This window comes from Clostridium liquoris (assembly GCF_002995785.1).
In the GTDB taxonomy this organism is placed as follows: Bacteria; Bacillota; Clostridia; order Clostridiales; family Clostridiaceae; genus Clostridium_AO; species Clostridium_AO liquoris.
This window is the reverse complement of record NZ_PVXO01000047.1, coordinates 1-57671: the sequence shown is the minus strand read 5'-3', so window position 1 is coordinate 57671 and position 57671 is coordinate 1. Positions and strand designations below refer to the sequence as shown.

The window sequence follows — 57671 nt, the reverse complement described above, 5'->3', positions numbered from 1 at the left end:
GTGCATTAACTTTAAAATTATAGATTTATTTTGTATCAACGATGAGGAAAGTACTTTACCTAAATTTATAGCATTAGTAAAAACTAATAAAGGGAATAAAGTTGAAATTAATGTAGAAGATTTAAATGATGTAAGAAATAATAAAGAGAATCGTCAAGAACTTAACAAAGTTGGATACAGTTTTGAAGATGGAGCCATATACTCCAAAGGATATGAAAATATAAGCGGAATATGGAAGTTTATTAATGTAGGAATGGACAAGCTATCAGCATATGGAGCTTAGAGTTCTTTTAGTTGACAATTGACAATTGACAGTGGACAGTTAATGATAATTTTTATCCATTATCATTATGTCAAGTTGAAATTTGTATTTGAAGTAAGAACTAAGAAGTAAGAGTTAATAATTAATGAAGGAGCTGTCGCATTAGCATAAAAAATTTGCTAACGCGGCAGCGTTTTTTAGGTGTTTTATAGAAATTTTAATGATGCTTTAAACCTAAGTAAGTTCAATACTTAAAAAATAGCGCACTTTATCTTGTTTTTGCTATTTCATAATTTGCCGGCTTAATATATGATAACTTTCTATTTTCTTTAATATAGTAATAATTTTCTTCACTTTCATAACCTGAGTCTGTAGTTATTTTTAAATATCTAAAATGCAAAAAGTCTTCCATGCTTTTTAGAAATGGAATCAATGTTGTAGTGTCAGCAGGCTGATCGCCTACAGTAAGCCACACTATATATTTAGAATCAACTCCATGCTGCACATTATAAGCAGGTTTCAATTGACCGTTTTTCATGGCGTCTTCTTTCATCCTCATAAATGTTGCATCTTTATCTGCTTTTGAATAGCTATTACGCTTGCCGCAGGTATGAATTTTCTGCGTATATTCTTTTAATTTATTAAGATATTCCTTGAGTTTTTCGATAGAACGTTGAATTGGAGTTTTTCTTTTACCACATCCATGTATAAATTCAATATTTTCTTTTTGTTTCAAGGCGTAAAGCTTCTTGTGTAGCTTTTTTACATGCTTCATTTTTACTTTATTATCGTATACAAGCTTTATCCCATATAGTTCCTCACATTCAGTTACGAAATCAGCTAATTTAGAAAGTAATCTCTCCAAATTTTTTGAAACTGCTTTTTTCCAAACAAAAGTATACTTGTTAGCACATGCCTCCATTTTTGTACCATCAATAAATATAGAATCTCCTGATATTTCTCCAATATCATAAAGAAAAATTGTCATTTTAGCCATAATTGTTTCTGAACAGGGAGCGAAGTGAAGACTACGAAGAATGATCTGGTACTGGTGAATCTTCTAAAAGGCACATGAAATTTACATCTCTTTTGCAGGATAGCTCCATTGCCCTTGATGAATAATTATGATTCATATAAGAATAAAGTACAATCTTTAGCATCTGACGAGGCGTAGCCTGATTTTCCCTTAACCGGGAATAAGTCAAATATAAATCTGTTAAATCCATCTCCTCTACAAATTGACTTAGCAAACGCACTGAATCATTATTTGGAATCATGTACTCAATATTTAATGGAAGTTTTAATTGATAATTTCCACGATTTGAAGTATAATTTTTATACAAATTAATATATTTTCTCATATGTTAATTTTACTATAAATCTTTCACTCTTTCGAGTGGAAGATTTATTTTTTTATGCAAAAAACTGTCGCACTAATTTTAGTGCGACAGCCTCGAAGTATTTAATTTAAAAACTCGGAGAGTTTTATCCTTAACTGTCAATTGTCCTCTGTCAACTGTCAACTTTAAATATTATGCTCATTAAGAACAATTTTTCCATTTTCAATGGATATTTCTATATTAGAACCTTCTTTTACTTTACCTAAGAAATATTGTTCTGCAATCTCATCTTCAATGTATTTTTGAATAGTTCTTCTTAAAGGTCTAGCACCATATTTTTCGTCATAACCTTCCTTTAATATGAAATCTTTTACCTCTGGAAGTACAGATATACTTATATGCTTTTCTGACAGCTCTTCTTTTACTTCTTTTAGCATTAGATCGATGATTTTATAAAGTTCTTCTTTTTTAAGATTTTTAAATACTATTATTTCATCTATTCTATTTAAAAATTCAGGTTTGAAAAATTCCTTTAAAGCATCTTTTGCGTAAGATTCAAGAGCTGCATAGCTTTCATTTCCAAAACCTATTTTAGAAGCTTTGAAATTAGTTCCTGCATTGGAAGTCATAATTATTACAGTGTTATCAAAATAAACAGTTCTTCCTTGACTATCTGTAAGCCTGCCATCTTCAAGTATTTGTAAAAGCATATTAAATACATCAGGATGGGCTTTTTCAATTTCATCGAAAAGAATTACAGAATAAGGTTTTCTTCTTACCTTTTCTGTTAATTGACCGCCTTCATCATAGCCTACATATCCTGGAGGGGCACCTATAAGTTTGGACACAGTATGCTTTTCCATATATTCAGACATATCAATTCTTATCAAGGCTTCTTCGCTTCCAAAGAGTTCTGAGGCAAGAGCTTTTACCAGTTCTGTCTTACCTACTCCAGTAGAGCCTACAAATATAAAGGAAGAAGGTTTTCTTTTCTTTCTAAATCCAAGTCTATTGCGACGTATTGCTCGGGACAAAGATCTTACTGCTTCGTCTTGACCTATTACTCTTTTATGAAGTCTTTCTTCAAGGTTTAATAGCTGTTCTCCCTCATTTTCTTTTACTTTATGAACAGGTATTTTAGTCCAGGCTTCTATAACAGAAGCTACATCATTTAGGCTAAGTTCTACATTGCTAACTTCTTCATTGAGTTCCTTAATTTTTCCTTGAAGTCTACATTCCTCTGCTTTATATTCTGCTGCTTTTTCGTAATTACCATTATCTGCAGCTTGTAGCGTATTCTTTTGTAGATTCTCTAGATCTTCTTTTAATGCTTTAAGTTCAACAAGTCCCTTATTTTTTAGATTGGCTCTTGAACTTGCTTCGTCAATTATATCGATAGCTTTGTCCGGCAAATATCTATCATTTATATATCTTACGGACAACTTTACTGCTTCCTCTATTACTTCATCAGATATTTTTACTTTATGATAATCTTCATAATATTTTCTTATACCTTTTAGTATTTCTATAGTTTCTTCAGGGGAAGGTTCCTCAACTAATATAGGGAGAAATCTTCTTTCTAGGGCTGAATCCTTTTCTATATATTTTCTATATTCTTCTAAGGTTGTTGTACCAATCACCTGTATCTCACCTTTGGCCAAGGCAGGTTTTAGGATGTTTGCTGCATTTAAAGCTCCTCCTTGGGCTTCTCCTGCACCCATTATATTGTGTATTTCATCAATAACAAGAATTATATTTCCAGATTTCTTTGCCTCATCTATAATAGCTTTCATTCTACCTTCAAATTGACCCCTAAACTGAGTACCTGCTACCACTGAAGTTAAATCTAGAAGATATATTTCCGCATTAAATAATTTTTCTGGAACTTGCTTTTCTGCAATTCTGACTGCCAATCCTTCAGCTATAGCAGTTTTACCTACACCAGGTTCTCCTATAAGCACAGGATTGTTTTTAGTCCTTCTGTTTAGTATTTGAATAACTCTATCTATTTCTCTATTTCTTCCTATAACAGTATCTACTTCATTTCTTTTAGCTTTCTCAGTTAAATTTATTCCATACTTATCTAGATTACTTCTTTTCTTTTTAAATATTGTATTTTTAGTCTTTATATCTGAATTCATATTTTCATTTTTATCAGATTTTTCTTCTTTAGGATTTTGCAAATTGTTTACTGGCGAAATTTTATTCAAATTGCTGAAGAAATTGGCAAAGGATTCATCATTGGCAATTTCATTCATATCTACATTTTCAAGCATATTATTCATTTCATCAGTATAGTTCTCCATATCTTCTGGACTCATGCCTGTAGCTTCCATTAACTGATTAAGAGGAACATTAAGCCCTAATTTCTTAGCACATTCTATACAAACACCCATTATATGGGGTTTACCATTTTCTAATTTTGCTGTAAATATTGAAGCCACATTTTTATTACATATTTCGCATAATTTCATACAACTTCATCTCCATCTGGTTTAAATAATTTTACAAATAGTATATCATAAAACTTCCCAATGGGTTATAAATTTTGTGTAAAGTTAGATTAAAAAAAGGATTAATATGAAATTAATTAAATTTACAATTTTCATAATATTGAAAATATGTTCTGCATATTATTATTATAAAAAATAGTTTGGCTTGGGGGGATAAAATTGGTTAAGGGTAACAGTTATAAAATTATGGGGATGTCAATTCCAATGTTTCTAGTTATTTCAGTTGTAGTATTAGCAACATGTTATTTAGATGTATTGCCCAAGGGGCAAATTGGAGCCCTTGCAGTTATGATGGTAGTTGGAGCAATACTAAATGAAATAGGAGACCATATGCCTATTGTAAAGGACTATTTGGGAGGAGGGCCTATTATTGTAATATTTGTCTCAGCAGCTTTTGTTACTTTTAAAATTTTTCCAAAATCTACAGTAACCATAATATCTAACTTTATGAAAGGAGAAGGTTTTTTAGATTTTTATATTGCAGCTCTTATAACAGGAAGCATTTTAGGAATGAATAGAAATTTATTGGTTAAGGCTGCTGTTAGATACCTTCCAGCTATATTAGGATGTATAGTGGTCTCTCTGGTATTTGTCGGCGTTGCCGGGGGATTAATGGGATATGGAGCTAAACAGGCAATATTTTATATAGGGATACCTATAATTGGTGGTGGTATGGGAGCAGGTGCAGTACCACTTTCAAAAATATTTGGTTCAGGTTTTAATGTGGATCCGGCTAAGATGTTATCAGTTATGGTACCTGCAGTAGCTCTTGGAAATGCACTTTCCATAGTTATGGGAGGATTGCTTGATAAATTGGGAAAAACAAAACCAAGTTTAACAGGTAATGGAAGCCTGATGAGGGACAAATCTCAGGAAATAGTTGAGGAGAAAGCAGAAAAAAATGAAATAGATTTAGGTAAAATGGGGAACGGTCTTTTAATTGCATTGACTTTCTTCTGTGTAGGCTGCATAATTGCTAAGTTTTTGCCTGGTATTCATCAATATGCTTGGATGATATTATCTGTAGCAGCAATAAAAATAATCGGAAAAATGCCAAGGGAATATGAATTGGCAGCAGCTCAGTGGTATCAATTTATAGTAAAAAATTTTACTTCAGCTCTATTAGTAGGAATAGGGGTTGCCTATACAGATCTGAATGAAGTAGCGCAGGCATTTAGTGTTCAATACTTAATTCTTGTAGCTATAACTGTAGTGGGAGCAGCCTTAGGGGCAGCTTTAGTAGGAAAACTAGTAGGATTTTATCCGATAGAATCAGCTATTACAGCAGGATTATGTATGGCTAATATGGGTGGAACTGGAGATGTAGCTGTATTATCTGCTTCAAAAAGAATGGAATTAATGCCATTTGCTCAAATATCTTCTCGTTTAGGGGGGGCTTTTATCTTGATTTTGGCTAGTGCTTTGATTAAGTTGTTTGCATAGATCAGTGAAGGCTGTTGTCAATTATATGTTGGCAGCAGCCTTATACATTACTATATTTCCATTTTATTAACTTTAATATCATCTATCTTCAATAAGTCCTTTTCTAATATTCCTATTTCTTCATTGCTTCCACAAAGTTGGAGTAAAATTGTTCCCTTATGAGAGCAAGAACCATCCGATGTTTCATGAAGCCCTAGTCTAGTTTTTATTATACACCCATGTCTTGTAAGTATATTCTGTACATCTACTGCATGGGTATTTCGTGGGTCAATAACTATGCCCATTATAGTTGTTTTATCCATGTAAACACACCTTCCTTTTAAAATATAGGTTTATTATATACAAATTTGAATATAACATGCATTTGAGCATATGGATTAATTGGAATAAAACTAATGGAAACCACATGAATAGCTGGTTGACATTGCAAAATTTATATGATAACATCTAACTTAAAATCAAAATTTATGGTTATTGGAAACGCACTAATGACTATCACCAAAGAGTCCTACGCTTTCAATCCTGTGTAGTGTCAAATCTATCCTATGTTCAGGAGATATTATACATAAAAAATAAGAATATAAATGTTTGATAGAAAATAAGGACATTTTCTATCAAATATTACAATACATTATTCAAGGGGGGAACAGTTTAACTATAATTACTAAAACCTACTAAAATATATTAGAATATTATTAGCTCTATGCTATCATAATATGTATAAAAAGGTGGTAGCATGAAATATTATACAATTGGTCAATTTTCAAAATTAGTAGGGAAAAATATTCAAACTTTAAGACTGTGGGATAAGGAAGAAAAATTAAAACCACATCATGTAACAGAAGGTGGACATCGTTATTATTCTGAACAACAAATTAATCAAGTTTTGCAAGTGCCATTTGTTAAGAAAAATAGAAAAGTAATAGGATATTGCAGAGTATCAAGTAATAAACAAAAAGATGATTAAGGGGTTGTTAGAGAATGATACTGGCGAAGAAAGTTAGAATTATTCCTAATATAGAGCAGGAGCAAAAATTATGGCAATCTGCTGGTACTGCAAGATTTATTTATAATTGGACACTTGCAAGACAAGAAGAGAACTATAAAAAGGTCGGTAAGTTCATAAAAGATGGAGATTTAAGAAAAGAGTTAACTATTCTAAAGAAATCAGAACTTAACTGGCTTAACGAAGTATCTAATAATGTAGCAAAACAGGCTGTAAAAGATGCTTGTAATGCTTATAAAAATTTTTTTAAAGGTTTAGCTGATAAGCCAAAATTTAAGAGCCGAAGAAAAAGTAAACCATCATTCTACAATGATACATTAAAACTTAAAGTTAAAGAAAATATAATATTAATTGAAAAAGTAGGTTGGATTGAAACAGTGGAACAAATACCTATGAATATTAAATACACTAATCCACGGATAAGCTTTGACGGGAAGTTTTGGTATATATCTGTAGGCATAGAAAAAGAAGAAACTATATCAGAAAATACAGGTATATCAATAGGTGTAGATTTGGGATTGAAAGATTTGGCAATAGTTTCAAATATAGATAAACCATTTAAAAATATCAATAAAACTAAAGAAGTCAAAAGACTAAAAAAGAAATTAAAAAGGAAGCAGAAACAAGCTTCAAGAAAATATGAAAATGGTAAAATTCAAATAGGAAAGGAAGGTGAAAACCGTTATAAATTTACTAAAACTAATAATATTAAAAAACTCGAAAGAGAAATAAAACTTATTCAAAGAAGGCTTTCAAATATACGTTTAAATCATATTCATCAAATAACAACTGCAATAGTGAAAACCAAGCCAAGCAGAATAGTTGTTGAAGATTTAAATGTAAAAGGTATGCTTAAGAATAGGCACTTATCAAAGGCTATACAAGAACGATGTTTCCATAAGTTTACTAGTATTTTAGAATATAAAAGTAAATTTAATGGTATTGAATTTGTAAAAGCAGATAGGTTTTATCCTTCAAGTAAAACTTGTTCTTGTTGTGGAGCAATAAAGAAAGATTTAAAACTTAAAGATAGAGTTTTTACTTGTCCATCATGCAATAGTAGGATTGACAGGGATAAAAATGCATCAATAAATCTTTAAGTATTAGATTTTAGTAGATTTTATGTAACGGATTTACAAATGAAGACTTTAGAGTTAGCAAAGGAATACTATTCATGGATGGTAGATTTACGAAGAGATTTTCACAGACATCCAGAACCATCTTTTAAGGAGTACAGAACTTCTAAAAGAATAAAAGAAGAGTTAGAAAATATGGGGCTTGAAGTAACTACAATAGGAGGAACTGGAGTAGTTGGTCTTCTAAAAGGAGAGAAGGAAGGTAAAGTAGTAGCACTTCGTGCTGATATAGATGCCTTGTCTGTTAATGAGGAAACTGGACTGGAATTTAGTTCTGAGGTACCAGGAATGATGCATGCATGTGGACATGATTTTCATGCTGCTATGCTGTTAGGAGCAGCAAAAATACTTTCTGAAATGAAAAGTGAACTAAATGGAAGTGTGAAATTTATTTTTCAGCCTGCAGAAGAGGTGGCTAAAGGAGCCAAAAAGATGATAGAGGGTGGAGTGCTAGAAAACCCTAAGGTAGATATGATATTTGGTATGCATATTTGGTCAGATATTCCTGTAGGTAAAGTAAGTTTGCAGCCAGGACCAATTATGGCTTCAGGAGATGTATGGAATATCACTATTAAAGGGAAATCATGTCATGGATCATCTCCATGGCAGGGAGTAGATGCAATTACATGTGCTACTGCAGTATTACAGGGACTTCATACTTTAGTAACTGGAATAAATGATGCTAGAAACCCTATTGTAATAAATATAGGGACCATTAATGCAGGAGAAAGATATAATGTAGTTCCTGGAAAAGCTGAAATTACAGGAATGAATAGAGCTTTTACAGATTATTGCAGAAAAGCTATGCCTAAGTGGATGGAAAAAATGATAAAAGGTACTTGTGAAGCTTATGGTTGTGAATATGACTTTAAATATGACTTTATATGCAGTTCTACTACAAATGAAGAAACTTCTGCAATCTTAGCAAAAGAAGCTGTAGGAAAGTTAATTGGACAAGAAAATATTATTAATCTTGGAAAGATTATGGGCTCAGAGGACTTTTCAGAGTATGTAGCAAAGGTGCCAGGGGCTTTAATGCTCCTTGGAGGACGTAATGAGGAAAAGAATTGCTGTTATTCTCATCATTCTAATTTCTTTAATGTAGATGAAGATGCTTTACCTATAGGGGCAAGTAGCTATGCCCAAGTGGCTTTGGATTTTTTAAATAAATAATGAATATAAGAAAGAGGCTGTCGCTAATGTGATAGCCTCTTTCTTAATAATATTCATGTATAATAATTCATATTAAACAGCAGATATGATAAAATGTTTACATATTAAGAATTTGGAGGGGAAGTTATGGCAGATATGAAATGGACAAAAGAACAGGAAGATGCCATATATACAAAGGATTGCAATTTGCTTGTAGCTGCAGCTGCGGGTTCAGGAAAAACTGCAGTATTAGTGCAGAGAATTATAGAGAAGACAATGGATATGGATAATCCTATAGACATAGATAAACTGTTAGTGGTGACATTTACCAACGCGGCGGCATCGGAAATGAAGGAAAGAATAGGGGAAGCTATATCTAAAGAATTAGATAAAAATCCAGACTCAAAAACTTTGCAAAGACAGCTTGTCTTACTAAATAAAGCTAATATTACTACCATTCATTCATTTTGTCTTCAGGTTATACGTAATAACTTTCATATAATAGATATAGATCCTAGCTTTAGAGTTGGAGATAGCACAGAAACAGTATTGTTAAAACAGGAAGCTCTAGAGGAATTATTTGAAGAAAAATATGAGGAGGATAACTGCAAAGAGGAATTTTTGCAACTAGTGGATTCCTATGGAGGAAGGGATGATAGAAAGGTTTTAGATATAGTTGAAAGCTTATATTCCTTTTCGCAGAGTCTTCCCTGGCCAGAAAAATGGCTTTTTGAAGTAGCGGAAAGCTTCAATGTAGGAGAAGATTTTAAATTTGAAGATTCTATTTGGGCTAAAATAATTTTGGAAGATGTGAAAATTGAATTATCAGGATTAAAGACAAAAATGGAAAGAGCTTTAAAAATATTAGAGGAAACTGATGGGTTAGAGCAGTACATTGAGGTTTTTAAGGGGGATTTGCAGGTAGTATCAGGTATTGCAAATAGCTCATCTTGGCAGGAATTAAATAGACAGATTATGGATTTTAATTTTGGAACTCTTCCGAGAAAAAGAGTTGCAGAATCCATTAAAGGAATAAAGGATAAGGCACTAGATATAAGAAAAAAAGTTAAAGAAAAAATTGAAAAGATTAAAGAAGACATATTTGTAGGAAGTGACAATGTAGGAGAAAGGCTAAAGAAGCTATACCCTAGAATGAAGTGTTTATCACAATTAGTTATGGAATTTAACAGCATTTATAAAAATAAAAAAAGAGAGAAAAATATTATAGATTTTAACGATATAGAACACTTTGCTTTGGAAATATTAACGGATTTTAATAGTAAAGGAGAGATAATCCCTTCGGCAATAGCTATAGAATATAGGAAAAAGTTTCAGGAGATTTTGGTAGATGAGTACCAAGACAGTAATTTAGTACAGGAAGTTATATTAAATGCAGTATCAAGACAGCCTAATATTGTTTTAGAAGAGGAAAGACTTAATAGACCTAATATGTTTATGGTTGGAGATGTAAAGCAAAGTATATATAGATTTAGACAGGCAAAGCCAGAACTATTTTTAGAAAAATATAATAGCTATTCGGAAGAAGAAGGGAGTACCAATAGAAAGATAAAGCTTTTTAAGAACTTCAGAAGTAGAAAAGAGATAATAGATGGAGTTAACTTTATTTTTGGACAGATAATGTGCAAAAATATTGGTGAATTGGATTATGATAAGGGAGAAAAATTAAATCCAGGAGCAGAGTTTCCTATTCCAGAAGAACACATAAACTATGCTGGACCTATAGAAATGCATCTTATGGAAAAAAACAATACTGGAAATGGAGATATGAGTTCCTACGAAGAAGATGATAAGGGCATATTTTTCGAAGAACAGGAGCAGCCGGATAATATACAATTAGAAGGGGCTATGGTGGCTAAAATAATAAAAAATCTTATAGAGGGGGAAAAACCTTTTAAAGTAGTAGATAAAAATACTGGCAGCTACAGGAATATCCAATATAGGGATATTGTTATACTTATGAGGGCTACAGCGCAAATGGCACCTATATTTATGGAGGAACTTAATAATAGGGGAATACCAGTTTTTGCAGATACATCATCGGGATATTTTGAAACCACAGAAATTAAAACTATTTTATCTTTGCTTCAAATAATTGATAATCCCAGACAGGATATACCACTCCTTGCTACACTAAGATCTCCTATATTTTCTTTTACCCCAGAGGAAATTATAGATATAAGACTTGTAAATAGAGAAACAAGTATATATGAAGGATTAAAGAAAATAGACAGAGAAGATCTTTGCACAGAGGAAGAAACAAATTATATTAAAACTTTAAATGGAGGTCTTATAAAAAAAGTTAAGGATTTTCTAAATAAACTGGAACAATGGAGAGAAAAATCTCTTCATATGAATATAGATGGATTCATATGGCATCTTTATACGGATACTGGATACTATGGTTTTGTTGGGGCTATGCCAGGGGGAGTTCAAAGGCAGGCTAATTTAAGAGTACTGTTTGAAAGGGCAAAGCAGTATGAAAATACCAGCTACAGAGGATTATTTAATTTTATAAGCTTTATAAATAAGTTAAAGAACAGCAGCGGTGATATGGGAAGTGCAAAGATACTTGGAGAAAATGAAGATGTAGTAAGAATCATGAGCATACATAAAAGTAAAGGATTAGAATTTCCAGTGGTTATTGTGGCAGCCACAGGAAAAAACTTTAATATGCAGGATATGAGAAAAAGCATATTATACCACCAACAACTAGGTTTAGGTCCTGACTATGTGGATTTGGAGAAAAGAATAAGTTATCCTACTATTATAAAACAGGTAATTAAAAGGAAAATAAAGCTGGAAACACTGTCCGAAGAAATGAGAATACTTTATGTAGCATTCACTAGAGCAAAGGAAAAACTTATTATTACAGGTATGGTGAATAATCTAGATGATTCAATAGATAAGTGGTGCCATATTGGCATGGAAGAAGGGGACAAAATACCAGAATATGCTTTGATGGAAGGAAAAAATTATTTAGATTGGATAGTTCCAGCCATATCAAGGCATAGACAAGGATTGGATTTAAGAAAGAGAGCTGGAATAATTAATCCTTGTGAGAAAATAATATTAGATGAATCAAAATGGAAGATAAAGTTGTGGAATAAGAATGAACTAATAGAAGGAAATAAGGTGGAAAAGGAAGAAATAGATATATTAAAGGAATTAGAAAGTTTACAGTTTACCTCACATGAGAGCAAATATAAAGATGAATTGGAGAAAAGGCTTAATTGGAAGTATAAATATATAGAATCATGTAGTATACCTGCAAAATTTTCTGTATCTGAATTAAAAAGAAGATTTTCACCTGTAGATAACGAAAATTCACAGCCTATTATATCTGCTTCTTTACTAAAGAAGCCTTTATTCTTAGAAAATGAAAAAAGATTTACTTCTGCTGAAAGGGGTATATTGATGCATCTAGTAATGCAGCATGTGGATATGGATAAGACCTCTAGCATAGAAGAAATAAATAGTCAAATAAACTATATGGTAGTAAATGAATTTTTAACAGAGGAGCAGGCAAAGGTTATAAAAGTAAATAAAATACTTAATTTCTTTAAAAGTTCTTTAGGAGAAAGAGTAAAGAAGTCCATCTTAGTAAAAAGAGAAACTCCTTTTTATATAGAAATGAAGAGCACAGATATATATAAGGATTTGCAGGAACATATATATGGTGATGAGAAAGTACTTCTCCAAGGAGTAATAGACCTTTATTTTGAAGAAGAGGATGGCTTAGTACTAGTAGATTATAAAACGGACTATGTAGAGAATATTGAAGATATAAAGAAAAAATATTCTATTCAATTAGAATACTATAGTGAAGCTTTAGAAAGAATAACGGGGAAAAAGGTTAAGGAAAGGTATTTGTATCTTTTCCACATTGATAATTTCCTTCAAATATAATATTTACCATGATTATGGGAACAATATGTATATATTTATGACAATGTAAAATTCAATAAAAGTTACTTGATAATAGTTATCATTTAACATATAATATAACAAGAAGGAATTAGTGGATAAGGTGGTAATAGATATGAATAGAAAAGGAATTAAGATATCCATAATTGGTGCAGGCTTTGTTGGCTCTACCACAGCATACGCACTTATGATGGAAGGATTGGCTTCAGAAATAGTTATTGTTGATATAAATAGAGAAAAGGCAGAGGGAGAAGCTATGGATTTGTCTCATGGTGTTTCATTTGTAAAGCCTGTAAATATAATAGCTGGGGATTACAAGGATACTAAAGATTCAGATATGGTTATAATAACTGCAGGAGCAGGACCAAAGCCAGGAGAAACAAGACTTGATTTAATAAATAAAAATTTTGCTATATTTAAAGGTATTGTACCAGAGGTAGTTAAATATAGTCCTAATTCTGTACTGCTAGTAGTATCAAATCCTGTAGACATACTAACATATGTAACCTATAAGTTATCTGGATTTCCATCAGAAAGAGTTATCGGTTCAGGAACAGTCTTGGATACTTCAAGATTTAGATATCTTTTAAGCGATCATTTTAAGATAGATGTAAGAAATGTACACACATATATTTTAGGAGAGCATGGTGATTCTGAAATAGCAGCTTGGAGTCTAACAAATATAGCTGGTATTAGTGTTGAAGATTACTGCACCGATATCTGCAAATCCTGCGATGGTGATTTCAAAAGAAGGCTTCCCGAGGAAGTAAAGAATGCTGCATATGAGGTATTAAACAGAAAGGGATATACTTCTTATGCTGTAGCTTTGGCAGTGAGAAGAATTGTAGAGGCTATTATTAGAGATGAGGATTCCATACTTACAGTGTCTTCCTTACTAAAGGGACAGTTTGGAATAGATGACATATACATGGGAATACCTACTGTAGTAGGTGAAGGCGGTGTAAAGAGAATACTAGAAGTAAATTTGAACCCTATGGAAGAGAAAGAACTAAAAGAATCAGCTAAGGTACTTAAAGAAAACTTAAATAAAATTCAATTCTAAAAAGATTGTAAGGAGTGATTATATGTCAGAGGTTATAGAAAGATTTTTAAAATATGTAAGCTTTAATACTAAATCAGATGAACTTACAAATACAACACCAAGTACTCCTGGTCAGATGTTTTTTGCAAAGGAACTTGGTAAAGAGTTAGAGGAAATAGGACTAATAAATGTTTCAGTAGATGAAAATGGATATGTTATGGGGGAACTTCCTTCAAATATAGATAAAAAGCTTCCAGTAATAGGTTTTATTGCTCATATGGATACAAGCCCAGATATGAGTGGAGAAAAGGTGAAACCTAAATTTATAGAAAATTATAATGGCGAAGATATAATATTAAATAAAGAAGATAATATAGTGCTTTCACCTAAAGATTTTCCAGAGCTTAAAGACTACATAGGCAAAACTTTAATAACTGCAGATGGCACTACCCTTTTAGGAGCAGACGATAAAGCAGGCGTAGCAGAAATTGTAACTTCCATGAAATATTTAGTGGATAACCCTCATATAAAACATGGAAAGATATGTGTAGCATTTACTCCAGATGAGGAGATTGGCGCTGGAGCAGATCATTTTAATGTGGAGAAATTTGCGGCTGATTTTGCTTATACTATTGATGGAGGAGCTATTGGAGAACTAGAATTTGAAAATTTTAATGCTGCAGGAGCTAAAATATGCATAAAGGGAAGAAATGTTCATCCAGGTTATGCTAAAGATAAAATGATAAATTCAATGACAATAGCTAGAGAACTAATGAATGGCATTCCAGAAGATGAAGTACCAGAAAGAACTGAAGGTCATGAAGGATTTTATCATTTAATATCTATAAATGGTGAAGTGGAAGAGACAAAGTTACAGTATATAATAAGGGATTTTTATAAAGATAGTTTCCAAAAAAGAAAAGAATATTTACAAAATATAGTGGATGATTTAAATAAAAAACATGGGAAAGATACAATTGCCTTAGAACTTAAGGATCAATACTTTAATATGAAAGAAAAAGTGGAGCCTGTAAAATATATAGTAGATATTGCTTACAAGGCCATGGAGGAAGCAGGTGTTACACCTAAGATAAGTCCAATAAGAGGTGGAACAGACGGAGCAAGACTTTCCTTTGAAGGACTTCCAACTCCAAATATATTTACTGGGGGACATAATTTTCATGGTAAATATGAGTATATACCAACCTTTGCTATGGAGAAGGCTGTAGAAGTTATAGTAAAAATAGTAGATTTAAGCACAAATATATATAAAAAATAGTTATATAAATGTAAAAGACTGCATAGATTATTAATGAATATGCAGTCTTTTTTTATTAGTATTATTATTAGTAATATATTGTTGTAATTTGTTGAAATATAAATATTGTAATGTTAAAATTATACTATAATAGTAATTATGACACAATATTTGACAATTGCAGCGTTTTGTCATGGGAATTTTTAATTATAAATTAAAAATACAAGATGAAATATGGGGGATGAGAGGAAATGAGGGATAAAAGATCATTAAATAACACGGAAATCAATGAAGCTTACAAAAATCTTTTGAATATAAAAGATGAAGATTGTAAGGGAAAAACTGATGAAGAATTATTACAAATTAAAGGATTATTGGATAAAGCTAAGGAGTATGACAAAGTTAAGACAGAGTTTTTTGCCAATGTATCTCATGAGTTAAGAGCACCGCTAAATGTCATGCTAAGCAGCCTTCAGTTAATTCAACTGTATATTGATAATGGCTCTATAGTAGATAAAGGCGGCGTAGGACTTAGTAAAAGAATTGAAGTGCTTAAGCAAAATTCATTAAAATTATTAAAACTTATAAGTAATTTAATAGATATTACTAAAATAGATACAGGATTCTATGAAGCAGATTTAAAAAATTGTAATATAGTTAGTTTAGTAGAAGAAACAACTTTATCTGTAGCAGAGTATATGGAGAGTAAGGGAATAAATTTGATATTTGATACTGATGTTGAGGAAAAAACCATGGCATGTGATCCAGAAAAAATAGATAGAATTATGTTAAATTTGTTATCCAATGCTGCTAAATTCACTCCAAGTGGAGGAAGAGTAGATGTGAGGCTGTTCGATCATGGAAATGAGCTGATTATTTCTGTAAAAGATACAGGTATAGGTATACCTAAGGAAAAGCAAAAGTTTATTTTTGAAAGGTTTAGGCAAGCAAACAGAGATTTTAACAAAAATTGTGAAGGCAGTGGAATAGGATTATCCCTTGTAAAGTCATTAGTTGAAATGCATAAAGGAAGTATTAAGGTTATAAGTGAATATGGTAAGGGGAGCGAATTTATAATTTCTCTACCTGTTAGAATAATAAATGAAGAAGACACTAAAAAAAATTAACATTTTATTAATAATAGTAAATGTTTTCAAGTTTGCAAGCTCATAAAAAAGAGCTTGCATTTCTATTTTAAAGTGATATACTTTGTTGTATGGTAAATATAAGTTTACAAAATTTACAAGGAGGTGTATAGCATTGAAGGAAGATAAAATGTTTAAATTAACTCAAGAGGTTATAGAAGAGTGCTTAGAAGAAAGCATGGAAAAACCAGAAGTTAAAAGTAGCAATCCAACTAATAAGAAGATAGCCTAGAGCTAAGCTTCTAAATAATTGTAGATAGGAGATGAGGAACAACATTGGAGCGAAACTCCTGTGTTTGTAGTTTATGGCAGAATCAAATTCGTCTATACAATTAAATAAATAAAATCCCTAGCTTTTGTTTAAACCTTAGCTAGGGATTTTATTTTTTTGTAATGTTATAGGGAAAATTCGTATATTAAAAAGGGAAAACCTAAAATTGGTTTCCCCAGAATTTCTTTATAAGTTAGTAAGATTAGCGACAAGAGCAGAAGCAATTAAATATCAATCTTAAAATCCAAAATAAGAATAGAATAAATATTATCCACAGTATGGAAAATATTATACAGCAACACATATATATCACCTCCTACTAAGTATAAAGCCATTTTAAATATTGTTATGATTTATAGGAAGCAGGTGTTAATACATTATATGAAGAAAGAAGAAAACTGTTAAGTTTATGAATGTATTTTATTTATATAAATTTTTATTAGATGAGTATTTGCAAATATAGCTATTAAGTGATATATTTTTAATAGTTTTACAATGTATTAATACTTAGGATAGAGATATTAAAAGCATTTTAACTAGGAGGATTTCTTAGGAGGAAAACAATAAATGAATATTTATTTATTGAGGCATGGCGAAACGGAGAGCAATAGTAAAAAAGTTTACTACGGTAAATTAGATGTAGAATTAAATCAAAAGGGAAAAGCTCAAAGTGAAGCTGCAGGAAGTAAATTAAAAGAGATAAAATTTAATAAGGTATATACTAGTACAATGAAAAGAGCTGTACAAACAGCACAAATTGCTGTTAAGAATAAAGAATGTGAATTTATAAAAGATAAAAGAATAAATGAAATGAATTTAGGTGTATTTGAAGGCAAAAACTATGAAGAAAATCAAAGGGATTACCCTGAAGAATGGAAAAGGTGGACAGAGGATTGGAAAAGTTATGCTCCACCTAAAGGAGAAAGTTACATAGAATTTTATAATAAAATAAAGGGCTTTATTGAAGATATAATAAAGCAGAATGATGAAGACATATTGATAGTAACTCATGGAGGAGTTATAAAGAGTATTTATGCATATATTCTAGGAGAAAATCTAGATTTATTTTGGAAGTTTGGTACAAAAAATGGAGATTTAACTTTAATAAAATATGAGTATGGAAATTTTTATATTGATTCTATAGTTCACTGCGAAGAATAAAGAGCAAATAATAAATAATAAAGAATAGATAATGCAAATTTAGTATTTGTGAAATATATATGTGATAGTGGACAATTGACAATTGACAGTGAAGGAAGCTTTTCTTTTCAGAAAAGCATTTAATTAAATTTAACTTACCTTATAATATTCTTTATTTATTATTTGAAAAAGTTTTAGAATTAAAAATTTTTCGTAATGTTAATGAAGAAAAATTATCCATAACTGTCCACTGTCAATTGTCCACTGTCAACTATTAAGTAGGTTTGGAGGTTAAAAATGAGTTCAGGAAAGATAATACTTGTTACAGGTGGAGCCAGAAGTGGGAAAAGCTCTTTTGCAGAAAAGCTTCTAAAGGACAAGGATAATGTGCTATATATTGCTACTTCCATAATAACAGATGAGGAGATGGAAGATAGGGTAAAGAAACATAGAGAGAAAAGAAATCCTAAATGGGAAACCTATGAAGGATATATGAATTTAGATAAAGCCTTAGAAAATAGCAAAAGTAAATATGTACTTTTAGATTGTATTACTATTATGACTACAAATATAATGTTTAGTGAAGAAAGAGATTTTGATACCATTTCTATGGATGAAGTGGATAAAATAACTGTTAAAATAAAAGAAGAAGTTAGGAAGTTCATTTTAAAGGGAAGAGAATTAGATAAAACTATAGTAATGGTAACCAATGAAGTTGGCTTAGGTCTAGTACCTTCCTATAGACTTGGAAGAATCTTTAGAGATATAGCAGGTTTTGTAAATCAATATATAGGAAGTCTTTCTGATGAAATATATCTGGTATGTTGCGGACAACCATTAAAAATTAAGTAGGAGTGACAGAAGATGAAAGAGTATTTTTATGATTTTTTACTTATGATTCAATTTTTAACAAGATTGCCAATGAAAAAGAATCTTCCCTGTGATAGAAAAAATTTTAGGGATGGAACTGCTATGTTTCCTCTAATAGGTTTTATAGTTGGAGGAATTCAATGGCTTACATATTATGTTTGTATAAAGGTTTTTCCTGTTAATATAACTACCATATTTGTTTTAGTAGTGGGGATACTTTTAATAGGGTGCCTTCACCAAGATGGCTTTGGAGATATATTTGATGGATTTTTTTCATTTAAAGGAGATAAAGCTAAGATAATAGAGGTAATGAAGGACAGTAGAATAGGAACTTATGCGGCAGTATCACTAATTTTTAATATATTAATAAAGTATGCAGCAATATCATTTATAATATCAAAAAATATGTCTTTAGTTATAATTGCAGCGCCTGTAATAAGCAGATGCAGCACAATATTATTAGCTTTAATAGGAAAGAATGCTAAAAAAACAGGTACTGGGAATCTTTTTGTAGAAAACACTTCCTTAGGGCATTTTATAATAAGTTTAATGATAACCATTGGATTATGTACATGGTTAATTGGTTTATATAATTCTATAATAGCCATTCCACTAGGTTTTGCAGTAACTTTATTACTATTGAAGCTTTGCAATAGTAAAATTGGAGGTATTACTGGAGATTGTCTAGGTGCAAATAATGAATTTGTAGAGATGACTATACTTATTCTGTTTACTGCTCTTTTAAATAAATAGCTGAAGCTTATTACCTATTGACAAATTATAGAATGTGTAGTAAACTTAAATCGAAAAATGATTGATATTGAATATTTAACTTTCAGGTGCCTATAATTTAGGTGAAAAGGGAATGCGGTTAAATTCCGTAGCAGCCCCCGCTACTGTAATTGATGACGAACCTTTTATATCCACTCCTTAAAAGGAGGAAGGAAAAGGCAAGAATGATTCATGAGCCAGGAGACCTGCCTGAATGTTTAAAGAATAAGCTTTCGGCGGGAAAGAATCTTGATATGCAAGACTCCGGCTTTGGCCGGTTTTTTTATCGTGTCTAGATTTAGCAGGCTTAAAAGCCTGCTATTTTTTTATATATGCTGTGTTCTTAGAATAAAAATTCTGCCCATTTTATTCTAATTTATTTTAAACCTCCTAGTTGAAAATAAATATCTTTTATGAAAAGAAGAACACAGTCATATTTTTTTATACTTTAATATAGTTAATACATAGTTGTAATTGTTAAATGTTAATCATATAAGCGGGGTGTTTAATTTGACAAAGATAATGATACAAGGAACAGGCTCTTCTGTAGGGAAAAGTATATTGGTAACAGCATTGTGCAGAATATTTAAACAGGATGGCTATACTGTTTGTCCGTATAAATCTCAAAACATGTCTTTAAATTCATACATAACTCATGACGGTAAGGAAATGGGAAGAGCTCAGGTGCTTCAAGCCTATGCTTGTGGATTAGAACCAGAAGCTTACATGAACCCTATACTATTAAAACCTACCAATGATAAAAAATGTCAGATAATTTTCAATGGAAAAGTTTTTGAAAATAGCACAGCTATGGACTATCATAATATGAAATTAGATTTTGCAGATAAATTGAAAAGTCAATTTGAAGAAATTGAAAAGCAGTTTGACATAATAGTTATTGAAGGAGCAGGAAGTCCAGCAGAAATAAATTTAAGAGATAGAGATATAGTGAACATGGGACTAGCTGAAATGGTGGATGCTCCAGTACTTTTAGCTGGAGACATAGATAAGGGAGGGGTTTTTGCTTCTCTTGCAGGTACAATGCTTTTATTTAATGAAGAAGAAAGAAAAAGAGTAAAAGGAACTATTATAAATAAGTTCAGAGGAGATGTAGAAATATTAAAACCTGGTTTAAAGATGTTAGAAGATATTATTAAAGTACCTACAATAGGTGTTGTACCGCATTTCACATTGGATTTAGAGGATGAAGATGGAGCAGTAGAATTTAATAAAAGAGCAAAGGCTCCAATAGATATTGCAGTAGTAAAACTTTCTCATATATCTAATTTTACAGATTTTGATGCTTTAAAGGTTGAAGAGGATGTGTCTATAAGATATATAACTTCAAAGGACAATTTTGGAAATCCAGATTTGTTGATTCTGCCAGGAACTAAAAATACTATAGATGACTTATTAGCTTTAAGAGAATCAGGTTTAGAAGATTTAATAAAAGAATATGCTAAAGAAAAATTAGTAATAGGAATTTGTGGGGGGTATCAGATGCTTGGAAAAACCCTAAAAGATCCTTATGGAGTAGAGACAGACAATAAGGAAACAGTAGGTATGGGACTTTTAGATGTGGAAACAGTATTTGAAAAGGAAAAGGTTACTACAAGGGTGAAGGCTAATTCTAAAGATGCTGAAGTATATGGATATGAAATACATATGGGTATATGCTCCTATGGAGAAAAGGCTGCACCACTTTTTACTATATATGATGAAAATGGGAAGAATGTTGAAAGAAAAGATGGAGCAATAAATGAAAAAGGAAATGTAATGGGAACCTATATTCATGGAGCATTTGATGGAGTAGAATTTAGGGAGAATATAATTAATAGATTAAGGAAAGAAAAGGGATTAAAATTAAAAAAATCAAAGATTTATGAAAATTTAAGGGAAAAGGACTTAGATTTACTTGCTGATTTAGTAAGACAAAACATGGACATAGATTACATTTATAAAGTTATGGGAATTAAAAGATAGAGGTGATTAATATTTTTCCATCTATAGTAATGAATTTTATAGATATATTGTTAGCGGTAATTATAGACTGGATAATGGGAGACCCTTATTGGTTTCCCCACCCAGTAATATATATAGGGAAGCTTATAGGCTTTTTAGATAAGAAGGGAAGAAAGATTTGTAAAAATAATAAGGGATTAAAAGCTTTTGGAGGACTTATAGTAATAATTGTAGCAAGTATTTCTTTTATAATTCCTTTTTCAATGCTATATTTAGCTAAAAATAACTTTTGGGTTTATAATATTTTAAATATAATTATTTTATGGACAACTTTATCAGCTAAATGCTTAAAAAATGAAGCCATAAAAGTATATTATGCATTAAAAAATAAGAATATAGAAGATGCGAGAATAAAGCTTTCTTACATAGTAGGAAGGGATACAAAAAAACTTACAGAAGGAGAAATAGTAAGAGCGGATGTAGAAACTGTAGCAGAAAATGCTTCTGATGGAGTAATAGCTCCACTTTTTTATGGAATAATTGGAGGGGCACCTTTAGCTATGATGTATAAGGGAATTAACACTATGGATTCTATGCTTGGATATATGAATGAAAAGTACTTATATATAGGATTCTTTCCTGCAAAGACAGATGATGTATTTAATTATATACCAGCAAGAATTTCAGGTATACTTATGTGTCTTACAGCACCAGTGGTTAAGGGAAATATCTTACAAAGTTTTAGAATAATGATAAGAGATAGAAAAAATCATAAAAGTCCTAACTGCGCTTACCCTGAAGCTGCAACAGCAGGAGCCATGGGAGTGCAAATTGGAGGAACAAATGTATACTTTGGACAAGTGGTTTATAAACCTACCATTGGAGATAAAAATAAAGAGTTGAACTTTGTCCATATATTTCATAGCATAAAGCTCATGTATGCATCAGAAACTTTACTGGTTCTGGTGTATGGTATAATTACCATAATTCTCATTAATCATTAAGATAAAAGAGGTGTAAATATTGCAGCATGGTGGAGATGTATATACTGATGGTATATTAAAAGGAAGAGAGCTAATAGACTTTAGCTCAAATATTAATCCTTTAGGGGTTCCAGAAAGTTTTGTAAAACACATAGGAGAAGGGATTCAAGCATTAAATAGATATCCTGATGCAAAGTATAGACAGCTAAAGGGATTTTTAATTGAATACATAAATAATAGCAGCCAATTATTTTGTTTTAACATGAATGAAAATAAATCAGGAGTTAATAAAGAAAATAAAAACATAATAGAAGAAAATGACTTAGTTTTAGGAAATGGAGCGGCAGAAATTATAGATTTGGTTATTTCTTGTTTTAATAGTATCTTAATTATGACTCCATCCTTTGGTGAATACCAGGAAGATGCTGAAAAGTGGGGACTTAATATTACTCATTTACCTATGAATGAGAATATGGAATATGATTATAAAGCAATAAAGGGTAATATTGATAATGTGGATGCCTTAATAATAGGAAATCCCAATAACCCTAATGGAGGGATAATTGATAAAGATAAATTTCTTCCTATATTAAGATATTGTGAAGAAAAAGGAAAAACAATAATTATAGATGAAGCTTTTATAGAATTTACAGGGAATATAGAAAATAGTTTTGTAGAAGAATTAAAAGATTTTAAATGTATTTTTATAATAAGAGCCTTAACAAAATTTTATGCCATGCCAGCTGTAAGACTTGGCTTTGGAATAAGCAAAAATGAAGAAATATTAAATAGAATAAGAAAAAAACAAAATCCATGGAATATAAATTGCTTTGCTGAGCTAGCGGCCAAATATGTTTTAAAGGATAAAGAATATATATGTAAATCTATTAAATGGATTAATGAAGAAAGAAATTATTTACCTAAAGAATTAAGCAATATATCATATATAGAAAAAGTTTACCAAACTTATAGCAATTTTGTACTATGTAAACTTAGAGGAATAGACTGTAATAAATTATATGATCTATGTCTAAAGGAAGGTATAGTCATAAGAAAATGTGATAATTATATAGGTATTAACAAAAGCTTTGTAAGATTTGCAATTAAGGATAGAAAAAGAAATGAATTGTTAATTAGAACATTGAAAAAACTAGCTATTAGCTGAATTATTTCAACTAACTTTCAATTTATGGAGATGATAGTTTAATGATAGGAGTTTTAGGCGTAAGAAGTGACGTCAAATTAGAAATAAGAGAAAAACTTTCTATAATACAAAAACACTATGATAATTGCTTGGAAAGTCTCAAGGAAGTATGTGATGAGGTATTAATATTAAGTACCTGCAATAGAACAGAGATATATTTTAATACCTGCAAAGATTATGAAGAAATAGTACTTGAAATATTTGATAAGCTGAAGTGGGACAAAAATTATATAAGATATACTTTTTATCATGAAGATGAACATATGGTAAATCACCTTATGAAGGTGATATGTGGGTTTGATTCTCTTATACTAGGGGAGGATCAGATATTAGGACAGATAAAAGATGCTTATGAAATAGCTCTTAATACTAAAAGTATAAAAAAGGATTTGCAAAAGCTCTTTCAAATGGCTATAACCTGTGGAAAAGAATTTAGATTTCAATCAAAGCTGTATACTATACCTGTATCCTCTGCTTCCATAGCAGTAAATGAAGGAAGAAAAAAAGGCGCAAGAAGTTTTATGGTTTTAGGATATGGAGAAATAGGGAGTTTAGCCTGTAAGTATATACTTTCAGGAAGCTTTGATAGATTATATATTGCTGTAAGAAATACTTCTGTTGTAAACATAAAAGATAAAAGAGTAAAAGTTATACATTTTAATGAAAGACAAAATTTTTATAAGTATGTGGATTGTATAATAAGCTGTACCTCTGCTCCCCATATAGTTGTACATGCTGAGGAACTTCTACAAAAGCCTTTCATTATATATGATTTAGCTGTACCAAGAGATGTGGAAGAGAGTACAGGATTAATGGAAAATGTAGAACTTTATGATATAGATAGAATTAGCTGTATTAACGATGAAAACTGCCAAAAAAGAGAAGAAATAATGAATAGCAATAAATATATATTAGAGAAATATACAAAAGAATTTTTAGATTGGCAAAAGCTAAAAGAAATATCACCAGAAATAAGGAAGTTACAAAAATATGGTGAACAGGTTTATATGAAAAGATATAAGACATTTAAAAATAAAAAATATACAAAAGATAATGATGAATTAGCCGAAACTCTTTTAAAAAGTACTTCTAATGCTTATATTAATAGAGCTATAGAGGTGCTAAAGGAAGAACAATTGAAAGGCAGGTTAGATGAATGCCTGAATATAATACAAAGGATATTTTATATAACGGAATAGAGAACACATTTCTTTCTCTTATATCTGATAAAATAAATGTGCTAATAATAGGTGGAGGAAGAGCAGGTTTTATAAAGGCTAAAACCTTTAGTAAAAATGGATGCAATGTAACAGTGCTTTCTAAAGAATTCTGTGAGGAATTTAAAGGTATTTGCAATTTACATAATGTTAAGCTCATAAAGGAAAAGTACAAAAAGGAATATATTTTAAACAATCATCTTATTATCATTGCAGTAAATGATGAGAAAGTAAATTCTCTTGTAAAAACCCACTGTAATGAACTGTTTAAGCTATATTTGGATTGTACTAATTTTAAGAAGGGTTTATTTGTGGTGCCTTGTCAAAGAAACACAGGAGCCATTTCCTTTGGAATAAATACAAAGGGAGGAAGTCCTAAAACTTCAAGATATTTAGCAGGTAAAGTTAACAAAGTTTTATATGAGTATAATTCCTTTGTGGAATATAATTGCTCCTTAAGAAATAGAGTTAAAGATTTTTATAATAAGGATGAAATAATGAAATTTGTAGCCTCAGATGATTTTTACTTCTTTTATAAAAAGAATCAACATGAAAATATCTTAAAAATGTTTTATTACGGAGGTGATGTTTTTGAAATTAATAGTTGCCACTAGGAAGAGCAATCTTGCTCAAACCCAGACAGACTTAGTTATTAACATGATAAAGGAAAAATATGATGTGGAATGTGAAAAGCTTTTAATGGAAACATTGGGGGATAAAATACTAGATAAAACTTTAGATAAAATAGGCGGGAAGGGTCTTTTTGTAAAAGAAATAGAAATGGCTCTATTAGAAAATAAAGCTAATATAGCAGTACATAGCATGAAGGATGTGCCTTATGATGTGCCTGAAATGTTTGAAATAGCTGCTATACCAGAAAGAGAAGATGCAAGAGATGTATTTGTATCAAGAGATAAAACTCCATTTATGGAATTACCTAAAGGAGCAAGGATTGGCACAAGCAGTAGAAGAAGAGCTGCCCAGCTTATTCTTTTAAGACCAGATGTGGAAATAGTTCCAATAAGAGGTAATGTTCAAACAAGGATTAGAAAGATTCAAGAACTTAATCTTCAGGGAACAGTACTAGCTGCTGCAGGGCTTAAAAGACTTAATATGGAAAATTTGATTACAAATTATTTCGAAGTTTCAGAAATGGTTCCAGCTATTGGACAAGGAGCCCTAGGATTAGAAATAAAAAAGGGCAGCGAAGTTTTAGATGTTATAAAGAATATAGAACATAGGGAAACAAGAGTATGTGTAGAAGCTGAAAGAAGCTTTATGAGAGAGCTTAAAGGTGATTGCCATTCCACTATAGGAGCCTATGCAATTTTAGAAAAGGATTTAATGTATATAGTTGGGGTATATGAAATAGGTGGGAAAATAGTAAAAAAAGATATAGAAGGAAATGTAGAAGCCTTTAAAGAATTAGGAGAAAATTTAGCTAAGAAAATTATAAATGCTTAGGAGGGTATCATGGGAAAAGTATATCTTATAGGGGCAGGACCAGGAGATGAAGAACTTATAACATTAAAGGCTATAAGAATGTTAAAAAAATGTACAGCTGTTATGTATGATAGATTAGCAGGACCTGGAATACTAAAATATTTAAATGAAGATTGCGAAATATACTATTGTGGAAAAGAACCAGGATGTCATTATAAAACTCAAGAAGAAATAAATGAAATGTTGGTTCAGCTTGTCAAAAAAGGCCATGTAGTTGGAAGAATAAAAGGCGGAGATCCTTTTGTATTTGGTCGTGGAGGGGAAGAAATATTAAGACTTATAGAGGAGAATATAGAGTTTGAGGTAATACCTGGAATAACTTCAGCTATATCCGTTCCAAACTATGCAGGAATTCCTGTAACTCATAGAGCTATAGCTCAAGGATTCCACGTGTTTACAGGTATGACTGCAGATAAGCTTAATATAGATTGGAAAGCTGTAGCTGGTGTTGGTGGTACATTAATATTTTTAATGGGTTTTAAAAATTTAGACATAATCAGAAACAGACTTATGGAAAATGGTATGAGTGAAAATACTCCCTGTGCCATTATTATGAGGGGAACTACATCAAAACAGAAAAAGGCTATAGGGACACTTAATGACATAAAGGAAAAGGCAGAAGCTGCTAAAATAAGCTCTCCATGCATTATATTAGTAGGAGAAGTGGTTCAATTTAATGATAAATTTAACTGGTTTGAGAGAAAACCTTTGTTTGGCAAAAACATATGTGTTACTCGTTCAAAGGAACAAGCGAAAGAATTAAGAGAAAAATTAAGTGATTTAGGAGCACAGGTTACTGAAATAAATGCTATAAAGGTTAAAGAAACTAAGAACAATTTAGAAGGCTATATGGATAAATTAAAGGACTATGGCTACATAGTTTTAACTAGTGTAAATGGAGTAAATGTATTCTTTGATTATCTAGTCCAAAAAGAATATGACATAAGAAATATAAAAGCCAAATTTGCAGCTATTGGACCTGCTACAGCAAAAGCACTTTTACAAAGAGGAATTAAAGCTGAAATTATAGCTAAAGAATTTGTAGCAGAAGATTTATTTGCACAAATGAAATCTCACTTGAAAAAAGGAGATAAAATACTACTTCCACGTTCAAAACAGGCTAGAGAATATTTAGCTGAAGCATTAAATGGCATAGGCTGTTCAGTAGATGAGGTAACTACTTACGAAATAGTTAAGGGGGATTTACCAAATCCAGAGGTCTTTAATGATGTGGATATAGTATTGTTTACTAGCCCAAGCATAGTTAGAAATATGATAGAAATGGTTGGACTAGAAAATTTAAAGAAAAAGCGGTGCCTAGCTATAGGACCAATAACAGCAGAAGAACTGGAAAAAAACGGAATTGAACATTTGGTTTGTGATGAATACACTACAGACGGTATGATACACAAATTATTAAATAATAAATAATAAAGAATAGTTGACAATTGACAATTGACAGTGGACAGTTTTTATTTATTGAAGAATTGAAAAGAGTTTTTTAAAATAATAAATAAAAAATAATAAAGAATAAAAAAGGGAACCTTACCCTAAGGGTAAGCTGAAATTTAATCTTAAATTTTTCATAATGCTAATGGAGAAAAATTATCCACATTTACTATTTATTCTTTATTATCTATAATTTAAGTTTTTCTGTAGTACTAAGGTCAGAAAAACATCCATAACTGTCAATTGTCCTCTGTCAACTGTCAACTAAAAAAAGGGGTGCAATTATGTTTGATAGACATAGAAGACTTAGAAAAAATGAAGCTATAAGAAGTATGGTTAGGGAGACAGTTTTAACTCCAGATGATTTTATATATCCTATATTTGTGGTAGAAGGAGAAAATATAAAAAGAGAAATAAGCTCTCTACCAAACAACTATCATTTTTCAATAGATAGATTACATGAAATCATTAAAGAAGTTGTAGATGCAAAAGTTAAGGGAGTAATATTATTTGGAATTCCAGAACATAAGGATGAAGTAGGAAGCGGTGCCTATGATGATAATGGAATAATTCAGAAGGCAGTAAGAAAAATAAAAGAATTGGCTCCAGAACTTTATGTTATTACAGATGTTTGTATGTGTGAATACACAAGTCACGGACACTGTGGAATTATCTGTGGTAATGATGTAGATAATGATAAAACTTTAAAGTATTTAGCTAAGATTGCTGTATCTCATGCTAAAGCAGGAGCGGATATGATAGCACCATCAGATATGATGGATGGAAGAATTGATGCTATAAGAGAAGCATTAGATGAAAATGGATTTAAAGATATTCCTATAATGTCTTATAGTGCAAAATACTGCTCAGCTTTCTATGGACCATTTAGGGAAGCTGCTGATTCAGCTCCACAGTTTGGAGATAGAAAAACTTATCAAATGGATCCAGGGAATATAAGAGAAGCTATGCTTGAAATACAAAGTGACATAGAAGAAGGGGCAGACATAATAATGATTAAACCTGCCCTATCATATTTGGATGTTATAAGATGGGCAAAAGATAGATGTGATATGCCTATAGCAGCTTATAGTGTAAGTGGAGAATATGCCATGGTTAAAGCAGCAGCAAAGGCAGGACTTATAGATGAAAAGAGGATTGCTTTAGAAATGTTGTTATCCATAAAAAGAGCAGGAGCAGATATGATTATTACTTACTATGCACTTGATGCAGCTAGATGGGTTAGATAAGAGCACAGAGTACAGAATTAGAGTACAGATAATAAAGAATAGATAATAGAGTACAGATTTAGTAAGTTGACAGTTGACAGATGACAATTGACAGTTAAGGAGGATTTTCTTCCGTTGGCATTACAGAAAATCTTAAATAAAATATATGTATTTAAAAATTTTTCGTAATGTTAATGGAGAAAAATTATCCATAACTGTCCACTGTCAATTGTAAATTGTCAACTAAAAAAAATGGGGGTTGATATTTTTGGGAAGTTTAGAGATATTTGAGGAATCAAAGAAATACATGCCTGGTGGAGTTAATAGTCCAGTTAGAGCTTTTAGAAATGTTTCAGTTAATCCACCAGTTATTAAAAAGGGATTAGGTTCACATATATGGGATGAAGATGGAAAAGAATATATAGATTTTGTAGCTTCATGGGGTCCTATGATACTTGGACATAATGATCCAGATGTAGTAAAGGCCATAAAGGATACTTTAGAAAACGCTATAAGCTTTGGTGCACCAACTAAGGGAGAATTAATACTTGCAAAATACATGGTTAATACATTGGATAATGTGGATATGATTAGAATGGTTAACTCAGGTACAGAAGCTACTATGAGTGCTGTAAAACTTGCAAGAGGATATACTAAGAGAGATAAAATAATAAAATTTGCCGGATGTTATCATGGACACTTTGATGGATTTTTAGTAGAAGCAGGCTCAGGTGTACTTACAGAAAGAATACCAGGTTCTCCTGGAGTACCAGAAGGAAGTATACAAAATACTTTAGTTGCTCAATACAATGATATGGAAAGCGTAAAAGCTTTATTTGAAAAATACGGTGAAGACATAGCGGCAATTATAGTTGAACCTGTAGCAGGAAATATGGGTGTTATTCCTGGAGAAAAGGAATTTTTACAGGGACTTAGAGACATTTGTACCAAGTATGGAGCAATACTTATATTTGATGAAGTTATGTCAGGCTTCAGAGTAGCTTATAAAGGAGCACAGGGCCTTTATGGTATAGCACCTGATATTACAACTTATGCAAAAATCATGGGCGGAGGACTTCCATGCGGTGCTTATGGCGGCAAGAGAGAGATAATGGAAAAGCTATCTCCAATGGGCCCTGTATATCAAGCAGGAACTATGTCAGGAAATCCAGTGGTAATGGCAGCAGGATATGCAACATTAAAGAAACTTCACGAAAATCCAGCATATTATGAGCACATGGAAGACATAGGACGTAAGCTTCAAGAAGGTATGAAAGAAATAGCTAAGGAAAAAGGCATTCCACTTACAGTAAATAGATGTGGAGCTATGTTTACTCCTTTCTTTACGGAAAAAGGAAAAGTAAGAAACTATGAAGATGCCAAGGCTTGTGATACTAAATTATTCGGAAAATTCTTTGAGCATATGTTAAGTGAAGGAATATATATAGCTCCATCACAATTTGAAGCTATGTTCATTGGTGTTAAACATACAGAATTAGAAATTGAGAAGTTTTTAGAAGTTATGAAAAAATTCTAAGAGAAAGGCGAAACTATGAAAAGTATAGTGATATCTTCAGATAGTAGTGGTGGCGGAAAAACCACTATTACTTTAGGAATTATAAAAGCTTTAATGGAAAAAGGTTTTGATGTGCAGGGATATAAAGTTGGGCCAGATTATATAGATTCAGCTTTTCATTCTAGAATAACAGGAAAAGCTTCAAGAAATTTAGACCTTTATCTTATGGGGGAAGATGGTGTAAAAGCTTCTTATTCTAGAGGTGAAGGAGATTTAGGAGTGGTGGAAGGTGTTATGGGACTTTATGATGGGAAATGGATAGATTCAAAATATTCCACAGCCCATGTAGCCAAAACATTAGGACTCCCAGTGGTTTTAGTAATATCTCCCAAAGCACAAGTTGCTACTTTATGCGCAGAAATAAATGGTCTTGTAAATTTTGAAGAGGATGTAAATATATTAGGGGTAATACTTAATAACATAAGTGAGAGCTATTATGGCCTACTAAAGGCTTCAATAGAATATAACTGCAAAATTAAAGTATTTGGATATGTTCCTAATGATGAAAGACTAGTTCTAGGTAGTAGACATTTAGGGCTTATTCAAAGTAGTGAAATAGATGATTTAGAAGAAAGAGTAGATGTATGCAGTGAACTTATTTTAAAGCATGTAGATGTAGAAGGGCTTATAGAATATTTTAAAGAAACACCAAAATATGAAGATAATTTTCATCTAGAAAATAAGGGATTAAACATAGGTGTAGCCTATGATAAAGCGTTTAGTTTTTACTATAAGGAAAATTTAGAGCTTTTAAGTGAAGTTGGTAAGATAATTTATTTTAGCCCATTAAAGGATAAAGCTCTACCAGAAGGTTTAGATTTTCTTTATATAGGTGGTGGCTATCCAGAGGTGTTTTTAGAGGAATTAAGTAATAATAAAACCATGCTTCAAAGTATAAAAAATGCCTTAGATAATGGATTAAGATGTTATGCAGAATGTGGGGGACTTATGTACCTTACAGAAGCTATAGATAATGGAGAAATTCAACGTGATACAGTAGGATTCTTCAGCGGAAAAGCTACCATGACAAAAACACTGCAAAACTTTGGCTATGCAGAAATAGAAATAAATGTGGATAATAAAATTGTATCTAAAGGAACAAAGATAAAATGCCATGAGTTCCATAAATCCTGTGTAAATACAAAGGATAACAAAATATATAAATTAACAAATACTATGTACGATGGGAAAATAAAAGAATGGACATGCGGATACGTAAAAAATAATACCTTGGCAGGATATGCCCATGTACATTTCTTTGGGAATATTGATTTTTTAAAACAGCTGATTGAGAGCAGATAATAAATAATAGGCAATAGAGCATAACCATCAAGCTAATCTTTCCATTTTCATTTTAACTTGCATTTAGCGAATCTCTGTTTTTAATTTTATTTTGTTGATTATTTATAATTTTAGCAGTAAAATTACGAATGGATATTATTATATTCATAAAAGTTGGAAACGATGAAAAACTCTCCATAATTGGGCACCTGGGGGATTTAGAGTTAGTGGTGCAACCTACCAATAATTGATTATATAAAAGAATTTATATGTTTCTAAGGAGGTTTTAATCGTGAAGGGATACAAAAAGTTAATTGCTGTCATTATTTTATTAATTACTATTTTAGGGACAGGCTGTTCAAATTCTTCATCTTTAAATGAAAATGAACCTACAATTGGCTTTGTTGCCTATGAGTTTAATAACACATGGATAACTGAACTTAAAAATGAAGTATATAAGGTATCTAAAGGAAAGGCTCGAGTTGATATTTGGAATGGAGATAATTCTCAAACAACTGAAAGTAATAAAATAAATCTTTTTATAAATAGAAAAGTTAAGGCACTTGTTGTAAATCCAGTGGATGTCAATGCTGCAGGACAGATTATTGAAAAGTCTAAAAAAGCAAATATACCTATAGTATTTGTAAATCGTGAACCTAAAAAAGAAGATATTGAAAAATGGAATAAGGTTTACTATGTAGGTGCTAAAGCAGAGCAATCCGGAACAATACAGGGTCAAATTCTTGCAAATTATTTTAAAGATCATCCTACTCAAGATGGCACTATTAGATATATTATGCTAAAAGGGGAAACGGGAAATCAAGATACTGAAGAGAGAACGAAATATTCTATAAAAGCTCTTGAAGATTCAGGATTTAAGGTGCAAAAGGTGGCAGAAGACACTGCTATGTGGGATCGTACAAAGGCCCAGGAAAAAATGACCTCGTTTATTTCGTCATACGGCCAAAATTTTGATTGTGTAATAGCAAACAATGATGACATGGCCCTTGGGGCTGTTGATGCCCTAAAAGCAGCTGGATATTTTAATGGAGGAAAGTATGTACCTGTAGTAGGTGTAGATGCTACGGCACCGGCAGTTAAAGCTGTTGAAGATGGTACCCTTCTCGGGACTGTTTTAAACGATGCTGCAAAACAGGGTGATGCTGTTTTTGATTTATCATATGTACTTTCTAATGGGAAAACTCCTGATGAAAGTAATTTTAAGTATAAGATTACAGATGGAAAATACGTCTGGATTGATTACAAAATGATTACAAAAGAAAATGTTCAGGATGCAAAATAGAATTAATGGGGGAGAATATTGTGATAAAGGATGTAAAAGTTAAAACTAAAATTTTTGCAGGATTTAGTATTATTCTGATAATGATGTTTTTGGCTACAATCGGTGCTTTTTATAATTTTAACCGTATTGAAAAATCTACAGACAGGATTTCAAAAGATATTATTCCAATAAGTAACATTATATCTCAAATTAGTAGTGAACTTGTAAGTGAAGAATCAGGAGTTAGAGGGTATATTGCCAGCGATGGAGATGATAGATTTTTGGAGTCCTATAATTTAAGTGAAAAAAATATTAAAAAGGATATAGAAACTATAAAAAATTATTATTATGTAGATGATGATTTAGCTATTACTATAAAAAATGAAGTTATACCAAATGTTGAAGTAATAGATAATTATTTTAAAGATCAAATAGATCTAGTTAAATCAGGAAAAGTTCAAATAGCAAGAGATAGGCTGCAAGATGGAAAAGTATATATGGATGATTATAAATATGTGCACATTAAACTTAGTAATATGATAAATGAAATCACAAGTAACGCATGGGTACAGACTAAAAATGCGAGCTCTAGTGCAAGATGGATTATGGGTATTATATTTTTAATAAGTATTGCAGCCAGCATTTTTGTAGCAATGAAAATTTCTAATAAAATTGTATTAAGACTTGATAAGTGTGTAGATTCCCTTGGACAGATAGCTGATGGAAATCTGGTAGTTGAACCTATAAAAATAGAAGAAAAGGACGAAATAGGAGAACTGGCTACTTCAATTAATATAATGGCGCAAAATTTAAAAAATATTGTAAGACTGGTTCTAAATGTTTCTAATGATGTAACTGCATCTTCAGAAGAACTTTATAATAACGCCAATCAGTTAAACGAAACTGTAGGACATGTGAATGATGCCATTAACAAGGTGGCTAAAGGAGCTGAAAATCAGTCTAAATCTTCAGGAGAAGTATCTGCAGCGGTTGAACAAATTTCGGCAAGTTCTCAGGAAGTGGCAGCTAATTCTCAGGAAGTAGCAAATGCTGCAAGTAATGCATCTTCTGTAGCTAAAGATGGCAGTGATGTTATATTACAGGCTGTTAGCCAGATGGAATCCATTAAAAATTCAACGGAAATAGTAAAAGATTCAGTGGAAAAACTTAATCGCGATTCTGTGGCTATTGGAGAAGTTGTAAATGCTATTTCAGACATTGCGGATCAAACCAATTTATTGGCTTTAAATGCATCTATTGAGGCTGCACGTGCTGGAGAGCAGGGAAAAGGATTTTCAGTTGTAGCAGAAGAAGTACATGAACTTGCAGAAAAATCGAGTGAATCTGCAGATAAAATTGCAAAACTTATTCAACAAGTTAAAGAAAATATTCGAGGGGCTGCCACTTCCATGAAAAGCAGTATGGATAATGTAAATACTGGTACGAAAACAGTAAATGATGCGGGGAATTCATTTAATGAAATATTGAAGCTTGTAAATGACGTTTCTTTGCAAATCCAGATTATTTCAGAAACGCTGCATCAGCTTGCAGAAGGCAGTGAACAAATTGTTTTAAATGTAGTGTCAATTGATAACATATCGAAAGATACTGCTTCCCAAAGCCAAACAGTGTCTGGAGAAACTGAACAACTATATGCTTCTACGGAAGAAATAACTTCTTCTAGTCAGAATCTAGCCAATTTATCAGAACAGCTTAAACAAGCTGTGAATAAATTTAAAATTTAATGCAATAACAGAAGTTTAGCACTTAAAAAATTTCTAGGATTATAATCAATTATGTGACAGTTGTGAAGTTATAGTATATGCGGCAAGGAAGGGAAAGATGGATTTATGTCAAAAAAAGGCATACTGGTGGTTAGTTTTGGAACAAGTTACCCTGAAACTAGAAAAGTTACTATTGAAGCAATAGAAAATAAAGTAAAGGAAACTTTTAAAGAGTATGAAGTTAGAAGAGCTTTTACTTCAGGAATGATAATAAATAAGCTGGAAAAAAGAGATAACATATTTATAGATAATACTGAGGAAGCATTAGAAAAAATGGCTGAGGAAGGTTTTGAAAAGGTATATGTTCAGTCTTTACATATAATGCCTGGTGAAGAGTATGATGATGTAAAACTTGCAGTTCACAAATTTGAACACAAAGAAGTATTTAAAAAATTAGTTTTAGGTAGGCCCCTTCTTTACAGAACAAAGGATTATTTTAAAGCAGTGAAAGCTTTAAAGGATCAAATACCTGCAAGGGAAAAGGAGCATGCAGTAGTATTTATGGGACACGGAAGTGTTCATCCAGCAAATTCATCCTATGCATTATTCCAGCATGTTATAGATGAAAGCAAGTTGGAAAATATTTATATAGCTAATGTAGCAGGCTCCCCAGAATTAGAAGTAATACTTCCTAGATTAAATAAAAATGCTATAAAAGAAATCACTTTAATGCCATTCATGCTTGTGTCAGGAGATCATGCTACTAATGACATGGCAGGTGATAAAGAAGATTCTTGGAAGAACATTTTAGAAGAAAAAGGTTATAAGGTAAATATTTATTTACATGGTATAGGAGAAAATAAAGGAATACAGGATATATTTATTCAACATGTACAGGATTGTATAGATGGAAATCCCTTGATGGAAGGATAATTCAATGATTGATAAAATATGAAGCTAATTTATAATATTATTATGAAATTAGCCTTATATTATTAGATATGAGCTATAAATTATGATATTATTATTAATGGGTATATATTATGAAAATTTTTTGAAAGAAGGTAACTTTTATGGAAAGCAAAGGATACGTTCAAGTTTATACTGGGAATGGTAAAGGAAAGACTACAGCAGCCTTAGGACTTTCGCTTAGAGCTGTTTGTGCAGGTAAAAAAGTATTTTTTGGTCAATTCGCAAAGGGAATGAAATATAGCGAGCTTAAAGCAGCAGAATTATTACCAAACTTCACTATGGAACAGTTTGGAAAAGATACATTTATACTTGGTACTCCAACAAAAGCTGACATAGCAGAAGCTAAAAAAGGATTAAAAAGAGCAGAAGAAGTACTTACTTCTGGAGAATACGATGTAGTTGTATTTGATGAAATGAACATCGCTCTTTTCTATGATTTATTTACTGTAGAAGAAATTTTAGCTCTTATTGATAAAAAACCAGAAAAAACAGAATTAATATTAACAGGAAGATATGCAAAACAAGAAATTATAGATAGAGCTGATTTAGTAACAGAAATGAAGGAAATAAAGCATTATTATACTCAAGGAGTTCCTTGCAGAGTAGGCATTGAAAATTAACAATTTGGCGATTAACAGATAACATTTAATGGAGAATAAATAATAGAGAATAGATAAAGGGATTTTTACTTTGTAAAAAATCCCTTTATCTATTACTTAAACTGTCCACTGTCAATTGTCCACTAAAACAAGTAGCCTTCTTCTTTTAATAATTCAGCAGTAAGTACGGAGCCACCTGCTGCACCACGTAAAGTGTTGTGTGAAAGACATACAAATTTATAGTCGAATAAACTATCCTCTCTTAAACGGCCAATACTTATTCCCATTCCATTCTCAATATCTCTATCAAGTTTAGTTTGAGGTCTATCGGCCTCTTCAAAATAAGTTAAGAATTGTTTTGGTGCACTTGGTAAATTTAAGAGTTGTGGTTTACCAGTATATTCTTTCCATAGTTTTAATATAGTTTCTTTTGAAGGTTTATTTTCAAAGGATACAAAAACTGCAGCTAAATGACCATCAGATACAGGAACACGTATGCACTGAGAAGTAATTGTTGGTTCCACTGCATTTACAATTTTACCATCTTCAATATGTCCCCAGACCTTTAAAGGTTCTTTTTCACTTTTTTCTTCTTCTCCTGAGATAAAAGGAATAACATTATCATTTATTTCTGGCCAATCTGAGAATATTTTTCCACTTCCGGATATAGCTTGATATGTGCATACTAATATTTTCTTAGGTTTAAACTCCATAAGTGCATTTATAGCAGGAACATAGCTTTGAATTGAACAATTAGGTTTAGCTACGATAAAGCCTCTTTTAGTTCCTAACCTTTTACGCTGGTTTTCTATTAATTTTAGGTGTTCATCATTGATTTCAGGAATAACTACAGGGACATCAGGGGTCCACCTGTTGGCAGAGTTGTTTGAAATTACAGGAACTTCTGCTTTTGCATAGCTTTCTTCAATTTTTCTTATTTCATCTTTAGGCATATTAACTGCACAGAATACAAGATCTACCTGAGAACTTATTTCTTCAATTTCATATATATCTTTAACTATTATATTTTTTACATTGTCGGGTATTGGAAGATTTAACTTCCATCTGTTTTTTACGGCTTCATAATAAGTTTTGCCTGCTGAATTTTTGCTAGCACCGATAACAACAATTTCAAAATAAGGATGGTGTTCTAATAAAGTAACGAGTCTTTGTCCAACAAAGCCTGTACCGCCAAGTATACCAACTTTAAGTTTTTTGTTCATAACTAAATACCTCCAAATAAATAATTAAAATATTTAATATAAGTTTTAATAAGGTATGATATATTAATATTATACTTATATTTTTTACTATATTTATGGCTTAAAGTGCTATGAATATTGCAAAAAATGCTATAATAATATAACTTATAATTTAAAGGGGTATTAATTATGGGAAATGAATTTGATAATATAAAAAATAAGAGAGGATGCTTAAATAAAGATTTTGAATTATTTCATATAAAAGATAAGAAGGACTTAGAGTTTGAATTTCATTATCATGATTTTAATAAAATAATCATTTTTATTTCAGGTAAGGTAACTTATGCAATAGAAGGAAAGTATTATAAACTAAGACCTTGGGATATACTTCTTATAAATAATAATGATATACACAAACCTATAATAGACCCAGGAGAAACCTATGAGCGAATAATAATATGGGTAAATTCAAACTTTATAATAAATCATAACAGTTCTGACTGTAACCTATTTCAATGCTTTGAATTAGCATCTAGTGAAAAGATTAATTTATTGAGATTGGATTGTGAATCATTGAAAAATATAAAAAGTATATTGCAACAACTTGAAGAGACTAAACACGATGTACGGTTTGGAAATAGTATACTTAGTAATTCACTATTTTTACAATTCCTAGTATATTTAAATAGATTATTTTTAGAAAGGCACAATGAGGATGAACTTAGTGATATTCAATATGATGAAAGTATAGGCAAAATTTTAGACTATATTAATAAAAATCTTTCTGAGGACTTATCTATAGAAAGAATTTCTTCTAAATTTTATATAAGCAAGTATTATCTCATGCACAAATTTAAAATACAAACCGGTTATACAGTTCATAATTATATATTACAAAAGAGATTGGCAATGGCTAGATCTTTGATAAAAGATGGAAGCAGCACCACAGAAGCAGCTATAGAAAGTGGATTTAATGATTACTCTAGTTTTGTCAGAGCGTTTAAGAAAAATTATGAAATATCGCCAAAACACTGTCTTAAAATAAGATAAAAATGTAAAATGTAATCAATTTGTTGTAGATTTGTAAACATTTTTGTATATAGATGTAGTAAAATAAACATATAAAATATTAAGAAACAGGTGAAGCTTTATATGAGAAACATGACAAACTACCAGCTAAACTCTGCATTGGAAAGTAAAAGAAGCAAAAGGAGAAGAAAAAGAACTATAAGAATGGTTTTATTTACATCCGTTATATTTTTAACTTTTTTTATAGGTATAAAAAATATAATAAATAAAAGAAACGCTCTGGCTAAAAACAAAATTAGTACAACCTATGCAGTATCAAAAGAAGATGTACAAAATAATAAAAATAATCAAGAAAGTAAAATGGACAAGAATATTAATGATAATTTAAATAATGATAAAAATAATTCTAATAATATAAATAACCAGGCTAAAGATAATAAGAATTCGAATAATGGAATTGTAATGACTGTTAATGAAATATGGAATAAAGAAGATAAAAGGAAAATAGCTTTTTTAACCTTTGATGATGGTCCAAGCCCTTATACGCCTAAAATACTAGATATATTAGAGAAATATAATATAAAAGCAACATTTTTTGTATTAGGAACTTCAGCTAAAAACTATCCAGAATATTTAAAAAGAGAGGTTGTATTAGGAAATTCTATAGGAAACCATACCTATAGTCACAGAATAAAATATTATGGGAATTATACTCCTGATGCTTTTGTAGATGATGTAAGAAAATGCGATTATGCTATTAAAGAAGTATTGGGACAGGATTTTAAAACAAATTTAGTTAGATTTCCAGGAGGATCTTTTAATCATAAAAGTTATAAAAATGCTTTGCAGGAAGCAGGATTTAAATCTATTGATTGGAATGTAGAAAATGGAGATGCAAGAAGGTTAAATGTACCAAAAGAGGAATTAATAAATAATGTAAAAAATGACGCTGAAAAGCATAATAAGATAGTTATATTAATGCATGATTCAGCTACAAAAGAAACTACTGTAGAAGCTCTGCCAGATATTATTGAATATTTAAAATCTCAAGGATTTGAATTTGGCATAGTAAGCCAAAATAATTAAATTAACTTTCTAAGTTTTAGGTTAATTAGTTAAAAGAACTAAACTAATATTTTGTATTATTATAAATAACAATAACACTATAATTCTAATTTCGCATGAATGAATATATTTAATGAACTTACTCCGACAACAAGGGGATGGAGTAAGTTCATTAAAAAATCTAAACGAATTAAATTAATATACATCTCTCTATTATTACTGCTCATAATCTTTAATAATATTTTTAACTATTAATGTCCCCATAAATTGCATTACAAAACTCATTGCAATTTTTCCTTTTTATTTAGATTACCTTACTTTTCTGCACTATAGATTTTTAAATTTTTGGTTTTCTTTTTAAAACTATCTGACGATGGAGGCTTATTGCTATTACCACTGCTTTTGTTGACTTTCCAATGATTTTATACGATTATTCAAAACCTTATTCTTTTTAGAAAGTGTTTGCACTTGAAATTATAGTGTTTTAATAATTTGATAATAGCAGTAAATTCGGGTTATTTTAATAGCTGAATAGCTACATTTAACTTAAAAATACTGTGCTATTTTTATTGTTGAATTTTATAATTATAGTTGCATCTTTAATGCCTTTTTTAAAATAATCATCTGAAAATTTAACCACATATTTACCCAAAAGCTTCATATTTGGATCTGGAATGTATTCCAATCTATCAGTATATACACATTTATCATTAACAATAATATCAATGCTGATTATAGAAGGTATCTTAAAATCATCTCTCATAGGGTGAATAATTAATTCAGTATTATATTTGAAATGTATGTTTAGGGAGGCACTCCCGTTTATAATTTTTTCAATATAATTAAAGTCAATACTACCATTATTTATTTTATAATATTTAACTACAGTGTAATCTTTAATGTAAGTCTTATTTCCTTTAAAAGTTGTAGTATGATAATACGGAACGATTTCTAAAGTTTTATTATCGAGAAATTGTATTGTTAACACTCTTGCAATATTTATATCACTATTTATATCACTAGCACGATCCTCTCGACTTTGACCAAAATTAATATTATTAATTTCGCTATGATTAAATCCGATTTTCATGGCTTTTTTACTGCTTATCTCAATAAGCTCAAACCCATTTAGGTAATCTAAAATTTTCTTAATTTCTTCTTTACAATTCATACATAGTTGTTTTTACATGCGGAAATGTAGTAATACCTATAATTTTTAAATGCACCGATATAAAAATAATCATACCATGTTTTTAATTCCATTTATTTAATGGCTAGCAATGTAACAAGTACTATGTATGAAGACTTTATATAAAACTATTTTGTTATGCCAACTTTTGATATAATTTATATATAAGTCCATTTAGATTGGATAGATTAAAATGCTTACTTTGGTTAAAAAAGATGGTGCGGTAAAAGCACAAGAAGTTGAACCTTTAGGTATAGCGGAAAGTGTTAGTTATGAAAAAGTTAATTAGTAATGAAACAAAAGAATTAAATAATATTGCGGTACCATTAATAATTCAATCAATGGCAGGATTAATTATAGGTTTTACTGATCAAGCTATGGTAGGAAGGATATCTATATTGGCATATAGTGCAGTAGGAGTTATTTCATCATTGCTATCATTGCTAGCAGGTGTTTTAGGATTTACATCTGTAGTATTTAATATTAATGGAGCAAAGTCTTTAGGAAAAGATGATAATGTAGATTTTCAAGATGAATTTATTTCATGTTTAATACTTAACATATTAATAGGTTTAATTTTTTTTATTATAATAGTTTTATTTAAAAATCCATTATTAACACTTTTATATGGATTTAAGGGGAAGATATTGGATGAAGCTGTAACCTATTTAAATATAATGGGTGTTTATATAATTATTCAATTATTATTGTTTAGCTTTTCAGCTTTATTTAAAATTAAAAAAATAACTAAGTGGATTTTAATAGGTTCAACTGGTTCTTCTATAATAAATTTAATATTAGATTATGGTCTCATATTTGGAAATTTGGGACTCCCAAAGTTAGAGATTAAAGGAGCAGCCATTGCAACAATTTTATCATTAATCATAAATTTGTTATTTTATATATGTATATGTAGAAAATATATACAGTTTAATTATAAAAAGATAAATATTTATAAATTTAAAATTAAGAACAATATAAAAGAAAGCATTCCATTAATGGGACAAGAGGTATTAGAAGGAAGCATTTTTATTATTGCAACCAATGCTATTATATCCAGAATTGGAGTAATTGAATTATCAACATATCTAATACTTACACAATTAATGAATATTATATTAATTCCTATGTATATGTACGGCTCGGCAACACTTACTTTAATTAGCCAGAATAATGGATCAAATAATGAAGAATCATTAACTAATATCCCTAAATTAAGCATATTAATATCCATGAGTATATATTTATTTTTATCTATTTTATTTCTAATATTTAGAGACTATTTGCCTAAATTAATTACTAATGATGAAAAGGTAATTTTACTTGCTAGTAACTTATTAATATATATAATTATATCTAATATATTCAATCCTTTTTGCACCATTTATAAATATTCTTTACAATCATTGAATGAAAGTAAATTTGTTTTATTTAATACAGCGAAAGTAAATTTTCTATCATTATTTCTTATGTGTTTTTTTATATATATTTTAAAAATTCAAATATACGGTATATTTATATCGTTATTTCTTAATTATTTTATTGTGTTTATGATTTATTTAAAAAAATACAATAGGTGTATTGCAAAAAAATTCAACAGTTAATCAAATTTTATTGAATTTCTTTACACCTTTTTTTAATACTTTAGATGTGGTAAAATTGACTTTGAAATGTTTACAGTAAGACAACAGAATTATAGAAAGAAGGGATAAAGTAATGTTGGAATTTCAAAATGTATCTCTAAAGGTAGATGAAAATGGTAAAGAAATTACTATATTAGATGATATAAATTTGGAGCTTAGGGAAAATAAGATTTATGTTATAACTGGTCCAAATGGAGGGGGGAAAACTACATTATCAAAACTTTTAATGGGAATTAGAAAACCTACTTCAGGAAAAATTATTTTTGACAATAATGATATAACAAATATGGATATAACTAAAAGGGCAAAACTAGGTATAGGATATGCTTTTCAACAGCCTCCAAGATTTAAAGGCTTAAAGGTAAGGGAACTTTTAGAATTAGCTGCAAAGGCTGATGATAACATGGATGTAGATTTGTGCAAATTGTTAATAGATGTGGGATTATGTCCTCAAGATTATATGGAGAGAGAAATAAATAATAGTCTCTCTGGTGGAGAGTTAAAGAGAATAGAAATTGCTACAATTTTAGCAAGAAAGTTAAAATTAGCGGTTTTTGATGAACCAGAAGCGGGAATCGATTTATGGAGTTTCCAAAAGCTTGTAGAAACATTTAAAAAGCTTCATGAAGAAAGCAAAGTAACTCTTGTTATAATTTCTCATCAAGAAAGAATAATTGAACTTGCTGATGAAGTAATAGTTATAGCTGATGGTAAGGTAAAAGAGAGAACAACAAAAGATAATATCTTATCTCAGATAGTTTCAGATTCAGCTTGCGGATGTAATGCAGTTTGCGGTAGGAGGAGATAGGCATGCTAGGTTCTGTAGAAGAAAAGATATTAAATATTATAGATAACGTAAAAGATATATTTGGCGGAGCACATAATATAAGAAAAGATGGAGAAAAGTTTGATAGAAGTATTTCTCCTAATATTAACATAGTAAATAAAACTGACAAAAGTGGAATAGATGTAATTGTTAAACCAAATACTAAGGGCGAAAGCGTACATATACCTGTAATACTAACTCAGGAAGGTATTCATGATTTAGTGTATAATACCTTTGAAATAGGGGAAGGTTCAGACGTAGATGTAATAGCAGGTTGTGGAATACATAATCCTGGACACTCAAAAACTCAACATGATGGAGTTCATGAGTTCTTTGTAAGAAAAGGAGCTAAATTAAAATACATAGAAAAACACTACGCTGAAGGTGAAGGACAAGGGAAAAAGGTATTCAATTCTAAAACTATCCTCCATGTAGAAGAGGGAGGAAAGGTTGAGATGGAACTTATACAGATAAGAGGGGTAGATAGCACAAAAAGAGAAACAGAAATATATCTAGGAAAAGAAGCAAATCTTGTTATAACAGAAAGAATGCTTACAGATTATAACCAAGATGCAGAATCACATATAAATATAGAAATGAATGGGGAAAATGCAACAGCCCAAGTAATTTCTCGTTCTGTTGCAAAGGCGGATTCAAAACAAGTATTTTATTTCAATGTAGCTGGTAAAAATAAATGTAGAGGACACGTACAGTGTGATTCTATAATTATGGGGAATGCTAAAGTTAATTCAATTCCATCTATTTCTGCAGAACATAATGAAGCAGAATTAATACATGAAGCGGCAATTGGAAAAATTGCTAATGATCAGCTTATGAAGCTTATGTCATTAGGACTAACTGAAAAAGAAGCAGAGGATACTATTTTAAAAGGTTTCTTAAGATAAATACTTTTAGCAATTAAGCTATAAAGCTTAGTGGAAAGGAAAGTGAAATGAAGAATAAGCAATCCTTAGTTAATATGATGTTTGTAGCAATAACTTTGCTTACAATAGTTGGTAAAAGTTTACCAGTAAATTCTGCTGGTAGGTTAATATTAACAGTTATTAGTGTACTCATTGTTATTCCGTATACTGTGATCTTTGTTAAAGATAAGATGTATAGCAGCAAATTAAATTTGTTTACTGCTATATTATCTATATTTCAAATTATGAATATACTTTATTATACTTATGTATTAAAAAAATAAAAAAGAAGCTATATTTCTTTTAAAGTGCACCTCAAATGAGGTGCATTTTTATAGAAAGATATTAAAACTACTAATATATTATCATAAAATTTGATACAATAAATATATTACATAGTAATTGGAAAGGGGATAATTTTATGGATTATATGAAAGTTTATGAAGAATGGCTAAACAATGAATATTTTGATAAGGAAACTAGAGAAGAATTAAAAAGTATAAAGGACAATCCTAAAGAAATAGAAGATAGATTTTATAGAAATTTGGAATTTGGTACGGCAGGACTTAGAGGGAAAATTGCAGCAGGAACTAATAGGATGAATAAATACATAATAGCTAAAACAACTCAGGGACTTGCAAATTTTATAATAGAACAAGGGAAAGCAGCTATGGAAAGAGGAGTAGCTATAGCTTATGATTGCAGACACCATTCTTATAAGTTTGCTCAAACTGCGGCTCTAGTTTTAGCAGCTAATGGAATAAAAGCTTATCTTTTTGAAAGTTTAAGACCAACTCCAGAGTTATCATATACAGTAAGGAGACTTAAAACTATTTCAGGTATAGTGGTAACTGCTAGCCATAATCCTAGGGAATATAATGGATATAAGGTTTATTGGGAAGATGGTGCTCAAATACTTTCAAGTATTGCAGATCCAATACTTGAAAAAATAGAAAATATAAAAAGCTTTGATGAGATTAAAAAGATTTCTGAAGAAGAAGCAAAGAAAAAGGGACTTCTCCAAATAATAGGTAAAGAAATAGATGATGAATATATAGCAAAAGTAAAAGGATTAAGTCTTAGAGATGATATAGACAAGGATGTAAAAATAGTATACACTCCTTTAAATGGAACCGGTAACATACCAGTAAGAAGAGTGTTAAAAGAAAGAGGATTTACAAATATTATTGTAGTGCCAGAGCAGGAAAATCCAGATCCAGACTTTACTACAGTGGGTTATCCTAATCCAGAAGATACAAAGGCATTTAAATATGCTGAGAATTTAGGGAAAAAAGTTGGAGCAGAACTTTTAATAGCTACAGATCCAGATTGTGATAGACTGGCTATAATGGTTAGGGATAAAAATGGAAAATACGTATCCTTTAATGGAAATCAAACTGGAGCTATATTGATTAGATATATATTAGAAAGTAAAAAAGAAAAGGGCACATTACCAAAAAACGGAGCAATAATTAAATCTATAGTTACAGGGGATATGGGCAAGGCAATAGGAGAAAAGTATGGGGTAAAGACATTTGAAACCTTAACTGGATTTAAGAATATATGCGGAAAAGAAAATGAATTTGAAAAAACTGGGGAATATAAGTTTATATTTGGTTATGAAGAAAGTATAGGATATGTGGCTGGAGATTTTGTAAGAGATAAGGATGCAGTTATATCTTCCATGCTTTTATGTGAAGCAGCAGCTTACTACAAAACCTTAGGAAAATCATTAATAGATGTTTTAAATGAAACCTATGAGGAATTAGGATATTATAGAGAAAAGCTTATTTCTGTAGTACTTGAAGGGATAGAAGGACAACAGAGAATAGAAAGAATGATGGAGGTTTACAGAAAGGAATTCCCTAAACAAATAGGGAAAGCTAAGTTAATAAAATATATAGATTTAGAAGAAGGAAAGGAATATGATTTAACTTCTAACACAGAAAGTGATAGTGAAATTCCAAAATCCAATGTACTTAAATTTATATTAGATGATGAAGCATGGTATGCAGTAAGACCTTCTGGTACTGAGCCTAAAATAAAAATTTATATGTATTCTAAAGCAAAAACATTAGAAGAAGCCCAAAACAAATTAAAAGTAATGGAAAAGGTAATTATGGGTAAATTAAATTCAGTAGAATAGAATTAAATTATTATCTTAATATATGTAAACAGGTACTATATAAGAAAATTATGTAGTACCTGTTTTATTATTTATTAATGTAAATTAAAGGAAAAGTGGAATAAATATAGAATTATAGAAATATGAGTAATTAGTTACATGATTACTAAAATTGAATTTAAGGAGGGCTTTTTATGAGAAATATGGTTGACTTAAATAGTGATCTTGGGGAAAGCTTTGGAAGCTACAAAATAGGTATGGATGAAGAGGTGCTAAAATATGTTTCTTCAGCAAATATAGGTTGTGGATGGCATGCAGGAGATCCAATGGTTATGGAAAAAACAATAGATATAGGAGCTAAAAATGGATTAGGTATAGGGGCCCATCCTGGATTCCCTGATTTGTTAGGCTTTGGTAGAAGAAAAATGGATATAACTCCTGAGGAGGGAAGAAATTATGTAATTTATCAATTAGGAGCACTTCAAGCTTTTGCTAGAGCTAAAGGGATAGAAGTTCAACATGTAAAGCTTCATGGGGCATTTTATAATATGGCAGCGATAGATTATAAATTATCATTGGAAATAGCTAAAGGAATATATCAGGTAGATAAGGATATCATTTTACTTGCCCTTGCAGGAAGCCAAATGGTGAAGGCAGGAAAAGAAGCAGGGCTTAAAGTTGCAGAAGAAGTTTTTGCAGATAGAGCCTATAATTCTAATGGGACATTAGTTTCCAGAAAGCTTCCTGGATCAGTGATACATGATAAGGATTCGGCCATAGAAAGAGTGAAGTCTATGGTTAAGTATGGAAAGGTAAAGGCTATTACAGGGGAAGAAATAGATATAAAAGCAGATTCAATATGTGTTCATGGAGATAATCCAGAGGCAGTAGATTTTGTTAAGCTTATAAGAGAAAGGCTTGAGGAAGACGGCATTCAAATAAAACCACTTAAGGAAATAATTAAATAATAGGCAATAGATAATAAATAAGGGGGATAATTATGGGGAAAAAGAATGCATCAGCTCTTTTAGGGGCAGCCTTTCTTATGGCTACCTCATCAATAGGACCAGGTTTTTTAACTCAGACTGCAACATTTACAGAAAAATACAAAGGTGATTTTGCATTTGTAATATTGATATCTATTATTTTAACTATAGGAGCCCAGGTAAATGTTTGGAGAGTTATTGGTGTATCTGGTATGAGAGCTCAAGATATATCAAATAAATTATTGCCAGGACTTGGGTATTTTGTAGCCTTTATTGTAGCACTTGGAGGGCTTGCCTTTAATATAGGTAATGTAGGCGGGGCAGCCATGGGGCTTAATGTTATTTTTGGGTTGAACTTAAAGGCTGGTGCAGTAATATCAGCAGCTTTATGTATAGCTATATTTTTATCTAAAGAAATGGGAAAAGCTATGGATAAACTTACTGTGGTATTGGGTGCAATAATGATTTTATTAGTAGCTTATGTGGCTATAATAACGAAACCGCCAGTAGGGTTAGCATTACAGAGAAGTATTATGCCAGAAAAAATAGACTTCTTCCCAATTATCACATTGGTAGGTGGCACTGTTGGAGGATATATTACCTTTTCAGGTGGTCATAGACTTATAGATGCGGGTATAACTGGAAAGGAAAATGTAAAGGAAATAACTAAATCTTCAACTTTAGGTATAGCAGTTTCCTCCATTATGAGAATATTACTTTTCTTAGCTGTGTTAGGAGTGGTTTGTGCAGGAAATAAATTAGACCCAGCTAATCCGCCAGCTTCAGCTTTTAAAATAGCAGCAGGAAATATAGGCTATAAATTCTTTGGCGTGGTAATAGGAGCTGCTGCAATAACTTCAGTGGTAGGAGCAGCTTATACATCTGTGTCATTTTTAAGAACTTTATCTAAATCCATTGATAAAAACGCTAATAAATGGATAATAGCATTTATTTTAGTGTCTACCATTATATTTATTACCATTGGACAGCCAGTTAAATTATTGATATTAGCAGGTTCACTAAATGGACTAATATTACCTATTACTTTAGCAATTATGTTGGTGGCATCTGTAAATAAAAATATAGTTGGAGATTATAAACATCCTATATGGCTGCTTGTTTTAGGAATAATAGTAGTATTAATTTCAGCTTATGCTGGAGGAAAATCATTAATGGGAATTAAAAACTTATTCATATAAGGGTGGTGACTTAATTGTACAATGAGCCAAAATATTTATTAGCAGGAGACAAAGCAATTACTGTTGAGTTTGGAGATGAAATTAAAGAGGAAATAAATAAGCTTGTAAGAAGTATGTCTTATGCAATTAATAATAAAAATATTAAAGGAATAATAGAAATAATTCCTACCTATAGATCAATCTCGATTCAGTATAATCCTTTGGAAATAACTATTGGGGATTTAATTGAAAGATTAAAAGAAATATATGCAAATATAGATAGTATACAATTGCCTCCTGCTAAAGTTATTGAGATACCAACAGTGTATGGTGGGGAATATGGACCGGATATAGAATTTGTATCACAGTATAACAATATATCCACAGATGAAGTTATAAAATTTCATACTTCTGTAGACTATTTAATATATATGTTGGGTTTTACTCCTGGCTTTACTTATCTTGGAGGACTTCCAAGGGAAATAGAGACACCACGTTTAAAAACTCCAAGAACTAAAATACCAGCTGGGTCTACAGGAATAGCAGGAAAACAAACAGGAATCTATCCTATAGAAAGCCCTGGGGGATGGCAGCTTATAGGAAGAACACCTCTAAAGCTTTATGATCCAAAACGTAACCCTCCTATAATATTAAATGCAGGAGATTACTTGAGATTTATTTCAATAGGCGAAAAAGAATATAAAGAAATATTAAAATTAGTAGAAGAAAATAAATATGAAATAAAAATAAAGGATAAAGAGTAGAGAAGGTGTGAAAATGGGGGATCTAAAAGTAATAACTCCTGGGCTATTAACAACAGTACAGGATAAAGGAAGAATAGGATATCAACAATTTGGTATGCCGGTAGCTGGAGCTATGGATGAATATTCTTTAAGACTTGGAAATATCTTGTTAGAAAATGAAGAATATGAAGCAGCTCTAGAGGTTACTATGCTTGGACCAGAAATTGAATTTAATATAGATACAGCAATTGCTATTACTGGAGGAAATCTTCAGCCTAAAATCAATGATATTGAAGTGGAAATGTGGAGAACTTTAAAAATAAATAAGGGGGATAAATTATCCTTTGGAAAAGTAAAAGATGGTTTAAGAAGTTATATATGTTTTTATGGAGGAATGGATATTCCAAAGATTATGGGGAGTAAATCTACTTATGCAAAAGCCTTAGTAGGAGGATTTAATGGCAGAGCTCTAAAGAGTGGTGATGAATTACAACTAATAAAAAAACAAGAAGATTTTAATCATATTTTAAATAGAAAAATAAAGGAAGCCTATATACCTAAATTTACAGGTAGTTATAATATAAGAGTAATACTAGGACCCCAAGAAGAATATTTCACAGAAGGTGGAATAAATACCCTTCTATCTTCTACTTATGAGGTAACTAATGAATGTGACAGAATGGGATATAGACTATCTGGAGAAAAAATAGAGCATAGGGAAGGAGCAGATATAATATCAGATGGTATAGCTTTAGGGTCTATTCAAGTACCTGGTCATGGTATGCCAATTATAATGATGGCAGATAGACAGACTACAGGGGGATATACTAAAATAGCTACCATAATATCTCCAGACATAGCAATCCTTGCTCAGGCAAAACCAGGAGATAAGATAAATTTTACTAAAGTATCTGTAAAAGAAGGTCAAAATATTTTTAAGGAATATGAGGATAAATTTCAGGAAATTAGAGATTCCATAGAAAAGATAAATTTAGAAGTACTAAGAAAAAAGGCATATAGAGTAAAGGTCAATGGTGAAAGTTTTAATGTATTAGTGGAGGAAGTTAAATAGATTGGGACAAATTTTTTTAAAAGGCGGGAAACCGTCTTTTTTTGTTAATATTTTGTTACATGATATAAAATAAAATGAAATCATTAAGTATATGATGTATGCTTATAATGTATGAATTTTATTTATGAGGAGAGATAACTATGGAAAAGGTAGGATTAGTGCTTGAAGGTGGAGGAATGAGAGGGGTATATACTGCGGGGATATTAGATTTCTTCATGGAAAAGAACCTTTATTTTCCATATGTCATAGGAGTTTCTATGGGGGCTTGTAATGCAGCTTCTTATATATCTAGACAAATAGGCAGAAATAAGGCAGTAACTATAAATTATGTAAATGATCCTAGATACATAGGGTACAGAAATTTCTTAAAATGCAAAAGTATATTTGGCATAGATTTTATTTATAATGAGATACCATATAAATTAGAACCATTTGATTTTGATACTTTTTCTAATTCAAAGGAAAAACTTATTATTGTTGCTACAGATTGTCATACAGGGAAACCTATATATTTCAATAAAGATGAACATAAAGACATATTAACTATTATAAGGGCATCTAGCAGCCTTCCTTTTATATCCCCAATAGTTAAATACAAAGATATGTGCTTATTAGATGGTGGTATTTCAGATTCAATTCCCATAAATAAATCTATAAAGGATGGAAACAATAAGAATGTTATAATTCTTACCAGACCTAAAGGATATAGAAAAGAGCCTTTTAAAGGGAAGAAATTATTGAAAAAGGTGTATTCTGGTTATGATGGATTGATTAATTCTATTGAAAATAGATACAGAATGTACAATGCTACCTTAGATTATATTGAAAAACTTGAAAGAGAAAAAAAGGCAATTGTAATAAGACCAAAAGAAAACTTAAAAGTAGGAAGACTAGAAAAAAACAAGGAAAAGTTGGAGAAGTTATACAGATTCGGATACCGTGATGCTAAAAAATATTATGATGAAGTCATTAAATGGGCTATAATATAAAAAGCGTATTATTATTGCAACTACGGAATAAAAAAATTTCATAGTTGCAATTATTAGCCTGTACAAATAGATAAACATTTGATAAAATGAAAGAGTTATAAAAAAAAGTTGCAGGTTTTATAAAAAATGATTTTTGAAAAATATAAAACACATATACACAGGAGGTAATATTATGAATGCGCAATGCTATGTAAATGAAGTTTACAATGATGTAGTAAAAAGAAATGGGAATGAACCAGAATTTCTTCAAGCAGTTAAAGAGGTATTGAATTCACTTGTACCTGTCCTAGAAAGACATTCAGAATACATAGAAGATGGCATAGTTGAACGATTAGTAGAACCAGAAAGAATGATTGTATTTAGAGTGCCATGGATAGATGATAATGGTAAAGTTCATGTGAATAGAGGATTTAGAGTACAGTTCAACAGTGCTATTGGACCTTACAAAGGAGGACTTAGATTCCATCCAACAGTTAATGCAAGTATAATAAAATTTTTAGGCTTTGAGCAGATATTTAAAAACTCCTTAACAGGACTTCCAATAGGAGGAGGTAAAGGTGGAGCTGACTTTGATCCTAAAGGAAAATCTAATAGAGAAATTATGAGATTCTGCCAAAGCTTTATGTCAGAATTATTTAGACATGTAGGACAATTTACAGATATACCAGCAGGGGATATAGGTGTTGGCGGAAGAGAGATAGGATACCTTTTTGGAGAGTATAAGAAAATTAAAAATCAATATGAAGCTGGAGTTCTAACAGGAAAAGGAATAAACTATGGAGGAAGCTTAACAAGAAAAGAAGCTACAGGTTATGGTCTTATATACTTTGTGGAAAGAATGCTTCAAGCTAAAAATAAGGATTTTCGTGGGAAAACTGTAATTGTATCTGGTTCAGGTAATGTTGCTATTTATGCAATTGAAAAGGCTCAGGAATTAGGAGCTACTGTGGTCGCATGTAGTGATTCTAATGGATATGTTTATGATAAAGATGGTATAGATTTAGATTATGTTAAAGAAATTAAAGAAGTACAGAGAAAGAGAATTTCAGAATACATAAAATACCGCCCACAGGCAGAATATCACGAAGGATGTTCAGGAATTTGGACAATTAAATGTGATATTGCTTTACCTTGTGCTACTCAAAATGAGATAGATGAAAATTCTGCAAAGATATTAGTTGAAAATGGTGTTATAGCAGTAGGAGAAGGTGCTAATATGCCTTCTACATCAGAAGCTGTAAGTGTATTTTTAGATAGTAATGTGCTTTTTGGACCAGCTAAAGCAGCTAATGCAGGTGGAGTTGCAACTTCTGCTCTTGAAATGTCTCAAAATAGCATGAGATTATCTTGGAGTTTTGAAGAAGTTGATAATAGGCTTAAAAAGATAATGATTAACATTTATGAAAATGTAAGCTCTGCTGCAGCAGAATATGGCTGTGAAGATAATTTAGTTTTAGGAGCAAATATAGCTGGATTTTTAAAGGTTGCAGATGCAATGCTTCAGGAGGGAATAGTGTAGTTTAATTAATAATTATTAATTGATTAAATTGTATTGACATTGTGAAAGTTAGACTATATAATATTAATCAATAATTAAACACTGATTGAGAAAAGACAGTGATGAGAAGAGTAAGTATAAAGGGTAGTGTTAGCGAGTCGACGGCGGTGGAAGGTCGATACGAAATTTATACAGAAGAACATCTCTGAGTCTCTAACTGAAATCAACTATGCTTTGAGAGTAGGCTTAGACGGAACCGGACCGTTAGAACTGGAAAGTATTGATTGATACTTTTACTTAAGAGAGCTTTTATAGCTAATTAGGGTGGTACCACGGAAGTTAACCTTTCGTCCCTTCATTGGGATGAAGGGTTTTTTTATTGCCTAAAATTATTAAAAAATTCAATAGCGCTATAAGTGACTTTTAACTAGGATAATATTATTTTATAGGAGGAAGTATTATGGGTAAATATGATGAAAGATTAATAATACCGGAAGGATATAAAACGGAATTAGACTTAAAGGAGACAGAAATAGCAATAAAGACTGTAAAAGACTTTTTTGAAAGAGCTTTGGCAAAAAAACTAAATTTAATCAGAGTTTCAGCGCCACTATTTGTAAGAAGTGACAGAGGATTAAATGATAACTTAAATGGGATAGAAAGACCAGTAAGCTTTACTATAAAAGATGATAATGAAGCTGAAGTAGAAATAGTACATTCTTTAGCAAAATGGAAGAGAATGGCTTTATATAGATATGGATTCTCTGTTGGAGAGGGCTTATATACTGATATGGATGCTATAAGAAGAGATGAAGATTTAGATAACATTCACTCAATTTATGTGGATCAATGGGATTGGGAAAAGGTTTTAAGAAAAGAAGATAGAAATGAAGAATTTTTAAAGGATACAGTAAGAAAAATATATGAGGTATTTAAGGAAACAGAAGAATATATATGCGGAGTTTATCCATTTTTAGGCAAAGAATTGCCAGAGGAAATAACCTTTATTACTTCTCAGGAATTAGAAGATATGTTTCCAGGTCTTACTGCTAAAGAAAGAGAAGATGCAATAACAAAGGAAAAAAAGGCAGTATTTTTAATGAAAATAGGAAATATACTGAGATCTGGAGAAAGACATGATGGAAGAGCTCCAGACTATGACGATTGGGAATTAAATGGAGATATATTATTCTGGAATCCATTGCTTAAAAGAGCTTTCGAATTATCTTCCATGGGAATAAGAGTTGATGAAGAATCCTTATTAAAACAGCTAAAACTAGCTAATTGTGAAGAAAGAAAGAACTTAGAGTTTCATAGATTATTACTAGAGAAGAAACTTCCATATACCATAGGTGGAGGTCTTGGACAGTCAAGAATATGTATGTTCTTTTTAAAGAAGGCTCATATAGGAGAAGTTCAATCTTCAATTTGGCCTGAAGAAATGATAGAAAAATGTGCTGAACATAATATAAAATTATTATAGTAAAACAAAGGCTAAAACCTTCCTTTGGCTTAACATTTTTTAATAAAAGTTAAATATAGGAAGGTTTTATTTTTCATAAAATATTAGTATTTATAAACATTGAACCTTTAATTCCTCTTTAACAAAGTTTTTACTTATTGGGATAATATGAGGTTTTCCTGTGACAGGATTTTTCATTATATAGGCATCTATATTGTAGGCATCCCTAATATTTTTTTCTGTTAATACTTCCTCTACGGCACCATGAGATAAAACCTTACCATCCTTTAGAAGTATTAATGAATCACTATATTGTGCTGCTAAGTTTAAATCGTGTAGAACAGCTATTATAGTGACATTTCTATTTAAATATTTTATAGTATCTAAAATTTCAATTTGATGTTGTATATCAAGATTAGAAATAGGCTCATCCAAAAGCATTATTTCGCTTTCTTGGGACAATGCTCTTGCTATAATTACCCGTTGACGTTCTCCACCGCTTAATTCATTTATGCTTTTATCTTTTAAATCCCAGGTATTAGTCATTTCCATAGCTTCTTTTACTATTTTTATGTCATTTTCCTTTTCACTTTCAAATCTTTTTAAATAAGGAGTTCTTCCCATAAGTACAATATCCATTACAGAAAAATCAAAATCAATATTTGTATTTTGAGGTACGGAGCTTAATTTTTTAGCAAAGTCTTTACTTTTAAAGGAATTCACATCTTTGCTATCTATATAAATGCATTTATTTTCTACAGGTAGTACTCTTAATATATTTTTTAAAAGAGTAGTTTTTCCAGAACCATTAGGACCTATAATGCTGTGAAATTTGTTTTTTTCAAAATTAATATTTATATTATTTAATATTACTTTATCTCCATAACTGCAATTTAAGTTTTCTATATTTATTGAATATGAACAATTTTTAGACATTACATCACCTTCTTTTTATTCTTTATTAATAGATATATAAAGTAAGGTGCTCCAAAAATTGAAGTAATAGCACCTACTGGTATTTCTGCAGGTGGTACTAAAATCCTTGCTAAAGTATCAGAAATTATCATAAATATGGCACCGCCTAAAGCACTAAAAGGTAATAAGACTCTATTATCCGGACCAACCAGCATCCTTATCATATGGGGAATAATTAATCCTACAAAGCCAATTATTCCACTTACAGATACACAGGCTGCTATGATTATAGAGGAAATTATTATAAGAATTTTTTTTACCCTTTCTACTTCTATTCCTAAACTACTGGCTGTTTCATCTCCTGTAAGTATTACATTTAAGTCTTTTGAATAAGAAAATATTAAGATACTAGATATAAATATAAATGGGAGTAAAGAAAATACTTGCTTCCAATTGGCAGAAGATAAACTCCCCATAGTCCAAAATACAATTTGGTCTACCTGCTCTCTATTAAATATCATTATAAGTGATATTAGAGAAGATAAAAGAAAACTTACGGATACACCAGCTAGAAGTAAAGTATTAGTAGGAAGTTTTGTACCTACCTTAGCTATATTATATACAACAATAGTAGTTAAAATAGCTCCTATAAAAGCGAAGAAAGTTATACCTCCTACACCAAGTATAGTTTGAAAACCAATTATAATAGCAATAGATGCTCCTAGTGCAGAACCTGAAGATATTCCAAGCACATAAGGATCTGCCATGGGATTTTTAAAAAGGGCTTGAAATACAGTACCTACTATGGATAAACCAGCTCCAATAAGAGCTGCAAGGACAATTCTTGGAAGCCTAATATTTAATATAATTAAGGTATGTGTATTAGAAATACCTTCTGTATTTATGTATTTCCCTATGAAAGGGAGTTTTGATGCTAGAATTTTCATTGTTTGAAAAAAGGTTATATTGGCTATACCTAACGTACTTGATATAATCACTAATATTAAAAGAATTAATACTAATACAGAAAATAGAATTTTATAATGTTTTTTGTTATTAGTAAATGACATCAAAATTCCCCTTTTCAAATTTTATTTAAAAAGTTCTGGGTGAATTATCTTAGCTAAAGCTTCTAATCCATCTGCCAGTCTTGGACCTTGTCTATCTAGCATATTATTGTCAATTTCATATAGCTTTTCCTTTTTTACTGCATCTAAGTCTTTATATCCATTGCTCTGTTTAAGTCTTGATTTAGAATCAAAATACTGTGAACAGATAAGTATATCTGGATTTTTTTCTAATAATTTTTCTACACTATATTTCCAACCTATGGCATCTTCAGCTACATTTTTTCCACCTGCCATAGTAATGGCTTTATCTATAAAAGTGTCTTTTCCAGCGGTGAAATCTCCAGATTTACCAAAATCTATAACATAGTAAACAGAAGGTGTTCCTTTATTAGCTACCTTAGTTGTTATGTCTTCTACCTTTTTCTTCATATTGCCTACAACTTCTTTTGATTTATCATTGGCATTTAAAACCTGACCTACTTTTGAAATAGTATCATATGCACCTTCGAAATTCTCTTGACCATAAAAACATACTACTTTTATGCCCAAGTCTTCTAACTTTTTAATAACTCCTTTTTCTACGTGAGTAGATCCAATTACTAAGTCTGGTTTTAAATCTATTATTTTTTCTATACTAGGGGACTGCAAGCTTCCTATAGAGGAAATATTTTTAACATCATCAGGATAATCACAGAAATCTGTTCTTCCAACTAATTTATTACCTTTACCTAGTGCAAAAATTGTTTCGGTAATATTTGGACCAAGGGATATAACCCTTTGGGGTTCCTTTTCTATGGTAACTTCTCTATTGTAGGAATCCTTTACTTTTAAGGGGTACTTTGTTTCTAAAGAAGTCTCAGAGTTTTCCTTTTTATCCTTCTTATTTTCTGTGCTACTTGAGTTTGAACATGCTGATAAGGAAACAATTAAAATTAATGATAAAAACAATACAAATAATTTTTTACTTCGATACATTTAATCTCCTCCATTTGTTTAAATCTTTTATTAAAGCATTTTTTAATTAATATTAACGCAAATAAAAAAACCATTATCCGAATAAGATAATGGTTTAAAGACTTCTAAACCAGAAGCTCATCCTCGCAAGCTATATGTTCATATCATAGGCAGGTCTCCTGGCTTAGAATCATCATCCATTAACACCTTCCCCAAAATATTGAGTGGTAAATTGTTAATGAACTCCTCATTACAGTGGCGGGACCGCAGAAGACTTTAACATCTTTCCCTTTTAAACCTAAAGTAAGGTACCTATAATTAACTTCATATTCCATTTTAAGAATTTTATAATTTAACTTGAGTTTAACACTTCTTTAAATTTATGTCAATATATATGAAACCCTTGTTTGTGTCAAGTTAAAGTGGGCAATTTATTTTTTGAATTTTTCCCATTATAAATTCAGTTGAAAATTTTATCCAATAGGGCTTCGCCCGCGGCCCGAAAGGGCGTACTTATCCCCTTAATTTTT

48 protein-coding genes, 1 pseudogene, 3 riboswitches and 1 other annotated feature (1 of these 53 running past the window's edge) are annotated in these 57671 nt (G+C 30.8%); of the genes and pseudogenes, 40 read left to right on the top strand and 9 right to left on the bottom strand.

The genetic code is table 11. From position 1 onward, the window contains the following. Window positions 1–283 carry the 3' portion of a hypothetical protein gene (locus CLLI_RS08665; RefSeq protein WP_106063816.1) on the top strand. The gene continues 119 nt to the left of window position 1, outside the view, so the window shows 283 of its 402 coding nt (coding positions 120–402); the start codon falls outside the window, past its left edge; the stop codon is at window positions 281–283. A gap of 247 nt (window positions 284–530) precedes the next feature. Here CLLI_RS08665 and CLLI_RS08660 read toward each other — a convergent pair whose 3' ends face one another. The 3 genes from CLLI_RS08660 to CLLI_RS08655 form a co-directional block, all read right to left on the bottom strand. Next, the gene (locus tag CLLI_RS08660) at window positions 531–1259 is read right to left on the bottom strand and encodes a transposase (protein WP_341457002.1); all 729 of its coding nucleotides are present in this window, start codon (window positions 1257–1259) and stop codon (window positions 531–533) included. Between the two features lie 31 nt (window positions 1260–1290). Further along, window positions 1291–1605 carry a transposase gene (locus CLLI_RS15185; RefSeq protein WP_341457001.1) on the bottom strand — a complete coding sequence of 105 codons (315 nt, stop codon included), beginning with the start codon at window positions 1603–1605 and terminating at the stop codon, window positions 1291–1293. Window positions 1606–1787: 182 nt separating this feature from the next. Beyond that, window positions 1788–4076 carry an ATP-dependent Clp protease ATP-binding subunit gene (locus CLLI_RS08655; protein ID WP_106063815.1) on the bottom strand — a complete coding sequence of 763 codons (2289 nt, stop codon included), beginning with the start codon at window positions 4074–4076 and terminating at the stop codon, window positions 1788–1790. A 198-nt stretch (window positions 4077–4274) separates the two neighbouring features. On the opposite strand from CLLI_RS08655, the gene CLLI_RS08650 reads away from it, so the two are divergent. Next, window positions 4275–5558 (top strand): 2-hydroxycarboxylate transporter family protein, encoded by a 1284-nt coding sequence (locus CLLI_RS08650; RefSeq protein ID WP_242975565.1) that lies wholly within the window; start codon window positions 4275–4277, stop codon window positions 5556–5558. Between the two features lie 50 nt (window positions 5559–5608). Here the strand turns inward: CLLI_RS08650 and CLLI_RS08645 are convergent, their stop codons facing one another. Then, window positions 5609–5860: a CPF_0552 family protein gene (locus tag CLLI_RS08645; protein ID WP_106063814.1), complete on the bottom strand. Its 252-nt coding sequence runs from the start codon at window positions 5858–5860 to the stop codon at window positions 5609–5611. 434 nt (window positions 5861–6294) lie between these two features. Between CLLI_RS08645 and CLLI_RS08640 the strand changes: the two are divergent. The 24 genes and pseudogenes from CLLI_RS08640 to CLLI_RS08525 form a co-directional block, all read left to right on the top strand. After that, window positions 6295–6522, top strand: a pseudogene (locus CLLI_RS08640) (MerR family transcriptional regulator); the annotation flags it as partial. Window positions 6523–6539: 17 nt separating this feature from the next. Then, the gene (locus tag CLLI_RS08635) at window positions 6540–7664 is read left to right on the top strand and encodes an RNA-guided endonuclease InsQ/TnpB family protein (RefSeq protein ID WP_106063812.1); all 1125 of its coding nucleotides are present in this window, start codon (window positions 6540–6542) and stop codon (window positions 7662–7664) included. A 39-nt stretch (window positions 7665–7703) separates the two neighbouring features. After that, on the top strand, window positions 7704–8873 hold the full coding sequence (locus tag CLLI_RS08630) for a M20 metallopeptidase family protein (protein ID WP_106063811.1): 1170 nt from the start codon (window positions 7704–7706) through the stop codon (window positions 8871–8873). Between the two features lie 126 nt (window positions 8874–8999). Then, the gene (addA, locus tag CLLI_RS08625; protein ID WP_106063810.1) at window positions 9000–12779 is read left to right on the top strand and encodes a helicase-exonuclease AddAB subunit AddA; all 3780 of its coding nucleotides are present in this window, start codon (window positions 9000–9002) and stop codon (window positions 12777–12779) included. Between the two features lie 133 nt (window positions 12780–12912). Then, on the top strand, window positions 12913–13860 hold the full coding sequence (locus tag CLLI_RS08620) for an L-lactate dehydrogenase (protein ID WP_106063809.1): 948 nt from the start codon (window positions 12913–12915) through the stop codon (window positions 13858–13860). Between the two features lie 22 nt (window positions 13861–13882). After that, window positions 13883–15118 (top strand): peptidase T, encoded by a 1236-nt coding sequence (gene pepT, locus CLLI_RS08615; protein ID WP_106063808.1) that lies wholly within the window; start codon window positions 13883–13885, stop codon window positions 15116–15118. A 230-nt stretch (window positions 15119–15348) separates the two neighbouring features. Next, a complete protein-coding gene (locus CLLI_RS08610; protein ID WP_106063807.1) occupies window positions 15349–16224 on the top strand; it encodes a sensor histidine kinase in 876 nt (291 codons plus the stop codon). A gap of 856 nt (window positions 16225–17080) precedes the next feature. Continuing rightward, entirely contained in the window at window positions 17081–17674 is a 594-nt protein-coding gene (gene cobC, locus CLLI_RS08605; RefSeq protein ID WP_106063806.1) for an alpha-ribazole phosphatase, read from the top strand. Window positions 17675–17950: 276 nt separating this feature from the next. Next, window positions 17951–18505, top strand: a complete 555-nt coding sequence (cobU, locus tag CLLI_RS08600; protein ID WP_106063805.1) for a bifunctional adenosylcobinamide kinase/adenosylcobinamide-phosphate guanylyltransferase — start codon at window positions 17951–17953, stop codon at window positions 18503–18505. 12 nt (window positions 18506–18517) lie between these two features. Further along, window positions 18518–19276 carry an adenosylcobinamide-GDP ribazoletransferase gene (gene cobS / locus CLLI_RS08595; RefSeq protein ID WP_106063804.1) on the top strand — a complete coding sequence of 253 codons (759 nt, stop codon included), beginning with the start codon at window positions 18518–18520 and terminating at the stop codon, window positions 19274–19276. 67 nt (window positions 19277–19343) lie between these two features. Beyond that, window positions 19344–19522, top strand: a riboswitch (cobalamin riboswitch). A gap of 282 nt (window positions 19523–19804) precedes the next feature. Continuing rightward, window positions 19805–21277 (top strand): cobyric acid synthase, encoded by a 1473-nt coding sequence (locus tag CLLI_RS08590; RefSeq protein ID WP_106063803.1) that lies wholly within the window; start codon window positions 19805–19807, stop codon window positions 21275–21277. A gap of 11 nt (window positions 21278–21288) precedes the next feature. Further along, a complete protein-coding gene (cbiB, locus tag CLLI_RS08585; RefSeq protein WP_106063889.1) occupies window positions 21289–22260 on the top strand; it encodes an adenosylcobinamide-phosphate synthase CbiB in 972 nt (323 codons plus the stop codon). 19 nt (window positions 22261–22279) lie between these two features. Then, on the top strand, window positions 22280–23404 hold the full coding sequence (locus tag CLLI_RS08580) for a pyridoxal phosphate-dependent aminotransferase (protein ID WP_106063802.1): 1125 nt from the start codon (window positions 22280–22282) through the stop codon (window positions 23402–23404). A gap of 41 nt (window positions 23405–23445) precedes the next feature. Next, window positions 23446–24642 carry a glutamyl-tRNA reductase gene (hemA, locus tag CLLI_RS08575; protein WP_106063801.1) on the top strand — a complete coding sequence of 399 codons (1197 nt, stop codon included), beginning with the start codon at window positions 23446–23448 and terminating at the stop codon, window positions 24640–24642. After that, entirely contained in the window at window positions 24600–25274 is a 675-nt protein-coding gene (locus tag CLLI_RS08570; RefSeq protein ID WP_106063800.1) for an NAD(P)-dependent oxidoreductase, read from the top strand. Before hemA ends, CLLI_RS08570 begins: the two co-directional genes overlap by 43 nt. Then, complete coding sequence (gene hemC, locus CLLI_RS08565; protein ID WP_106063799.1) at window positions 25252–26124, top strand: hydroxymethylbilane synthase; 873 nt, start codon at window positions 25252–25254, stop codon at window positions 26122–26124. The genes CLLI_RS08570 and hemC overlap by 23 nt, the downstream gene beginning before the upstream one ends. 9 nt (window positions 26125–26133) lie before the next feature. Continuing rightward, complete coding sequence (cobA, locus tag CLLI_RS08560) at window positions 26134–27594, top strand: uroporphyrinogen-III C-methyltransferase (protein ID WP_106063798.1); 1461 nt, start codon at window positions 26134–26136, stop codon at window positions 27592–27594. A gap of 302 nt (window positions 27595–27896) precedes the next feature. After that, complete coding sequence (hemB, locus tag CLLI_RS08555; protein ID WP_106063797.1) at window positions 27897–28859, top strand: porphobilinogen synthase; 963 nt, start codon at window positions 27897–27899, stop codon at window positions 28857–28859. A 247-nt stretch (window positions 28860–29106) separates the two neighbouring features. Further along, on the top strand, window positions 29107–30375 hold the full coding sequence (hemL, locus tag CLLI_RS08550; protein ID WP_106063796.1) for a glutamate-1-semialdehyde 2,1-aminomutase: 1269 nt from the start codon (window positions 29107–29109) through the stop codon (window positions 30373–30375). A 15-nt stretch (window positions 30376–30390) separates the two neighbouring features. Then, window positions 30391–31716, top strand: coding sequence for a cobyrinic acid a,c-diamide synthase CobB (locus CLLI_RS08545; protein ID WP_106063795.1), 1326 nt, complete (start codon window positions 30391–30393; stop codon window positions 31714–31716). Window positions 31717–31862: 146 nt separating this feature from the next. Then, a riboswitch (cyclic di-GMP riboswitch) is annotated at window positions 31863–31946 on the top strand. A 41-nt stretch (window positions 31947–31987) separates the two neighbouring features. Next, on the top strand, window positions 31988–32998 hold the full coding sequence (locus CLLI_RS08540; protein ID WP_242975564.1) for a galactose ABC transporter substrate-binding protein: 1011 nt from the start codon (window positions 31988–31990) through the stop codon (window positions 32996–32998). 20 nt (window positions 32999–33018) lie between these two features. Next, window positions 33019–34722: a methyl-accepting chemotaxis protein gene (locus CLLI_RS08535; RefSeq protein ID WP_170063683.1), complete on the top strand. Its 1704-nt coding sequence runs from the start codon at window positions 33019–33021 to the stop codon at window positions 34720–34722. A gap of 105 nt (window positions 34723–34827) precedes the next feature. Then, the gene (locus tag CLLI_RS08530) at window positions 34828–35634 is read left to right on the top strand and encodes a sirohydrochlorin cobaltochelatase (protein ID WP_106063792.1); all 807 of its coding nucleotides are present in this window, start codon (window positions 34828–34830) and stop codon (window positions 35632–35634) included. A 140-nt stretch (window positions 35635–35774) separates the two neighbouring features. After that, entirely contained in the window at window positions 35775–36293 is a 519-nt protein-coding gene (locus CLLI_RS08525) for a cob(I)yrinic acid a,c-diamide adenosyltransferase (RefSeq protein WP_106063791.1), read from the top strand. Between the two features lie 122 nt (window positions 36294–36415). Here CLLI_RS08525 and asd read toward each other — a convergent pair whose 3' ends face one another. Then, a complete protein-coding gene (gene asd, locus CLLI_RS08520) occupies window positions 36416–37495 on the bottom strand; it encodes an aspartate-semialdehyde dehydrogenase (RefSeq protein WP_106063790.1) in 1080 nt (359 codons plus the stop codon). A 168-nt stretch (window positions 37496–37663) separates the two neighbouring features. On the opposite strand from asd, the gene CLLI_RS08515 reads away from it, so the two are divergent. Together CLLI_RS08515 and CLLI_RS08510 are read left to right on the top strand one after the other, a co-directional pair. Beyond that, the gene (locus CLLI_RS08515) at window positions 37664–38524 is read left to right on the top strand and encodes an AraC family transcriptional regulator (protein ID WP_106063789.1); all 861 of its coding nucleotides are present in this window, start codon (window positions 37664–37666) and stop codon (window positions 38522–38524) included. A 102-nt stretch (window positions 38525–38626) separates the two neighbouring features. After that, window positions 38627–39589, top strand: coding sequence for a polysaccharide deacetylase family protein (locus tag CLLI_RS08510; RefSeq protein WP_106063788.1), 963 nt, complete (start codon window positions 38627–38629; stop codon window positions 39587–39589). A 520-nt stretch (window positions 39590–40109) separates the two neighbouring features. Here CLLI_RS08510 and CLLI_RS08505 read toward each other — a convergent pair. After that, complete coding sequence (locus tag CLLI_RS08505; RefSeq protein ID WP_106063787.1) at window positions 40110–40739, bottom strand: hypothetical protein; 630 nt, start codon at window positions 40737–40739, stop codon at window positions 40110–40112. A 290-nt stretch (window positions 40740–41029) separates the two neighbouring features. Here CLLI_RS08505 and CLLI_RS08500 point away from each other — a divergent pair, with 290 nt between their 5' ends. From CLLI_RS08500 to asnA, 12 genes are all read left to right on the top strand, one after another. Further along, window positions 41030–42361 carry an MATE family efflux transporter gene (locus tag CLLI_RS08500; RefSeq protein WP_106063786.1) on the top strand — a complete coding sequence of 444 codons (1332 nt, stop codon included), beginning with the start codon at window positions 41030–41032 and terminating at the stop codon, window positions 42359–42361. A gap of 112 nt (window positions 42362–42473) precedes the next feature. Beyond that, on the top strand, window positions 42474–43208 hold the full coding sequence (locus CLLI_RS08495) for an ABC transporter ATP-binding protein (RefSeq protein ID WP_106063785.1): 735 nt from the start codon (window positions 42474–42476) through the stop codon (window positions 43206–43208). A gap of 2 nt (window positions 43209–43210) precedes the next feature. Continuing rightward, window positions 43211–44131, top strand: a complete 921-nt coding sequence (locus CLLI_RS08490) for a SufB/SufD family protein (RefSeq protein ID WP_106063784.1) — start codon at window positions 43211–43213, stop codon at window positions 44129–44131. Window positions 44132–44178: 47 nt separating this feature from the next. Then, entirely contained in the window at window positions 44179–44433 is a 255-nt protein-coding gene (locus tag CLLI_RS08485; RefSeq protein ID WP_106063783.1) for a hypothetical protein, read from the top strand. Window positions 44434–44570: 137 nt separating this feature from the next. Then, window positions 44571–46295 carry a phospho-sugar mutase gene (locus tag CLLI_RS08480; protein WP_106063782.1) on the top strand — a complete coding sequence of 575 codons (1725 nt, stop codon included), beginning with the start codon at window positions 44571–44573 and terminating at the stop codon, window positions 46293–46295. Window positions 46296–46468: 173 nt separating this feature from the next. Further along, window positions 46469–47242 (top strand): LamB/YcsF family protein, encoded by a 774-nt coding sequence (locus CLLI_RS08475; RefSeq protein WP_106063781.1) that lies wholly within the window; start codon window positions 46469–46471, stop codon window positions 47240–47242. Window positions 47243–47274: 32 nt separating this feature from the next. Continuing rightward, window positions 47275–48459 carry an NRAMP family divalent metal transporter gene (locus CLLI_RS08470; protein ID WP_106063780.1) on the top strand — a complete coding sequence of 395 codons (1185 nt, stop codon included), beginning with the start codon at window positions 47275–47277 and terminating at the stop codon, window positions 48457–48459. A gap of 14 nt (window positions 48460–48473) precedes the next feature. Next, window positions 48474–49202 (top strand): 5-oxoprolinase subunit PxpB, encoded by a 729-nt coding sequence (pxpB, locus tag CLLI_RS08465; protein ID WP_106063779.1) that lies wholly within the window; start codon window positions 48474–48476, stop codon window positions 49200–49202. 13 nt (window positions 49203–49215) lie between these two features. Next, window positions 49216–50253, top strand: a complete 1038-nt coding sequence (locus tag CLLI_RS08460; RefSeq protein WP_106063778.1) for a 5-oxoprolinase subunit C family protein — start codon at window positions 49216–49218, stop codon at window positions 50251–50253. Between the two features lie 140 nt (window positions 50254–50393). Then, the gene (locus CLLI_RS08455) at window positions 50394–51242 is read left to right on the top strand and encodes a patatin-like phospholipase family protein (protein WP_106063777.1); all 849 of its coding nucleotides are present in this window, start codon (window positions 50394–50396) and stop codon (window positions 51240–51242) included. Between the two features lie 172 nt (window positions 51243–51414). Further along, entirely contained in the window at window positions 51415–52761 is a 1347-nt protein-coding gene (gene gdhA / locus CLLI_RS08450) for an NADP-specific glutamate dehydrogenase (protein WP_106063776.1), read from the top strand. Between the two features lie 89 nt (window positions 52762–52850). Next, window positions 52851–53098, top strand: a binding site (T-box leader). A 102-nt stretch (window positions 53099–53200) separates the two neighbouring features. Continuing rightward, complete coding sequence (gene asnA / locus CLLI_RS08445) at window positions 53201–54223, top strand: aspartate--ammonia ligase (RefSeq protein ID WP_106063775.1); 1023 nt, start codon at window positions 53201–53203, stop codon at window positions 54221–54223. A gap of 90 nt (window positions 54224–54313) precedes the next feature. On the opposite strand, the gene CLLI_RS08440 is transcribed toward asnA, so the two are convergent. Genes CLLI_RS08440 through CLLI_RS08430 form a run of 3 tightly spaced genes read right to left on the bottom strand, consistent with a single transcriptional unit; the run spans window position 54314 to window position 57162 of the window. Then, complete coding sequence (locus CLLI_RS08440; protein WP_106063774.1) at window positions 54314–55138, bottom strand: ABC transporter ATP-binding protein; 825 nt, start codon at window positions 55136–55138, stop codon at window positions 54314–54316. Next, complete coding sequence (locus tag CLLI_RS08435; protein WP_106063773.1) at window positions 55138–56187, bottom strand: FecCD family ABC transporter permease; 1050 nt, start codon at window positions 56185–56187, stop codon at window positions 55138–55140. The genes CLLI_RS08440 and CLLI_RS08435 overlap by 1 nt, the downstream gene beginning before the upstream one ends. Before the next feature lie 21 nt (window positions 56188–56208). Next, entirely contained in the window at window positions 56209–57162 is a 954-nt protein-coding gene (locus tag CLLI_RS08430) for an ABC transporter substrate-binding protein (RefSeq protein WP_106063772.1), read from the bottom strand. Between the two features lie 131 nt (window positions 57163–57293). Beyond that, window positions 57294–57472, bottom strand: a riboswitch (cobalamin riboswitch). Between the last annotated feature and the right edge of the window lie 199 nt (window positions 57473–57671).

Coding starts and splice junctions, on each gene's coding strand:
- CLLI_RS08660 (WP_341457002.1), bottom strand. CDS start 1,259: ATGGCTAAAATGACAATTTTTCTTTATGATATTGGAGAAATATCAGGA.
- CLLI_RS08655 (WP_106063815.1), bottom strand. CDS start 4,076: ATGAAATTATGCGAAATATGTAATAAAAATGTGGCTTCAATATTTACA.
- CLLI_RS08645 (WP_106063814.1), bottom strand. CDS start 5,860: ATGGATAAAACAACTATAATGGGCATAGTTATTGACCCACGAAATACC.
- CLLI_RS08635 (WP_106063812.1), top strand. CDS start 6,540: ATGATACTGGCGAAGAAAGTTAGAATTATTCCTAATATAGAGCAGGAG.
- CLLI_RS08630 (WP_106063811.1), top strand. CDS start 7,704: ATGAAGACTTTAGAGTTAGCAAAGGAATACTATTCATGGATGGTAGAT.
- addA (WP_106063810.1), top strand. CDS start 9,000: ATGGCAGATATGAAATGGACAAAAGAACAGGAAGATGCCATATATACA.
- CLLI_RS08620 (WP_106063809.1), top strand. CDS start 12,913: ATGAATAGAAAAGGAATTAAGATATCCATAATTGGTGCAGGCTTTGTT.
- pepT (WP_106063808.1), top strand. CDS start 13,883: ATGTCAGAGGTTATAGAAAGATTTTTAAAATATGTAAGCTTTAATACT.
- CLLI_RS08610 (WP_106063807.1), top strand. CDS start 15,349: ATGAGGGATAAAAGATCATTAAATAACACGGAAATCAATGAAGCTTAC.
- cobC (WP_106063806.1), top strand. CDS start 17,081: ATGAATATTTATTTATTGAGGCATGGCGAAACGGAGAGCAATAGTAAA.
- cobU (WP_106063805.1), top strand. CDS start 17,951: ATGAGTTCAGGAAAGATAATACTTGTTACAGGTGGAGCCAGAAGTGGG.
- cobS (WP_106063804.1), top strand. CDS start 18,518: ATGAAAGAGTATTTTTATGATTTTTTACTTATGATTCAATTTTTAACA.
- hemA (WP_106063801.1), top strand. CDS start 23,446: ATGATAGGAGTTTTAGGCGTAAGAAGTGACGTCAAATTAGAAATAAGA.
- CLLI_RS08570 (WP_106063800.1), top strand. CDS start 24,600: ATGCCTGAATATAATACAAAGGATATTTTATATAACGGAATAGAGAAC.
- cobA (WP_106063798.1), top strand. CDS start 26,134: ATGGGAAAAGTATATCTTATAGGGGCAGGACCAGGAGATGAAGAACTT.
- hemB (WP_106063797.1), top strand. CDS start 27,897: ATGTTTGATAGACATAGAAGACTTAGAAAAAATGAAGCTATAAGAAGT.
- CLLI_RS08545 (WP_106063795.1), top strand. CDS start 30,391: ATGAAAAGTATAGTGATATCTTCAGATAGTAGTGGTGGCGGAAAAACC.
- CLLI_RS08530 (WP_106063792.1), top strand. CDS start 34,828: ATGTCAAAAAAAGGCATACTGGTGGTTAGTTTTGGAACAAGTTACCCT.
- CLLI_RS08525 (WP_106063791.1), top strand. CDS start 35,775: ATGGAAAGCAAAGGATACGTTCAAGTTTATACTGGGAATGGTAAAGGA.
- asd (WP_106063790.1), bottom strand. CDS start 37,495: ATGAACAAAAAACTTAAAGTTGGTATACTTGGCGGTACAGGCTTTGTT.
- CLLI_RS08515 (WP_106063789.1), top strand. CDS start 37,664: ATGGGAAATGAATTTGATAATATAAAAAATAAGAGAGGATGCTTAAAT.
- CLLI_RS08510 (WP_106063788.1), top strand. CDS start 38,627: ATGAGAAACATGACAAACTACCAGCTAAACTCTGCATTGGAAAGTAAA.
- CLLI_RS08505 (WP_106063787.1), bottom strand. CDS start 40,739: ATGAATTGTAAAGAAGAAATTAAGAAAATTTTAGATTACCTAAATGGG.
- CLLI_RS08500 (WP_106063786.1), top strand. CDS start 41,030: ATGAAAAAGTTAATTAGTAATGAAACAAAAGAATTAAATAATATTGCG.
- CLLI_RS08495 (WP_106063785.1), top strand. CDS start 42,474: ATGTTGGAATTTCAAAATGTATCTCTAAAGGTAGATGAAAATGGTAAA.
- CLLI_RS08490 (WP_106063784.1), top strand. CDS start 43,211: ATGCTAGGTTCTGTAGAAGAAAAGATATTAAATATTATAGATAACGTA.
- CLLI_RS08485 (WP_106063783.1), top strand. CDS start 44,179: ATGAAGAATAAGCAATCCTTAGTTAATATGATGTTTGTAGCAATAACT.
- CLLI_RS08480 (WP_106063782.1), top strand. CDS start 44,571: ATGGATTATATGAAAGTTTATGAAGAATGGCTAAACAATGAATATTTT.
- CLLI_RS08475 (WP_106063781.1), top strand. CDS start 46,469: ATGAGAAATATGGTTGACTTAAATAGTGATCTTGGGGAAAGCTTTGGA.
- CLLI_RS08470 (WP_106063780.1), top strand. CDS start 47,275: ATGGGGAAAAAGAATGCATCAGCTCTTTTAGGGGCAGCCTTTCTTATG.
- CLLI_RS08460 (WP_106063778.1), top strand. CDS start 49,216: ATGGGGGATCTAAAAGTAATAACTCCTGGGCTATTAACAACAGTACAG.
- CLLI_RS08455 (WP_106063777.1), top strand. CDS start 50,394: ATGGAAAAGGTAGGATTAGTGCTTGAAGGTGGAGGAATGAGAGGGGTA.
- gdhA (WP_106063776.1), top strand. CDS start 51,415: ATGAATGCGCAATGCTATGTAAATGAAGTTTACAATGATGTAGTAAAA.
- asnA (WP_106063775.1), top strand. CDS start 53,201: ATGGGTAAATATGATGAAAGATTAATAATACCGGAAGGATATAAAACG.
- CLLI_RS08440 (WP_106063774.1), bottom strand. CDS start 55,138: ATGTCTAAAAATTGTTCATATTCAATAAATATAGAAAACTTAAATTGC.
- CLLI_RS08435 (WP_106063773.1), bottom strand. CDS start 56,187: ATGTCATTTACTAATAACAAAAAACATTATAAAATTCTATTTTCTGTA.
- CLLI_RS08430 (WP_106063772.1), bottom strand. CDS start 57,162: ATGTATCGAAGTAAAAAATTATTTGTATTGTTTTTATCATTAATTTTA.